Annotated in this window: 35 protein-coding genes, 1 tRNA gene and 1 pseudogene; 14 read left to right on the top strand and 23 right to left on the bottom strand. The window is 54.6% G+C overall.

Annotated elements, in window-relative coordinates:
- Positions 1-231: 231 nt before the first annotated feature.
- Both C4S74_RS23080 and nagA read right to left on the bottom strand, forming a co-directional pair.
- Complete coding sequence (locus C4S74_RS23080; protein ID WP_181024517.1) at positions 232-3,606, bottom strand: S-layer homology domain-containing protein; 3,375 nt, start codon at positions 3,604-3,606, stop codon at positions 232-234.
- Between the two features lie 149 nt (positions 3,607-3,755).
- Positions 3,756-4,492: pseudogene (gene nagA, locus C4S74_RS23075) on the bottom strand (N-acetylglucosamine-6-phosphate deacetylase); the annotation flags it as partial.
- Positions 4,493-4,726: 234 nt separating this feature from the next.
- Between nagA and C4S74_RS23070 the strand changes: the two are divergent.
- Entirely contained in the window at positions 4,727-6,628 is a 1,902-nt protein-coding gene (locus C4S74_RS23070) for a leucine-rich repeat domain-containing protein (RefSeq protein WP_103997679.1), read from the top strand.
- A 220-nt stretch (positions 6,629-6,848) separates the two neighbouring features.
- On the opposite strand, the gene C4S74_RS23065 is transcribed toward C4S74_RS23070, so the two are convergent.
- Positions 6,849-9,473 (bottom strand): adenosylcobalamin-dependent ribonucleoside-diphosphate reductase, encoded by a 2,625-nt coding sequence (locus tag C4S74_RS23065; RefSeq protein ID WP_103997678.1) that lies wholly within the window; start codon positions 9,471-9,473, stop codon positions 6,849-6,851.
- A 539-nt stretch (positions 9,474-10,012) separates the two neighbouring features.
- Between C4S74_RS23065 and dat the strand changes: the two genes are divergently transcribed.
- Positions 10,013-10,852 (top strand): D-amino-acid transaminase, encoded by an 840-nt coding sequence (dat, locus tag C4S74_RS23060; protein WP_103997677.1) that lies wholly within the window; start codon positions 10,013-10,015, stop codon positions 10,850-10,852.
- A gap of 260 nt (positions 10,853-11,112) precedes the next feature.
- On the opposite strand, the gene C4S74_RS23055 is transcribed toward dat, so the two are convergent.
- On the bottom strand, positions 11,113-11,931 hold the full coding sequence (locus C4S74_RS23055; RefSeq protein ID WP_103997676.1) for an aminoglycoside N(3)-acetyltransferase: 819 nt from the start codon (positions 11,929-11,931) through the stop codon (positions 11,113-11,115).
- Between the two features lie 29 nt (positions 11,932-11,960).
- Complete coding sequence (locus C4S74_RS23050; protein WP_103997675.1) at positions 11,961-12,803, bottom strand: biotin/lipoate A/B protein ligase family protein; 843 nt, start codon at positions 12,801-12,803, stop codon at positions 11,961-11,963.
- Between the two features lie 338 nt (positions 12,804-13,141).
- Between C4S74_RS23050 and C4S74_RS23045 the strand changes: the two genes are divergently transcribed.
- From C4S74_RS23045 to C4S74_RS23035, 3 genes are all read left to right on the top strand, one after another.
- Positions 13,142-14,941 carry a DEAD/DEAH box helicase gene (locus C4S74_RS23045; RefSeq protein WP_103997674.1) on the top strand — a complete coding sequence of 600 codons (1,800 nt, stop codon included), beginning with the start codon at positions 13,142-13,144 and terminating at the stop codon, positions 14,939-14,941.
- Positions 14,922-16,352: a YqhG family protein gene (locus C4S74_RS23040; RefSeq protein WP_103997673.1), complete on the top strand. Its 1,431-nt coding sequence runs from the start codon at positions 14,922-14,924 to the stop codon at positions 16,350-16,352. The genes C4S74_RS23045 and C4S74_RS23040 overlap by 20 nt, the downstream gene beginning before the upstream one ends.
- A gap of 115 nt (positions 16,353-16,467) precedes the next feature.
- Positions 16,468-17,553, top strand: a complete 1,086-nt coding sequence (locus C4S74_RS23035) for a hypothetical protein (RefSeq protein ID WP_103997672.1) — start codon at positions 16,468-16,470, stop codon at positions 17,551-17,553.
- A gap of 153 nt (positions 17,554-17,706) precedes the next feature.
- Here the strand turns inward: C4S74_RS23035 and C4S74_RS23030 are convergent, their stop codons facing one another.
- From C4S74_RS23030 to C4S74_RS23000, 6 genes are all read right to left on the bottom strand, one after another.
- Positions 17,707-17,907 (bottom strand): YqzE family protein, encoded by a 201-nt coding sequence (locus C4S74_RS23030; protein ID WP_103997671.1) that lies wholly within the window; start codon positions 17,905-17,907, stop codon positions 17,707-17,709.
- A 341-nt stretch (positions 17,908-18,248) separates the two neighbouring features.
- Complete coding sequence (locus tag C4S74_RS23025; protein ID WP_103997670.1) at positions 18,249-18,902, bottom strand: Bax inhibitor-1/YccA family protein; 654 nt, start codon at positions 18,900-18,902, stop codon at positions 18,249-18,251.
- A gap of 167 nt (positions 18,903-19,069) precedes the next feature.
- Positions 19,070-19,153: transfer RNA gene (locus tag C4S74_RS23020), tRNA-Leu, on the bottom strand.
- Between the two features lie 157 nt (positions 19,154-19,310).
- Complete coding sequence (locus C4S74_RS23015; protein ID WP_103997669.1) at positions 19,311-19,997, bottom strand: YidC/Oxa1 family membrane protein insertase; 687 nt, start codon at positions 19,995-19,997, stop codon at positions 19,311-19,313.
- Between the two features lie 654 nt (positions 19,998-20,651).
- Entirely contained in the window at positions 20,652-21,587 is a 936-nt protein-coding gene (locus tag C4S74_RS23005) for an adenosylcobinamide amidohydrolase (RefSeq protein WP_103997668.1), read from the bottom strand.
- Between the two features lie 4 nt (positions 21,588-21,591).
- Entirely contained in the window at positions 21,592-21,840 is a 249-nt protein-coding gene (locus C4S74_RS23000) for a hypothetical protein (protein WP_103997685.1), read from the bottom strand.
- A 278-nt stretch (positions 21,841-22,118) separates the two neighbouring features.
- On the opposite strand from C4S74_RS23000, the gene C4S74_RS22995 reads away from it, so the two are divergent.
- Positions 22,119-22,430: a hypothetical protein gene (locus tag C4S74_RS22995; RefSeq protein ID WP_009674764.1), complete on the top strand. Its 312-nt coding sequence runs from the start codon at positions 22,119-22,121 to the stop codon at positions 22,428-22,430.
- A gap of 47 nt (positions 22,431-22,477) precedes the next feature.
- Here C4S74_RS22995 and C4S74_RS22990 read toward each other — a convergent pair whose 3' ends face one another.
- Positions 22,478-22,804 carry a hypothetical protein gene (locus tag C4S74_RS22990; RefSeq protein ID WP_103997667.1) on the bottom strand — a complete coding sequence of 109 codons (327 nt, stop codon included), beginning with the start codon at positions 22,802-22,804 and terminating at the stop codon, positions 22,478-22,480.
- Positions 22,805-22,903: 99 nt separating this feature from the next.
- A complete protein-coding gene (locus tag C4S74_RS22985) occupies positions 22,904-23,476 on the bottom strand; it encodes a xanthine phosphoribosyltransferase (protein ID WP_103997666.1) in 573 nt (190 codons plus the stop codon).
- Positions 23,477-23,815: 339 nt separating this feature from the next.
- On the opposite strand from C4S74_RS22985, the gene C4S74_RS22980 reads away from it, so the two are divergent.
- Positions 23,816-24,472: a hypothetical protein gene (locus tag C4S74_RS22980; RefSeq protein WP_103997665.1), complete on the top strand. Its 657-nt coding sequence runs from the start codon at positions 23,816-23,818 to the stop codon at positions 24,470-24,472.
- Between the two features lie 51 nt (positions 24,473-24,523).
- On the opposite strand, the gene C4S74_RS22975 is transcribed toward C4S74_RS22980, so the two are convergent.
- Positions 24,524-25,135 carry a DedA family protein gene (locus tag C4S74_RS22975; RefSeq protein ID WP_103997664.1) on the bottom strand — a complete coding sequence of 204 codons (612 nt, stop codon included), beginning with the start codon at positions 25,133-25,135 and terminating at the stop codon, positions 24,524-24,526.
- A gap of 109 nt (positions 25,136-25,244) precedes the next feature.
- Here C4S74_RS22975 and C4S74_RS22970 point away from each other — a divergent pair, with 109 nt between their 5' ends.
- Positions 25,245-26,285 carry a hypothetical protein gene (locus C4S74_RS22970; RefSeq protein WP_103997663.1) on the top strand — a complete coding sequence of 347 codons (1,041 nt, stop codon included), beginning with the start codon at positions 25,245-25,247 and terminating at the stop codon, positions 26,283-26,285.
- Here the strand turns inward: C4S74_RS22970 and C4S74_RS22965 are convergent.
- The 5 genes from C4S74_RS22965 to C4S74_RS22945 form a co-directional block, all read right to left on the bottom strand.
- Positions 26,223-26,636 carry a hypothetical protein gene (locus tag C4S74_RS22965; RefSeq protein ID WP_103997662.1) on the bottom strand — a complete coding sequence of 138 codons (414 nt, stop codon included), beginning with the start codon at positions 26,634-26,636 and terminating at the stop codon, positions 26,223-26,225. The genes C4S74_RS22970 and C4S74_RS22965 overlap by 63 nt on opposite strands.
- A 34-nt stretch (positions 26,637-26,670) precedes the next feature.
- Complete coding sequence (locus tag C4S74_RS22960; RefSeq protein WP_103997661.1) at positions 26,671-27,192, bottom strand: hypothetical protein; 522 nt, start codon at positions 27,190-27,192, stop codon at positions 26,671-26,673.
- 200 nt (positions 27,193-27,392) lie between these two features.
- A complete protein-coding gene (locus C4S74_RS22955) occupies positions 27,393-28,367 on the bottom strand; it encodes an ROK family protein (protein WP_103997660.1) in 975 nt (324 codons plus the stop codon).
- 18 nt (positions 28,368-28,385) lie between these two features.
- Entirely contained in the window at positions 28,386-29,174 is a 789-nt protein-coding gene (locus C4S74_RS22950) for a DeoR/GlpR family DNA-binding transcription regulator (RefSeq protein WP_103997659.1), read from the bottom strand.
- Between the two features lie 24 nt (positions 29,175-29,198).
- Positions 29,199-30,257 carry an SIS domain-containing protein gene (locus C4S74_RS22945; RefSeq protein ID WP_103997658.1) on the bottom strand — a complete coding sequence of 353 codons (1,059 nt, stop codon included), beginning with the start codon at positions 30,255-30,257 and terminating at the stop codon, positions 29,199-29,201.
- A 91-nt stretch (positions 30,258-30,348) separates the two neighbouring features.
- On the opposite strand from C4S74_RS22945, the gene fba reads away from it, so the two are divergent.
- The 5 genes from fba to C4S74_RS22920 all read left to right on the top strand — a co-directional run bounded on the left by fba (position 30,349) and on the right by C4S74_RS22920 (position 36,346).
- Positions 30,349-31,218 (top strand): class II fructose-1,6-bisphosphate aldolase, encoded by an 870-nt coding sequence (gene fba / locus C4S74_RS22940; protein WP_103997657.1) that lies wholly within the window; start codon positions 30,349-30,351, stop codon positions 31,216-31,218.
- A gap of 25 nt (positions 31,219-31,243) precedes the next feature.
- Positions 31,244-32,173, top strand: a complete 930-nt coding sequence (pfkB, locus tag C4S74_RS22935; protein ID WP_103997656.1) for a 1-phosphofructokinase — start codon at positions 31,244-31,246, stop codon at positions 32,171-32,173.
- A 509-nt stretch (positions 32,174-32,682) separates the two neighbouring features.
- Positions 32,683-34,194, top strand: coding sequence for a spore germination protein (locus C4S74_RS22930; RefSeq protein ID WP_258042582.1), 1,512 nt, complete (start codon positions 32,683-32,685; stop codon positions 34,192-34,194).
- Complete coding sequence (locus tag C4S74_RS22925) at positions 34,191-35,279, top strand: GerAB/ArcD/ProY family transporter (protein WP_103997655.1); 1,089 nt, start codon at positions 34,191-34,193, stop codon at positions 35,277-35,279. The genes C4S74_RS22930 and C4S74_RS22925 overlap by 4 nt, the downstream gene beginning before the upstream one ends.
- The gene (locus C4S74_RS22920) at positions 35,276-36,346 is read left to right on the top strand and encodes a Ger(x)C family spore germination C-terminal domain-containing protein (protein WP_103997654.1); all 1,071 of its coding nucleotides are present in this window, start codon (positions 35,276-35,278) and stop codon (positions 36,344-36,346) included. Before C4S74_RS22925 ends, C4S74_RS22920 begins: the two co-directional genes overlap by 4 nt.
- Before the next feature lie 79 nt (positions 36,347-36,425).
- On the opposite strand, the gene C4S74_RS22915 is transcribed toward C4S74_RS22920, so the two are convergent.
- Genes C4S74_RS22915 through C4S74_RS22905 form a run of 3 tightly spaced genes read right to left on the bottom strand, consistent with a single transcriptional unit; the run spans position 36,426 to position 42,425 of the window.
- Positions 36,426-39,809, bottom strand: coding sequence for an AAA family ATPase (locus tag C4S74_RS22915; RefSeq protein WP_103997653.1), 3,384 nt, complete (start codon positions 39,807-39,809; stop codon positions 36,426-36,428).
- Entirely contained in the window at positions 39,806-41,260 is a 1,455-nt protein-coding gene (locus tag C4S74_RS22910) for a DNA repair exonuclease (protein ID WP_103997652.1), read from the bottom strand. The genes C4S74_RS22915 and C4S74_RS22910 overlap by 4 nt, the downstream gene beginning before the upstream one ends.
- A 40-nt stretch (positions 41,261-41,300) precedes the next feature.
- Positions 41,301-42,425: a glycosyltransferase family 4 protein gene (locus tag C4S74_RS22905; RefSeq protein WP_103997651.1), complete on the bottom strand. Its 1,125-nt coding sequence runs from the start codon at positions 42,423-42,425 to the stop codon at positions 41,301-41,303.
- 270 nt (positions 42,426-42,695) lie between these two features.
- On the opposite strand from C4S74_RS22905, the gene C4S74_RS22900 reads away from it, so the two are divergent.
- On the top strand, positions 42,696-43,832 hold the full coding sequence (locus C4S74_RS22900) for a GGDEF domain-containing protein (protein WP_258042581.1): 1,137 nt from the start codon (positions 42,696-42,698) through the stop codon (positions 43,830-43,832).
- Between the two features lie 90 nt (positions 43,833-43,922).
- Here C4S74_RS22900 and C4S74_RS22895 read toward each other — a convergent pair whose 3' ends face one another.
- The gene (locus C4S74_RS22895) at positions 43,923-44,129 is read right to left on the bottom strand and encodes a helix-turn-helix domain-containing protein (protein ID WP_103997649.1); all 207 of its coding nucleotides are present in this window, start codon (positions 44,127-44,129) and stop codon (positions 43,923-43,925) included.
- Positions 44,130-44,311: the final 182 nt, after the last annotated feature.

Here is a 44,311-nt window from a genome sequence, read left to right as displayed (position 1 = left end):
GCGGCGTGTTTCGTTGTTGCCGGCAAGAAGTAACTTTACCAGCATTCAAAGCCTTTTGCAACAACCATTTTGTGGAAGGGGGCTCTAGCTTCAGCAGAGCTTTTGAATACCCCTTTTTCAACTGATTACAACCTCATTGGGTTGCTATTATAAGCACTGTCCTTGTTTAGATAAAAAAGGGCTTCCTTAGCGCCAGTAAATGCGCAAGGAAGCCTTGAATAACATTAAGCCTTATTTAAAGATAATACTAAAAGGATATACTTCCGCGGCTTTCTGTTTATATTTTACTCCGCTGATTACATATTTATCGAATTTAGATTTTACAGACGTATTGATGTCTATCTTAAGAAAGAGTCTACCCTGATAAATTTGAACGGAAGAATTAAAGGATTCTACCCCGATTCCGGTGATCTTTGCGTTTGACAAATCCAGATCGGATTGCATTGCCGGTGTTCCCGGGGTACCGTCGTCAAACCCCTCTTTCAATTCAACCAGTATGGAATCAAAGTTTGGATAAGGCTGAGAAAGAGAATATTCGTTTCTACTCGTTGTTTTTAATGCAACATATACATCGGAAGTCACGGAATTATACGGCTGAAAGCTGTGCACCGATAAATTTAAAGGCATCTGGATCGTTTGCTCGGCACGAGTTTTGGAACAGCCGACCTCATTGCACGCTTCGACCCCAAACGTATAGGTCTCACCCGCTTTTAATGCATCAATCATTAAACTGCTACCCGTATAGTCTGAAACACGGAGAGTCCCATTTTGATAAACATTAAAAGTAACTTCAGAGCCTGGGTGAGAAGACATCGACCAACTTAGATATACCTTATCGCTATAATTAATAGGCATTAGCTGCATAATGGAAACCGGATCTGGAACTGTAAAAATGAATACAGTTGGCGCCATATAAGTTTGAGCCGGCGCTATGCTGAACTCAGCAGTGCTTCCGGTTGAAAAGCCCGGCTTTGTTGCTGTAATGGTATAGCTGACATTAGGAGCAACATTAGTAAACTTATAATACCCTCGGCTATCAGTCTTGGCCGTTAAACCTGTACCTTCCAACGAAACGATAGTGTCTATAGAAGGGTAGGTTAAACGTTCGAGGACATATCCTTCTACTTTACCGGGTACATTCACGCCGGGTACCGGCACTTTTTGACCGCTGCCAGGTATAGTGCACCATTCAGCCGAGCACTCACTTGCTGCACTTCCCGTGAAAGTTACACCGGTTGGAGCGTTCTTATACGTGAGATTGTAATTGCTGCCGGCTTTCTGCGAATTTACACCAAGCAGTACCAAGTTCGGATACTGGGGGTACTGGGTTATTTTCAGAACTTGTAGTCCATTAGTAAATTGGTACCAGGAAGCTTCCTGGGTGGCAACGGCCGCGTCGAATTCCACAACCAGCAAATCCGGCTTCAGACCAGCAACTGATTTTACTGAAGCGTTAAACTGTTTTATTGTCATTTTGAAGCTCTTCGTCGCCGAAAAAGCTTTGTTAAAGAGCGTAGCGGTAAGCGTAATCTCCTTATCGCCTGCACCTGAAGCTGGTCTATTTAAATATGGACTCCACATGCTTAATGCATCCGGATCACTGGATGACCAAGAAATATGAGTATCGTTTACACTTTTAGCGGGCAAGGTTGGTCGTTCTGTGACATGATTAGACGAATCGCCCGGCACATACCCGATTGTTAAAGCAGTCAAGGCTTCGTTAAGTTCATATACAGTATCACGATTGAAATAGAAAGATTGGATACTAGCAAAGTCCTGCTCTTCAGCCCCATATTGTTTCGCTATTTGGATAGCTTTGTCCGTTTCTAATACTTTGGCCAAAAACTCAGAAAAATTGCCTGACGCGTCTATATACTCCTTCAAAGCTTTGTTCGCGTTCGCAATTGCCTTTTCTTTGACCTCGTTTGCTACGGCGGGATCAAGCTTAAATGAGCCACCGCCGCTCAGCTTGATTTTAGCAATAGATTCGGAAGAGCCGGTCAACGTCACGGACTGGCCTGAATTTATTTCGGACAAAATCGCTCCAGGGGCCATATTGACGGTTGTATCGGCAGCTGCAACAGTTAACTTCGTAAGTATGGTAGGCTGATTATTGCCTGCCGTAGGAGACTCGACGTAAATAGTTACTCCCGGAGAATGGACAGTTATTTCGCTGTCGATCTTTCCTTTGAAGCTCACTTTTTTACCGGAACCATCCAGCTTGATTTTGCCGAATCCGCCTTGCACGGAAGAGCCCTCTAATACGGCTTGAGTGGTCACTTCAGTTTGTGTGACTTGGGTTCCGTCGCCGGCTTCCACTCTTACGGGAAGTCCGTTGTTGTTTATCGCGTTTACTTTCAAAGTCTTTATGACAGCATTCCGCAGCTTAATGGAGTTCGCGCTTCCCGAACGTACTTCCAACTGCTCTGCATCAATATTGTTCAGGCTTACTTCGCCTGCAGGACCCGGATCCAGGATTAACGTCTGGACGCTTGTTTTACCGTTTGCCGGGCCGTATGTACCCGATGCCTGGACCGTAATAGCCCCTTGCGGTTTTCCGCTGGCAAGGAGCTGCTCGACTGTCGGCGCTATGCCGCCTGGAGCTCCGCCACCGCCAAAACCGCCGCCACCGCCGCCGCCAAACACGGGAGACGTACCGTCAACGGACTTGCCGCTGGGCTTACCTTTGTACGTTAATGTGTATTTCGTACCGGAATTTTGCGTCATTGTCGTGAGCACAACAACGGTTTTGCTGCCTGCCTTGAAATCCGCCGCTGTAACGAGAAGATCATGATCGAACTTGAAATCTTCCTTGTTCAGCTCCGTTAATGCCGAAGAAAATGTAACTTCAATTGTTGTGCTGCTCTGCGAAGTCAGCGACTGGATCTGCAGCTCCGGTTGAGTCACTTCGGGCTTGGAAGCCAATATTTCCTTAGCTTTGTTAACATAGGCTTGTTTGTTTGTTTTAAATTCATACGCCAGACGGGCTACAGCCTGACGGTCCGAATTGCTTTTGGGTTTGAAAATCAACCCACCGGAACCGTTATCGATCCCGTTGACAAAACCGATCTCATAAGCAAGGGAAACGGATGGTATCGCCCACTCGGCTGCCGTATCCAGATCGGCCAGCTTTGAAGCGGGACTCTTTGCAGAAACACTTTCAGCGAGCCCGAATGCCCGTACAAAGAAAACAACGAGCTCTTCACGCGTTACTTTGGCATCCGGAGAAAAAGTGCTTTCCGTCGTGCCCTGCGTAATGCCGGACGCTACAAGTGAACCTACGTAGCCGCTATACCAGCTAGAGGCATCTACATCGTGAAAAGAAGCCGACTTGGCCGGTTCTTCCTTCAATCCTAGAGCCAGAACAAGAATCTTGGCCAGTTCGGCGCGTGTTATAGGGTTTTCTGGCTTAAACGTTCCGTCCGGATATCCGGATAGGATTCCGTCCGAGATGAGACTCGTTATTTCTTTTTGGGCATATGAGCGCCCCAGGTCCGTTAGCTTTTCTGTAGATGCCGCCTGAACAAAGTTCGGCAACAGCACACCCAGAACCAGAACAGATAATGAAAACAAATTCATAAAACGGCGTAATCTTGCGAGTTTCATTTTACGGGTTCCCTCCGTCAGTATAATAAGTTTGTTGTATACGCCGTTTCTTGTTGCAGGTAGTTTTGGGTCTAAACGCATATAACGACCTTATTATACTAGGTCGATAGTATGAAATATAGAGTCAAAAGAAAATTTTGGAAAGTTACTTATTCGCTCATTTCCCCACCAATCATGATCCATACAACGTTATAATCCAAATCGAGCAGAACCAAATCCGCTTCGTACCCTTCGGCTAGGTCACCTTTGCGATCCAATCCCAAGATGCGCGCGGGAGTTCCGGACGCCATATGTACGGCATCTGTCAGTGGAATACCGGTTTCTACCGTATGCCGCAGCGCCTCGTTCATGGTCACCGTACTGGACGCAAGTGTTCCGTCCGAAAGCCGCGCCGTTCCCTCATGAACGGTTACCTGATGCCCGCCAAACGTATAAACGCCGTCGCCCATCCCCATCGCCTGGAGAGCGTCTGTGATCAGTACCATACCCTCGGGTCCTTTGATGCTGTGCATAAGACGCACAATGACTGGATGCAAATGAACCCCTTCCACGATGGCCTGCAGGTTGAATGCCCTTCTTCAAACGCGGCCACGACAAGTCCCGGGTCGCGGTGATGAATGGGCCGCATGCCGTTAAAACAGTAGGTCACGTGGCTGGCCCCGGCCGTAAAAGCCGCCTTAGCTTCCTCATAAGTAGCATCCGAATGGGCGACGGCGATAACAACCTCCTGCTCTTTTAAAAAGCGGAGGAGTTCCATCCCGCCCGGGAGCTCCGGTGCGATCGTCACCATTTTAATCAGGCCCTCGGCCTCACGGAAAATGGATTTCATTTCTTCTACATCGGGGTGCCGCAAAAACTTTTCGTTCTGCATTCCTTTTCTCCCAACCGGCTTTCTTCTATAGTATTAGCTAATCGCTGTTGTAATCGAACGAAGAAAACATGCATCGCTTCCTTCCGACGTTTTTATCTTTGATTATGCATGGGTTCATGATATAAGGCAGTTCTTGAAAATTTTTTAATTCTGACAGAAGGAGATAACCGAATACCAATAGAAACTAGATTACCGAGTGATCTGGCTGTTTGGTTCAATCATTAGGAAAATGAAACTAGGGGTTTATCTATGGGAGGGAATTATTTGAAAAAAGCTAGGTTTGTCTCTTGCTTATTAAGTATGGTGCTTTTATTGGTTTTAATTTTTCCGACAAAAATTTTTGCAGAATCTTCTGAAGTAGAGATCGAGGATTCCGCACTTGAAACCGTTATTAGAAGTGAACTTCATAAAAATGAAGGTCCCATAACATTAAGAGACATGGAGAACTTGAAAATAATTGGGCCCGCTGATTGGCAGGGCATTAAGACGCTAAATGGCTTAGAATACGCCAAAAATTTGGTGGAAATAAAATTAACTCAAAATAAAATCGAAAACATCAAGGCTTTAAGCGGATTAACAAAATTGAGAACGATTAACTTGCGGCAAAATCAAATCAGTGACATTCAGCCCCTCAGCAATCTTTCCTCTTTAGTTAATCTGGATGTCAGTCAGAACCATATTACAGACCTAAGCCCTCTTAGAAATTTAAGCAAATTAAAAGTACTTAACCTATCCGAAAATCAGCTGCAAAATATCGATCCTTTAGAGAAACTTGAAAACTTATCAGCGTTTGACGCTTATAAAAATCAAATTCAGGATCTATCTCCCATGCGTAATTTCAAAAATTTACTTTCTACTAACTTACAAGAAAATAGAATTTCGGATATCTCACCTTTAAGTACTCTGCCTAATCTTGATTTCATCGGCCTAAAATACAATCGGGTTAAAGATTTGAGTCCATTAAAAAAATCAATTCATTTGACTGGCCTCGAATTGACTGGAAATCCGGTTGAAGATTTAAGTATCCTTAACCATTTTCCTAAGCTTAATTTGTTAAGTATCGGTTCTCTTCGTATTTCCCATATAAACTTTCTTGAAAATCACCCGGATCTGAAATGGCTCCAGCTTGAAAACAATCAAATAACCGATATAAGCAGCCTTCAAAAACTCGCTAACTTACAGGAGATTGATCTTTCCAATAATGAGATTTCAGATCTCTCACCCCTGTCTCATGCAAACAAACTCGAGTTATTAAGAATTAATCAAAATCGGATTTCAAACATTAAACCTATCGCTCACTTACCAAAATTGTGGTTGTTATCGCTTAATGGCAACTCCATATCCGATCCGGAATCTTTGGGTAACTTACCTGAATTACGTTCACTTTATTTAGGTTCAAACGGAATTGCTTCGCTTCAATTTCTGAAAAACCTGCCTCCACTCGCTCTGCTCTCTCTGAGCGGAAACTTAATTAGTGACCTGCGTGGAATAGAGGCTCAGAACGGTATCTATCAACTTGATTTGAGCAATAACCAACTCACGGATCTTAGTCCGATTAAATCGCTGAAGATGTTAGATATCTTGTATTTGGATGGCAATTCTCTTTCAGATATATCCGCACTATCTCAATTAACTCCGAGAAAGATTTCATTAGTCAATAATCAAATCCAAGATATAAGTCATCTGGATCATCAAACGGAACTTCAGGAAATTTATTTGGCCAATAACCCGTTAAATGAAGGATCCATAAGTAAACTCAAAGATAGAGCTTTACGAGGAGCGGCGGTTTCATATGGTGAACGAATTTTTGTAAAAATAAATGAGGAAGCTCAAGACTATACACAAGAGGAAGCTCCGCAAAATATATCCGGTTCTGTCTATGTCCCCATGAGAAAAATCTTTGAAGCGCTAGGCGCTAGCGTAACTTGGGACAATAACACGAAAACGGTGACGGCTCAAAAATTGGATATTGCTTTAAAATTACAAATCGGATCGAATAAAGCCATAGTAAACGGTAAAGAAATACTACTTGAATCTTCGATACAGATGATAAATGGTTATACTTTCGTACCTGTAAGAATGGTAAGCGAGACATTTGAAGCAAAAGTAAATTGGGACTCCATCACAAAAACAGTGGATATCAGACAATAGTCTTAGAAAGATCAATAAAATTAAGAAAAATAGCAGTCTGAAGGTAAAAAAAAGAGTGATTGAGTATTAAACTCATACGCTCTTTTTTTAATTTTCCGAAGACACATATAAAAGCTAGGATATAGGCTTTAGAAAAGAAGAAAAGGCCTCAATTACGTCAATGGACGTTAATCGGGCCTTTGCCTCACAAAACATTCAATAATTTAATCTTTAAATACTCTTACGAGCAGCGGCTGTATCCGCAGTTCGTACAGTTCTTGCAGCCTTCGCTGTTCACGAGCGAGGCGGAGCCGCAGGACGGGCACAGGTCAAGCGAAGTCAGCCCGGCAGGCGCGGCAGCTGCGGAAGGCGCAGCATGGCCAAGAGCAGCAGGCTCTTCATGCAGGACCTCTTTCGTAGCCGTCACGTATGCCTCCGCTCCCGTTTCGCCGGCCATCGCCTCTTCGTGCATCTCAAGCGCTTTGGCGACCGCATCGGCAATGGACTCGACGCGGTTGGCGCCGAAGCCGATGGCACCGGAACCGCCGATGCCTTTGAGATGCTTGATCAGCAGGTTCACTTTGTTCCCGTGGTCGCCGTAGCGCAGGAACAAGGAGCAGACGCGGCCGAGTGCTTCCGCCATGGCGAAGACGTCGGAGCCCGCTTTTCCCACGTTCAGGAAAATCTCGCTCGGCGAGCCGTTCATGTCGTTGATCGTAATGTACGCCATACCGAACGGCGTGTTGATTTTATAGGTAGCGCCGCGCAAAATTTGCGGACGGCGTTTATATTCTTTATCGAAGACGTTGCCGGAAAGGGCATCGGTCTGCACGGCTGCCGGTTCCGCAGCAATTGCCACAGACGGAGGAGTCTCTATCGGCACTTCAGGAGCAGGAGCGGCCGCTTCGGTCTTCTTCTCATCCTTCTTGTCTTTGTCCGTACCCGTGCTGAGCACCTGAACGTCACGGCTGCCGTCGCGGTAGATGGTTACGCCCTTGCATCCCAGATCGAACGCAAGCTCGTACAGCCGCTCGGTTTCTTCGACCGTGAAATCGGCCGGACAGTTCGCCGTCTTGGAGATGGAGCTGTCCACCCAGCGCTGGATAGCGGCTTGAACGCGGATATGGTCCTCGGCGGACAACGTCATGGAGGTCACAAAATAATCCGGCAGGTCCTGATCCTTGTTCGCATCCTTCCATTCCTGTGCGATCGGCACGAACTGCTTGTCGTAGCCGAGGCGGCTTTGGCGGAAATATTCGAAGGCGAAATAAGGCTCGATACCGGTGGAAGTTCCCACCATCGTTCCCGTGCTTCCCGTCGGCGCCTGCGTTATAACGGTCACGTTGCGCATGCCGTTCTTGCGGACGGATTCCGTCACTTCCGGATAAACCTCGTCCATGTTTTTCATAAAACCGCTTTGCAGGAATTTCTCGGCGTCGAAGTGCTTGAATGAGCCCTTCTCGCCCGCAATTTCAGAGGAAGCCAGGTATGCTTCGCGTGCCATAAAACCGTAGATTTTATCCAGGAACTCGAGAGATTCCGGGCTGCCGTAACGGATGCGCAGCTTGATCATCAGCTCGGCCAGTCCCATCGTTCCGAGTCCGACACGGCGTTCGCCCTGCTGGTTCTCGCGGTTTTCCTCGAAGTGGTAAGGCGTCTTGTCGATGACGTTGTCCAGAAAACGGGTGGAATAACGGACGGTTTTGCCCAGCTCGTCCCAAGCGACATCGTCATTCTCCTCGTCGTAAAACTTGGAAAGGTTAACGGCGGACAAATTGCATACGCCCCAGGCCGGAAGCCCCTGCTCTCCGCAAGGATTGGTACAAATGATCGGGTTGAAGTACCAGCTGTTGGACATCTGATTGTAGTACTCCATAAACACGACGCCCGGCTCCGCGGAGCGCCAAGCGGATTCGATGATCGTATGCCAGACTTCGCGGGCTTTAACCGTACGGTACACTTTTACGGCTTTTCCGAGCTTTTTCCACTCATTGAGATCGCCGTTCCAAACTTCGTCGTATTCGGGATCCGTCGTATCCGGGAACACGAGATCCCAATCCAGGTCCTCTTTCACGGCTTTCATGAAGCCGTTGCTTACGCAAACGGAAAGATTCGCGTTCGTAATCTGGCCCATCGTCGATTTTACGGTAATAAAATCAAGCAGATCCGGATGCCAGTCGTTGATCATAAGCATCAGGGCACCGCGGCGGCTGCCGCCCTGCTCGATCAGACCGGTCGTATAGCTGAAAAGCCCTCCCCAAGATACGGAGCCGCTGGAAGAACCGTTCACGCCTTTGACGATCGCGCGGCGCGGACGCAGAGACGACAGGTTAATACCCACGCCGCCGCCGCGGGACATGATTTCCGTCATCTCGGACAAAGTCGCCATAATGCCGCCGCGGCTGTCATGCGGAGACGGAATGACATAGCAGTTGAACAGCGTCAGCTCGTCGCTGGCGTCCGCGCCTGCCGCGATACGGCCACCGGGAACAAGCTTCCAATCGTCGAGAATGTAACGGAATTTTTCCGTCCATTCCTTCTGTTTTTCCGGTGTCGCTTCTACGGAAGCCATCGCCTTGGCCAGGCGGTCCCACAGCTCATCCGGCGTTTTTTCTATATTAAGAGTCAATCTGTCGATGTTCGACTCGATCGTTTCACCGCTGCGCAGCTTAACGGTCACATTACGTCCATCGCGTGCCGTGATTTCCCCGACTTCCTTGGCCGGAAATTTCGGGTCATCCTTGGTCAGGACAAGCACCACGTCTCCGACTTTCGTATTGTTCGTGTCCGCATCTTTTAACGCGTAACGATCCAAAAAGATTTTCTCGCTTAAACCTTCCAAACTTTTCCGCTGCATCGTCTTCAAAACGGCAACACCCTCCCAAATCAATGTACCTGCACCCGGGAACCCGCACCACTGCGCGTAATTCGCGGTATGTACGTAAGCACTATATATAGTGTCCTTAAAAGATTATACAACACTAGATGTTGTGTTACGAATAAACTACGAATGAATTCAACGGGATAATAAAATCCATGAGCTTGTTTTCTCGCTTTTTCTTCGCCTTGCTCTTTATTTCGTTCGCGGTAGTTTTATAAAAATCGACATTTTTCGACAATTTGAAGCGTAAAAGGTACGAGTCACAGCGCTTAACCGATAACCCTTATGAACATGTGTTTCTGCCGGTTTTCGTGCATACTGGCCACCGGCTTGTTATTGTGTAAGGTATTCTTTCCCCTATATACTATAAACAGATCCGTCGAAAAAAGAAACGGACGTTCGCCAGTTGGGTAATTTTTCGTATTATCCGTACATAAGCTCAACCAACAGGCGACGACCCGGCCGCAACAGCACTTTGCGCATATTCTGGCTTTAGAAAGATGACTTAAAGGAGATCATACCCGATGATGCTTTTCGGAAATCAGCTTGTACCGGACGAAGAAGTCCGAATTTCTCCCCTGGACCGGGGTTATTACTTCGGGGATGGAGTCTACGAAGTTTTCCGTATTTACGAAGGACGGCTGTTTGAAGTTCAGGGGCATATGGAACGTTTCAGCCGCAGCATGGCGGAAGTCCGGATCGGCCTCCCTTATCCGCTTGAAGAGCTGGAGAATCTGCTGGACCGGCTTGTGGAGGCTTCCGGGATCCCCGAAGGAGTCGTTTATGTTCAGATCACCCGCGGCTCGGCGCCGCGTTCTCACCCGTTTCCGGCCGCGGCCGAGCCGGTCGTGACAGGCTGGTGCTCCCCGTTCTACCGCCCGCTGAAAGATCTCGAAAACGGGATTTCCGCCATCGTCCGGGAAGACATCCGCTGGCACCGCTGCGACATCAAATCGCTGAACCTGCTCCCTAACGTCCTGCTGAAGCAGGAGGCTCTTGACAGCGGGGCGGGAGAGGTGATTTTCAACCGCGGCGAAGTCATCACCGAAGCCAGCGCGTCCAACGTGATGATCGTCAAAGACGGTTCCGTGAAAACACATCCCGCCGATCATCATATCCTGCGGGGCGTCACCCGCACGCTCGTTCTCCGGCTCGCCGAAGGGCTGGGCATTGCTGTGCGCGAAGAAGCTTTCACGGCCGACGAACTCGCCGCGGCCGATGAAGTTTTCATCACGAGCACGGGCTCCGAAGTCATGCCGGTTGTGCTGCTGGACGGCTCGCCCGTCGGAGACGGCAGGCCCGGCCCCGTTACCAGACGGCTCCAGCAGGCCTTCGAAGCGACGATTCCCGCCGGAAGCCGCTGATACCTCCCGGACGGCAAAAGCCTCCAAACCACGCTCTCTAGCGGGTTTGGAGGCTTTTTTGCACGGTCGGGGGAAGCGGAGTACGGCGCATCCGCGCTAAGACCGTCGGTGCCGGCGTCGCTTTTGATGCACGTATCCCGACCTGCCGCCTTGGTGCGGGCGCCGCTCCCTGACTCCCGGCCCAGGCGCCGGTTCCAGCCAGGTAATCATGCAGCGCGAAAACCGGCGTCGCTCCGCTTTAAGCGGGCGCCGCCCTGGCGCTACCGGTTGAGGCTCATCCATGCGGCCGCGTAATCGACAAGCGGGCGCTGCGGCATTAAGGCCGCTTCAGCCGAGCCTACTCTGCCGCGGATGACCGGCGAGTGCCCGACTTCGAAATCCGCGCCCGCCCGCTCAAAATCGTCCGAGTCGATTCCGACGTCCGGAAATTCCACCCATCGGCGGATGCCATCTCTATCAAGAACAGGCGCCCCGTTCTTGATTTCCTTCTTGGAAGCATACGCCGCCCGGTATTCCGCCAGATGGATGGACGTGTTGGAGTCATGACCGACTCCCAGCAGCAGCACATGACCGTCCAGCTCGTACAGACGGGCAAGCGGCGACCCCTCTCCGAGCCCGTATGCCAGGGAATGGCCCCCGGTCAGCTTCTGCGCCTGCGGTCCGACCGCCGCAAACGAAACCTGGGGATGATTGCTGCGGATTACCCCCGGGTACGTTCTGAACGCTTCCGGCACCGCTCCCATAAAATACGTTCGGGTCTCCTCCGCTTTGTAGGCCGGCATCGTGCTGCGGATCACATCCCACCATTCCTGGGGCACGGGAGGATTGCTCCAAGCCGAAGGCTCCGACAAGTCGCCGCTGTGGGTCGGCATCATCAGCGTCCCCTCCCTGCCCAGTGCGTCACGAAGAGCCGCAATGACCGCCTGTGTGCCCCCGCACACCCAACCGAGTGAGCTAAGGGAGGAATGCACCAGGAGCGTCATCCCCTCCTTCACACCGAGTCTGCGCAAATCCTCCGCGAGGCTTTCCGCCGTATGCGGGCGCTTCCCTGTCCGTTCTATAATCGTATCAATCGACATCGCACACTCACCTCATTCCGAAATTGCCGCTACCGCTTCAAATTCCATTCATCAGTGCTGTATTTATCGCGCGCCAGCTCTTCCGCAAGCTCCAGCTCGTACGGAGTCAACGCTCCGTCTTCAAGCTCAATGCCCATGCCTTCGGCCACGCCGGCACGGAATGCGGTCTCCACGTCTCCGAGCGTTACCGGGGCAAGCTCCGCAGTCCGGAGCAGATCGTTGATTGCTACCGCTTTTTGCACAAAGCTCTGCTTCATCCGCTCCGCAATCCGCTCGTTGGAGAAAAGCAGCAGGCCGAACAACTGCTCGACGTCCAGTTCCAGCAAAATGGAACCGTGCTGAAGCACGACATTCTTCTGCCGCACCTGCGCGCTTCCCGCGACTTTGCGGCCTTCCACCACAAGCTCGTACCACGAAGGAGAATCGAAGCAGGCCGCCGAGCCGAGCGATTCGTATTTGCGCTTCTCCTCTTCGGTTGCCAGATTGACCATCTCGGCCGCCAGCCCCAGCTTGCGGAAACCGAGCAGCAGTCCTTCGCTGAGAACACGGTATGCTTCCGTTACGCTCGTCGGGATTCCCGGGTAGCGCTCCGAAACGATGATGCTGTAGGTAAGCTCGGCATCGTGAAGCACCGCCCGTCCGCCCGTCGGACGGCGTACGAATCCGAGACCTTGGCCGGCGACTTTGTCCAGATCGATCTCCTTCCGCGCTTTCTGAAAATAACCGATGGAGAGCGCTGCCGGCCCCCAGCCGTAAAAACGAACCGTAGGCGGGACCCTGCCTTCGCTGTGGGCGATAAGAATCGCTTCGTCAATCGCCATATTTTCAGCCGCCGTCCGGTTGCCCGTATGCATATACCGCCATGTTGTCATGTTCCTCTTCCCTTCTTATCAAAAACGGCAGGCACGGAAAACCGCCCCGTCCGTGTTGGTTATGAATGCCCGATCATTTCTTTATCATAGCACAGGAGCTCTCCCGATTACATTCGATAGAGCTTCGGTTGAAGTTATATACGGCCCATAAAACCGCGGAAGTCCCGGAAATACGCAGCCGTTATGAAACCTCCTTCTTTGGATCATACTAGTTACAAAGTTGCACACCGGCTGCGCCGGATCGCTATTATTTTTAAGCAGCAAATGCACGAGAGGGCACAGGGGACATATGAAGCGCCCCGGATAAGGCCCATTTTCGAGAAGGAGGCAGAGCCTAGATGAACAACCAGACAACGGAGCACATCCGCCCTATTCATGAAGGGCTGAACATGCACACGGATCGGGAATGGTTTCTGGACTGGGAGTCGCGTGTCGTCCGCAACGGCCCCTGGGATAACTGGACCTTGTACCAGCTCGCTTACGAGGCGGAAAAATCCAACCTGATCCACTCCTTCGACGAGCTCCTGTGCCTGAAACATGTGAACGGGGTCGAACCCATGACCCATCAGATCGAAACGGCCAAGAAAGTGCTGTACGACATGCGCGGACGGGCCATTCTGGCCGACGAAGTCGGACTGGGCAAGACGATCGAAGCCGGGCTCATTTTAAAAGAATACATGATCCGCGGTCTTGTCCGCAAAGCGCTCATTCTGGTTCCCGCTTCGCTTGTCCTGCAGTGGGTCCGTGAGCTCAATCAGAAATTCGGGATCGCGGCAGCCGCCCAGAAAAAATCGTATATGTGGCAGACGTGCGACGTGATTGTCGCCTCCATGGATACCGCCAAGCGTGATCCGCACCGGGAAATCGTACTCGGTCTGGACTACGACATGCTTATCGTGGATGAAGCCCATAAGCTGAAAAACAAAAAGACGACCAACTATCAGTTCGTCGGAGAGCTCCGGAAAAAATATTGTCTCCTGCTGACCGCCACGCCCGTACAGAACGATCTTAAAGAACTGTACAATCTGATTAACCTTCTGAAGCCGGGACAGCTCGGGGCTCACACGAATTTTCAGGCTAACTTTGTTATGGCCAAAAGGATGCCGAAAAACGAAGGCGTTCTCCAGCAGGAGCTATCCAAAATTATGATCCGCAACAGGCGCGGGGACGGAAATGTCGAGTTCAAGAAACGGATCGTGAAAAACATTACGCTCACGCTTTCTCCCGAGGAGCAGGCGCTTTACGACGGCGTCACGGATTTTATCCGCAGCCAGTATGAACAAAATCAAGGCCAGACGAGCAATACGCTGGCGCTTATCACCCTTCAAAGGGAGGTGTGCAGCTCCCGTGACGCGGTTTTTATCACCCTGGTCAACATGTTCAAAAAAACGGAAGAAAACTCTCCGGTCCGGGCCAAAATATGGGAGCTGGTCGAAAGAATCCGCAGCATTCAGGCAAACACGAAAGCCGAAACCGTTCTGAATCTCATCCGGGATATCAATGACAAAGTGATTATTTTTACCGAGTACCGGGCGTCTCAGGAATATTTGCTGAACTATTTAAGAGAAAACAAAATCACGGCCGTGCCTTATCGCGGGGGAATGAACCGGGGCAAAAAAGACTGGATGATGGACCTGTTCCGCACCCGTGTACAGGTGCTTGTCGCTACAGAAGCGGGCGGCGAAGGAATTAATCTTCAATTCTGTCATCACATGATCAATTTCGATCTGCCCTGGAATCCCATGCGGGTAGAACAGCGGATCGGGCGGGTACACCGGCTTGGTCAGACGGACGACGTAAAAATTTACAACCTTTCTACCCGCAATACGATCGAAGAGCATATTCTGAACCTGCTGCACGAAAAAATCAATATGTTCGAGCTGGTCATCGGCGAACTCGATTCGATTCTGGAACGGCTGGAGAAAAAAACGACCTCGCTGGAAAGCTCGCTCTTCAAAATGATGATGGAATCGCGTTCCGATGAAGAAATGCGCCGGCAGATCGACCGGCTTGGCGATTCGCTGTCCGGTATCCGTGAGGAGCTGGAGCCCGAAAACGAAAGGAAAGCCAAAATCGGTTCCATACTCAGCGCCATCGGGCAGAATGTCGGGGTGAACCATGAATACCGCCCAGGTTGAACGCTTTGTCATGCGGTTTCTGGAAGCGTACAACTGCCGCATTATCGAAAAAACGAAGCACGCCGTCATCGTGAACCTTTCTCCGGAGGCGGATAAAGAACTTACCGGCCGCTCCTACTATTGGAGCTTCGTCGAGCGCACCGGAGTCGAACCCGAAACGATGACCTACCGTTTCGTGTTCGATCCGGAAGGGGACGCGGCAGCCGCGGCGGCGTCCCGGCCCGTACCGGCCGGGCCCTGGAACGGGCAGCCGGGGACCTCTCCCGTGCCCGGGGCCCTGCAGGGACGGACAGACACCGCCGCCGTGCCTGGAGCTGAGGCCGGCAGATCGGCAGCTTCGGCCGGGGCAGGGGCCCACGCAGGCGTCTCTGCAAGCTCGGCCGGATCGGGCACTGCGGCTGACCTTGCGCCAGGGACGACGGAGCACCCGGCTTCCGCCGGCGCCTCTCTCCCCGCCGCAGGCAGCACGGGCGGCGGAGCTTTGAACGCCGGAGGGGCCGCTTCCGCCGGTACCGTCGGCGCGATTAGCCCCGGTGGAGCCGCTCCAGCCGGTTCTCGCGTTGGCGTCAGCTCGGGAGTGTCCGCTCCCGCCAGTGCGGGGAGCGCCGTAAACGCAGGCGGTCCCCTCCCAGCCGGCGTCGTTTTAAGCCCAGCGCAGGGCGCGGCCGGCCCGGGGACTTCCGCCGGTGCCGGTCCTGCCGTCAGCGGGGGAAGCCCGCCCGAAGCGATCCGCTCCGCGGACAGCATTCTCGGGCGGTACTTCGGCACGGCCCCCGCTCCGCCGATCGGCCGTGTCCCCCGCGACGAGGTTACTTACGGCAGCCGCCGCCTGCAGCAGCTCTTCGCGACCGCCTTGAACAACGGGCGGTTTACCCGGCTGTTCGAGGCTCCGCCGCAGGCCGCCGGCAGCTCTCTGCCGGCCCGCTCCGCTCCCCTCACCTACTGCACCTGGATGAATGTGAACTACAAGGTGGAGTATGCCTGCGATATGAAACGCAGTGAGGTTCACTCCCTGGCCATTCAAATGACGACGGGAGAAATACGCGAAGAGTTTCATCCTTCCATGCTGACAAGAAAGCTCGCGCCGAAACTGCCCGCCAACATTCATCTGCTCGGCGATAACTTGACCCTGTCGAGAGCCGCCTCGATCCTGGAAGATTACCTGGAGCAGAAAATCCGCCGCACCGACCACCGCTGGGCGGACCGCGCCAATCAGGTGCTGGCCGAAGAGCATCAGCTCGTCCGCTTGTATTACGAAGGAATGCTTATGGCAGCCGAACCGGAAGCCCGGGAAGAGCTGGAGACCCGCTATGCGGCCCGGCAGGCGGAAGTAGACTGGCAGTACCGGCCGAGAGTGCACGTATCCGTCATCAATTGCGGATTATTTCATTTAAGGGCGGACGAAAGGTGAAGATGCGACGAAAGTCGCTAAAAGTTCCTACGGGCCCGCCTACACGTTTTAACAAACTTTTTATAAAGTTTGCTTTACACTAGATTTATAGAATGAACGGCAGGCAGGTGAACAAATGAACCGCAAAGCTCTATGGACGGCAGCGCTTCTGGCGCTTGTTGTCTGGCTATCTGCCTGGCCCCCTTCGTTCACGCAGGGCGAATCCCTCTTCACAGCTGAAGCCGGAGAAGTCTTTGACAGCTTGGAAACACGAAGCGAGCCGCAAACCGGACAAGCCTATTTGGACAAGAGGTACACGGTCCTTCCCGGAAGCAGGCCAGCCGAAGTTCTGGCGGACGTTTCGTCCGATAAGCGGCCGGAGAGTGCCGCCGCTGCATCAAACGCAAACTCCGATAATGTGCTGAACGAACACATTGTCCGCTGGATCGACAGACTTGCCTCACAAAAGGGCTTCGAATCCTGGAGCCGCGCCCAATGGACAGTCGCTCCTCTCGGACCGGGCACGCACGGCTGGATCGTCCCGCTGACGGACAACGGACTTGAAGCAGGCTATCTGATCGTTTCCGCCGCCGAAAACGGCACCCTGCAGCTTATCGAATACGGAACGGGCGAACATCCCCTGTTCAGTACCCGGACGCTGTACCGAACCTTGGTGCAGCATGCCATCATACCTTCATCCATGTCTTATAAAACTTGGCTGGACACTGCGGAAACAAGGCTGCGCCGTTTTTATACGGATGCCTTCCATGCCGTCTGGACCGTTCCTGCCGGGAACAATCGTATTCTCGTTGATGCCAAAACCGGCGAAATCCGGACCTTCCGGAATTATTCGCCCGGGAATGCTTCAAGTTTGCTCAGGCTGCATGGCGCAGCCGTTGAACATACACCCGGAACGCCGCTTGAGGTTCCGCCGTACGATCCTTATGAACAGATCAGCTGGCTGACCCGTAACGCGCTCCCTATCCGTTCGTATGAAGAATTGACTCCTTACCTTGCGGCCGGCAAGTCACTGACCTTCGTCTGTGAATGCTTCGAGGGCAGACTTACGCTGCCCCTATCCGTAACGGGCGCGCTGCGCTGGACAGGCGGTGCCGCTTTTATTGCCTTCGAGCAGGAAGGCAGGCGTTTTGTACTGCTCGACGCCGCGGTTTCGCTCGGAAAGTTTTACCCGACTGACGGTATCTCCTCCTCTTTCCCATAGAAAAGCTTCCCCGGGTCCCGGAACGGTTTACCGTTTCCTTCAGGAACCTGAGGAAGCTTCTTTTTTGACACCTTGTATGAATGCTCACTTTCCCGGCAGCAGCACAGGCGGATTCACATCGCCTTCTTGTTTCAAAAAAAACGGGCAGAGCACTCAGTCTCTGTTCCGGCGTTTTACGGCCTTTACGAGCATAGAGACAGAGAGGGGAATCATTCCGAACCAGTGGACCGACCAGCTTTCTCTGGTTTCTTTGTGCCGGACACGCGCTTCCTTGCGTACTTGTCTTGGAGTTTCTATATAGTGAACCACCTGCTCCGTTATATATTTCACGAGTTCTTCTCCGCCTTTTGCCATTGTCAGTCTCCCTTCCCGCATAAGAAATGCGATTCTTTAGGCTTAGTATTTCCCCGACTGCCTTTCCGTAAAACCCGCCACGCGCCCATTTCCGGACAGGACTTCTTGCAACTCCTTCTCCCCGATGATCCAGGCAGCCATCCAGGCGGATCTCGAACACCGTAAGAAATACGGACACTTTGTCCAGGGAGGAACAAAACGGACATCGCCAGCAAGCGTGAAACCGCCTGCCGGAAAGCCAACGACACACATCGGGACCGCTGGGAAACGGCACAAAAAAACCGGCTAACGCTCCCAGAGCGTCAGCCGGTTTTTGTCTATATGCTGTAATCCGTACGGCTTCAATCGCGGCTGATGCCGACAATCGAAGCGATAAAACGCAGAATATACAGGAACAGGTTAATGAAGTCGAGATACAGATTCAGTGCGGCGAGGGGTACTTCTTCCGCTGCAACGCCTTCACGGTATTGAGCGACATCATACAGCACCCAGCCGCTGAAGATCAAAATTCCGCCGACGGACAACAGCAGATTCAAGGTCGAACCGAAATTGACGAACAGGGAGAGCACGCCCATCAGCACAAGACCGATCGTAGCGGCGAACAGGAAACCTCCCAGGAAGCTAAAGTCCTTCTCGGAACGGGCCGCGTACCAGGCAAGTCCTCCGAATATGACGGCCGTGGCCAGAAAAGCGCCGGACACGAGGTTGGCACCGATCAGCGAACCGTACGACATAATGACCGGATACATGGTTACGCCCGAAATGGCCGTAAAGGTGTACAAGAACCCGTAACCGATGTTTTTGCCGCGCATACGAACGACAATGGCCGCTACGATCATGACGAGCTCAACGACAATAAACAGCGGGACGATCGAGGGCGGGACAATCATCGCGCCCGCCAGCATGCCTACGAACGAGATCAGCAGAGAAAGCGCAAATGTCCGCAAGATGTGTGACAAAGATCCTTGGTGGGAATACGTCATCGTTCTTTCCAAATTACAACACTCCTTTTCAATTACTACCCATTTTCCACTTATTTATAAATCGTTATACGAAAAAGGCCGGGCAACCGTTTCATTTTAAAGAAGGTTTTTTTCTTAAAAAAACAAAAAAGCCACCTGCTCCGGTTGACCGGTAGCCAGTGGCTTTCCTGTATTGCTGATGCGGTCGAGAGGACTCGAACCTCCACGGCTGTTACACCACTAGAACCTGAATCTAGCGCGTCTGCCAATTCCGCCACGACCGCGTGCTTTGTAAGAACGAGATTAAATATATCATGCCCCAAAACGTTTGTCAAACAAATTATTAATCTTTTTTTGAGAAGAACCAACCCGATACATTTTGGCCAAAATAAAGAAAAGGAAAGCCTCTTCGAGGTTCTCCTTTTCTTCATCAGCTACTTGCTAATCGTTTACCGGTTCCGGGGCCGGAATTCCTTTATGAAGAAGTTTCTGACCGAAGGAAGAGCGGAAAAACAACCGTTCCAGTAAAGTTATGACACCGCTTCCCGCCCAGTAAAGAACGAGGGCGGCCGGAGAGCGCCACATCACCGCTAATGAAACGACCGTGATGACAAGCGGCATTCCCGCCTTGAGCAGCGCTGGCTGGGATGCCGCCTGATCCGGAACGAGGCTGATCAGCATCCCGAGCCATCCGATTATCCCGTACAGTACGGGAAGCGCGTAGGACGGATCGGGAACGCCCAGCATCTGCATCCACGGAATCAGCATGGTGGTCATTTGGGCGCCATGCTGGGAAAAATACGGGTAAAGGCTCATGAAGACGGGCATTTGGATAAGCCCTGCCGCAAAAGCAAGCCCAGGCTTGATGCCATAGCGGGAATACAGCCGGAGCATCTCCTCGCCCAGTTTGCCGGATTGGTCCGCATACCGCTCACGGAGCTCCCGGATAGCCGGCTGCATTCGAATTTGTCTCACCTGCTGCCGGGCACTGAGCAAATTTAAACGGAATAAGAGACTGCGCACAAGCAGGGCAAGCAGCAGGATCGCCAGCCCCCAATCAGTCGTAAAGGCGGCTAAAGCGTTTAGAATAAGGTCCAATAAAGATATGAAAGGTTGTAAAAGTGACATGAAGGATTCCTCCCGTTTTTTGATAGCGGCCATACCGGCAGTAACTTGCAACGCTAAAACGGGAGGAATCCGGTTCACCGGAATGATGATCGCTCCGGGCAGGGATTTTCCGCCGGGTCCTAAAAAATCCGAATCCGATCGGCCGGATGAGTACCGGCGTACCGCTCTTATCCGAAGAGAACTGCGGGACGGGAAATTCCACGGCTTTGAGAGGGGTCAGCGAAATCCATTCGCCCAGCCACCAGCAGGTAAACCCGAGTGCCAGAAACAGCACCGGGATATCCAAACTCCATTCCACGGCAATCCCCCTCTCTTTTCTTTATGATACGGCCGGAGTGTTCAGCGGTTTCAGAAGAATCGGCATCCTTACCGAAAAGAGTTTAAACTTGCTTGTTTACGCTTACTTCATGCTTATTCCGGAGTTTTTTCTAACATGATAGGGACAAAAAGAAACAGCGCGATCCTAAGGAAAGGATGCGCTGTGCTGATGCGGGGACGTATCATTATGTTCGTTTCTTATCGTTGCGTGTCGGTGAACCGCCGCGTCGGGCGGACTGATAGGCGAGTTAAGATCTGCGGCCCGCCACGTCATGAGACACCGGAACGCAAGCCGTGAGCCGCAAGCCGTGATCGGTGCGCCCCGGCATCCAAACCTTACGGAAGCGCCAGAGCCTTCTTGTAAGCCAAGCCGGACTGCATGGCGGCTTCATAAACGGACCGGCCGATCATATGGCCGAGGTAAGTGGCCGTTCCCGCGTAGCGGTGGACCCGGCCTTTCTGCGTGGCTGCGATCAGCACGGCGTCCGTCGTCGTGCCCGTCGCCCCGCTGCCGTCCTCCAGCGCTACGCCGAGGTCCTGCAGAGCCGCCGCCTTCGCTTCGGTGGCGGTTATGACGGCGTTGACCATAGCCTCATCGGTCAACTCGCCTTCCACGGCCACGATAATATTAATCGTGCCGGGAAACAGCGCCGAAGCCGGAAGCCCGCGTCCGGCCCGCGCCATGTTGGAATAGCCGACGGTCACCCAGGCGCTGACGGCTATTCCGGTGTCCGCCGCGATAGCGGCCGCCGATTCCGCGGCACCTTTGCCTGCGCCGGCCGGAAGCCCGGCTCCTCCGGTCACCAGGGTTCCCGGCCTTGCGTCAGGCGCACCGGAGAGGCGGTGCGCTTTCCGGGCTTCGGCGGGAGCATCCGGCTTACCTTCGGACGTACCGCAAGAATCGAACCCGGTTACGCCGGCTGTTACCGTCACGGGAACAGGATCGTCCATTCGAAGATGACTTTCGCCGAGGCCGCTCATATGCACGGAAGTAAGCAGGCAGGCCGTTTCCTCGCTGTTCAGACCGACCGTCCCCAGAAATTCGTTCATCTCAGTGACCGGATTGCCGCAGGCATACGTTTTATCTACCTTGCGGTTGATGATTGTACGGTGGTAACCGAACCCCCCGCCCCAAGGCGCGGAGCTTAACGTCCTTAGAGGCGAAAGAGACTCCAGCAGAAGATAGCTTCCCGCTTCGCCTCCGTTTACGCCTGCGGTTATTCCTGCGGCCGGTCGGCTTTCGGAGTAGATGAGTGATTTTGGAGTGTTCAACGGATCAGGCCTCCTCACCCTCATTAGTTTCCCGGGGCAGCGTATACTCGGCGGGACGACTTTCCGTATAAGGCTGATAAACATACTTTCTATCCAGTTGAACCAGCTTCCGGCTGCGTTTGCGAATGGCAACGGACGACTCGTTCCATGCCACCACATAGCCTCGTATATCGTTGCGCGGATCCGCGTCCCTGACAATTCTAAGCAGGGTTCCGTCAATCCGGTATCGGTCTAACTGCTCGTCGCTGATCATGACAAGCCCTCCTTTGCTCCAAAAAATTTCCTGGGCAATTGTATCTTCGGCCCGCTCGCCCGCAAAAGGCAAAGCCAGCATCCCTACTAGCATACACAAAACCCGGCGGCAAGCCAAGAAGCCTGTAGAACGGATGGAACCGCCTGATTCATTTTTTTCGGGCACCGGGTAATAAAATCTGCAGACTGCGTGGTTTTAGAAGCCGGCTAGTTGGGCAATCCTTTTAAAATGAAGGGATAAAACCTGCGGTCAGGCTTATATGAAGGGAGCGAAGAGCGATGGACGGCAAAAAAACATTTTACGTCAGCGTAGGTTCCAAACAAATCGTCGACGAAGCGGACGAGATCAACTTCGATTTCGAAATTAAGGCAACGGATGAGGAAATCGACAAACTGGCCGAGCTTTTCGAGGTTATAGACGAGTCGGACGAGCAGACGCATTTCCGGGCTCTCCTGCCTTTTAAGGAATATCACAAGGATAAAGAAAACGACGCCTACGACTATGATCTCAAGCAGATTTATCAGACGCTTTACAATTTGGGGACGGAAGAAACCCGCAAACATATCGAAGAAATGAATGTGTTGAATTAAAAAAAGACCTGCCGGCTTCCCGGCAGGTCTTGCTTATGAGGAACACGTCAGCCGACGTGTTCTTTGGAATCCGTATTTTCAAACCAGCAATCCAATACTTTGCTCGACATGACGCGTTTCTTGATATAATCGACCTGCTGAACCGTAAACTGGGATTCCCACGGAACGGAAAGTTCCATAAAGAATTTGACCACCGTAAGAAGTTCAGACCATGCCACGTATCGTTTATACCAGAAAAATTGAGGGTGTTCAATCATATACGGGTACAAATCATCAAACTCGGTGTGTTTGCAGTCTAGGGCGCGTTCGAAATGGTTCTTCGCTTCGGACAGCTTCTCCAGCAAATATTCGGCTGGAATTTGCTCATTTCCCATAGCGATCCCTCCTCTCCAGTTACCTTCCTCTATTATATCGAATTTACCCCTTCCAGGAAAGCATTGAAGCAGAATGAAAATGTTTTCATAAAATAACGGTCAATCTGCGAACACAATATGTCCTTGTTCGAGGGAAGTTATCGTTACGAGAGACTCCGTACGGATCCCCTGTTCACGGATCGCCCGGCCTCCGGCTTGAAACGCCTTCTCTACCGCGATCCCGACTCCGACCAGTTCAGCTCCCGAGCGCTCCACAATCCGGATCAGCCCCCTGGCCGCATCGCCGTTGGCGATAATGTCGTCTATGATTAAAATCCGGTCGTTTGCGGTTATATATTGGGAAGAAACCATAATATCCGTCACGATTCCTTTGGTGAAGGACGGTACACGTTCACAATAAGTATCCTCGCCCATAGTCACCGACTTTTTGCGTCTGGCGAAAATAAACGGGATGCCCAGCTCGCTTGCGACGGCAAAAGAAAGCGGGATTCCGGACGACTCGACAGTCAGCACTTTGGTAGGCGAGCTTTCTACAAAGCGCCGTGCGAATTCCTTGCCCATTTCCTTAATCAATGCAGGATCGACTTGATGATTCAAGATGGCATCCAATTTAACGACTTGGTCGGAAACGACGCTTCCGGCTTCTAAGATACGTTGTTTCAACAGTTCCATAGCTTCTCCTCCACCTTTGAATATGTGTTAACGTACCACAAGCCAAACATAGGTTTCAAGTCCCATTTTACGCCTTAGGCCCTTTCTCCCGGAACTTTTCGGCCCTTTGACCAGTCTGTATAAATAGGAGGGCGTCCTCATTCTTCCTACCGCCGGTAAAGCGAGAAAAGCCGGCTTAAAACGTGCAAGGCAGATTATGGTGGCGTTACAACGACTCCAGTCTCCACTATCACCTCATCCAAGCCAATATGAAATTTGAACGATTCGTCCCTAGGGCGTATGATAAGGAATGTCGCTCCGCGTCCGAAACCGGTGCGGCAGAAGAAAGGAACGATTGCAATGAAGAACAAACTCCGCAGAGCAGCGATGATCGGTCTTCTGATCTCCGTTCTGCCGGCGGCGGCAGGCTGTGAAGCTGTACATACGTATTGGGGGAAAGAACCTGCCGGTCCCTCCGCAAATCAGGCGGAATCTGAAGAAAACGCCAAGCCTTCTCCTTCCGGTGCAGTCGGGCAGACGCCGGCTCCCGATCGTTCGGCTGCGGTTTCTTCCAACGAAAATACGGAAGGGCCGGTCAAAGCCAAGCCAGTGGTTACTCCGGAAAACACCTACCGTGCCAACAACCCGGCCTTGATGGGCGTTACGCTGGGAACGACCAAAGACGAGGTTCTGAACCTCTTCGGAAAAGCGCAAAACATGTTCGTCATGGATGAAGATCCGCAGTCCGTCACGGTATACGAGTACGGGTCCTTTTCCGTCGGTTTCAATGTGTTCGACCGCCTCGAATTCGTCCAGATTCAATCGGCCGATATCGATCCGGGGCTGGGCGGGCTTCGTCTCGGACAAACCGTCGATGATGCCGCGAGCGTTCTGGGCAAGCCCGACAACCGCACGGATTACGTGCTGACCTATAAAGCCCGCAACACCGTATTGAAGCTGGATCTTGATCCCGAAAGCCATACGATCCAATCGATCAAATTGTTCCCGGCCAGCTAAGCGCCGGTGCAAGAACAGTTAAAAACCCGCAGCCCTAAGGCTGGCGGGTTTTTAACTGTTCTTTTTTCTTTTTCTGCGGATGAGATAGTAAATAAGAAAACCGACTGCCGCGGCAACGGCGAGCCATAAGATACAGATGCCGAGATACGAGTGAATCCCGTGAAGCACCGCTTCAAAGTTGGCCCCGATAAAATGTCCGAGCGAAAGAAACGTACAGCACCACAGCAGAGCGCCCGATCCGGCAAAAAGCAGGTAGCGCCAGAGGGTAATCCCGCTGACTCCCGCCAGATAACAGGTAAAATGCCGGAGCCCCGGGACGAAATAGCCGAAAAAGACGGCCCACATGCCGTATTTCTGAAACCACAGCTCCGTACGGGTGATCCGCTCCTGCTTGATGCGCACCCACCTTCCGATTTTGTAAAGGAAGGGCTTGCCGAGCCGGAGTCCGACCGTATAGGAAATCAGCATCCCCGTCATCGTCCCCAGGTAGGAGACGATAAGCGAATGCGTAAAATTCAACGGACCGGTGTCCATCGTGAGCGAGCCGACGAACGTCATCAGCGTCTCGTCGGGAATCGGCAGGCCGACTATGCCGGCGGCAAGCAGAGCGTAAAGAGCCGTATACCCGTAATTGGAAATCAGCTCAAAGATCGTTTCTTTCACTACATAACACTCCTAACGGGGTTGTTCCTGCGCGTTTCTTATGTTGCTGTCATGCCCGTCCGGTCCGAAACATACCTTGTACTAGTACGAAACGTGAAGGGTGAGAACAATGGTTTCTAAAACATGGACGCAAACCGCACAGGTTGCTTTTACGTATGTCGGGACGGTCGTGGGAGCGGGTTTTGCCTCAGGTCAGGAGATCCTGCAGTTTTTTACCCGCTACGGCGCGGCGGCTTCTTTGACCATCGCGCTCGCGAGCGTCTTATTCGTATGGCTGGGCATCAAAATGATGCTTATGGCGCACGATGTCCAGGCGGAATCGTATGAAGATTTGAATACCGCTTTATTCGGCCCGAAACTCGGCGGATGGATCAGTTTGTTCACTTTATTCGTTCTTTTCGGCATCTCATCGGTCATGCTGGCCGGCGGAGGAACGGTTTTCTCCGAACACTTGTCCCTGCCCTTCCAGAGCGGACTGCTCGTCACCGCGCTCCTGTCCTATGCCGTGATTACACGCGGTATCGGTGCGATTATGACGGTAAACACGATCGTCGTGCCGGTTATGGCCGCATTCAGTCTTATTCTGGTGCTCTACACAAACAAGCTCCCCACTTCGCAGGCATGGCTGACCCTCGGTACCGACCATTCGCCGCTCAGCGCCTGGACCGCGCCCCTGCTCTACGTCGGCTTTAACCTCGCCACCGCCCAAGCGGTTCTCGTTCCGCTCGGCGCTCAAATCAAAGACCGGCGCGTACTCTTCCGGGGTGCTCTGCTCGGCGGAATCGGAATCGGCCTGCTGCTCTTCGCCGCGCATTATGCCCTGAGCGCGCAAATGCCGGGAATCCGCCAGTTCGGCATTCCGATGGCCCGGATTATGAACGGGATGGGAACTTTCATCCCTTTTGCATATCTTCTTGTCATCTATGGTGAAATCTTTACGACGTATCTTTCCAATACTTACGGGCTGACCCTGCAGCTGCAGCAGCGGACGGGCCTGAGCCGCAGAACCGTTCTTCTCCTGCTTATCGCGCTCAGTTATGTCGTCAGCCTGATCGGCTTTAAGCCGCTTCTTGCAGTGCTTTATCCGTTATTCGGCCTTGTCAGCTCGGTGTGGCTGGCCGTGATGATGTGGAAAAGCCGCGCCGCCTGAGGAGCGCCATGCCCGGACCGTCAGAAGCAGCCGGCCGAAGCTCATCAGCATACCCAGGAACACGAATAAAAACCCGCACAGCAAATAGCCGATATGATAATCGGGAAAAGCATCCGCATCGCGCAGTACCGCAACAAGATCGGCCAGAAGCATTACCATGCCGATCGCAGTCAGCGCAAACTGCCCGTAATCAAGCGGGGTTATCCGCTGCAAAATTTCCGCCGCATGACCGGGAGCGGCACTCCGCAGATCCCGTTTCCACATCCGGTGAAGCATCCAGGCGGTATATGCGGAAGCAGCAGTGACAAAAAGCCCGAAAAAGGCTGTAAAAACGGCCAGAATCGTAAACAATTGAATTGGAATCCTCTCCCTTATGGCAGGCTGTTCAGCCGAATGATAATAGTTTCGACACGGCCCAGACGGTACACGCCGCGGCGGCGACTGGCAGAATCCAGTTTATTAGGGCCGCGGCCCGCCGTCCGGGCAGCGGAGTCGACCGCCACAGCAGCTCCATAAGCCGGCTGTTCTGCCCGGCAAGTCGGGCCGTCTGCGTTTTCGGGTTCGGCGGAACCACCGGGCCCGGCGGGCCCTCTTCACGGTACGTGCTTTCGCCGGAAGCAGCCGCAGGGAAAGGATTGCTTGGAAGTTCTATAAACTCAGACGCTTCTGCAGCCTGCATCCCTTCAACTTGTTCGGTTCGGGAATGCGCACGAGCGGCCGTAATTTTTCCTTTTTCGCGTTTATGTGATGATTTTGTCGAATGAACGTGCTCCCGCTTCGGTCCGGAATTCTTCTCTTTCTGCGCGGAGCCTTTCCCTTTTCCGGTACGGATACGGCCTTTGCGGCGTCCTACCTGATAAGTAATTTCCCGTTCTCCGGGTTTTGCCGGCTTTTTCTTCTCAGACAAATGTCTGTCCCCCCAGTTCCTCGGAACCTCTATGTACCCGGTCTTCTATTTAGACGACGATTGCGGCGGACAAGTTGTGCCGCAGCAAAAAAAAGACCTTTCCGTCCTACTTCGACATAGGGAAAGGTCTTTCCTGTTTTTTACATGCATAAATAATGACTTTATACCTAGAAAAATCTCGAATATCTCCGAAAAAAGGCTTAGACGATTCCTGCCGCGCGGTTAGCGGCGAAAGCCGCGCTGCCGATGACGCCGCCGTCGTCGATAAGGGTGCCGGGGTGGATGGTGAGACGTTCCCAGTAGCCTTTGTAAACGGACTTCTGAAGTTCTTCGCGCATAGGCTTGAACAAACGCTCGCCGGCCAGGGATGCTCCCCCTCCGATAATCAGCGCGTCGGGGCTGTACATGGTTACGGCATACGAAAGTCCGCGGCCCAGCAGCTTGCCGGTATGGTTCATGACCTCGATCGCCAGGCGGTCGCCTTCGTCATACGCGCGGGACACGTCCGCGGCCGTAACGGAAGCCGCTTCCTCACCGGGGAACCATTCGCCCAGGATGCTCTCGCGGCCTGCCGCAAGCGCTTCCCTGACCTGGCGGACAATACCCGTCGCGGATGCGATCGTTTCGAGACAGCCGACGAGTCCGCAGCCGCAAGGCGTCGTTTCCGCATCGTCGACGCGAATGTGTCCGATTTCGCCGGCCATGAAGCCGCCGCCGTAATACAGCTGGCCGTTATTGACCAAGCCGGCCGACATGCCGGTCCCGAGCGTAATTCCGAGCACATGCTCGTAGCCGCGGCCCGGTCCCTTCATGGCTTCGCCGTAGACGTACATCCGGACGTCGTTGTCGATAAAGACCGGGACGCCCAGTCTTGCTCCGAGTTGGTCGGATACCGGCACTTCGCTCCAGCGGAGGTTGCTGGCGAATACGCACACACCGCGAACCGGATCGATAAAGCCCGGCGTCCCGATTCCGACCGCTTTCAATTGTCCGGGCGCGATATTCTGCTCTACGAGCAGCGTTTCCACCATAACCGCAATCTTTTCCAGCACATAGTCGCTGCCTTTGGCCGCTTCCGTAGGCTGTTTGCTTTTGGCGAGGACGTTAAATTCCTCATCCAACAACCCGCATACAATATTCGTTCCTCCGAGATCAACGCCGATGAAAAAGCTCATTCCCGTCCGTCCTTTCCCTTATGCGTTCGCATACAAAGTGGTAATGCCGTGCTGCTCAAGAACCTTCTCCATGTCAGGTTCCAACCTCGCGTCTGTCACACACACGTTTACGTCCGCAAGCGGAGCTATGGAGAACAAGGAGGCTTTCCCCACCTTGGTATGGTCAAACACTGCTATCGTATGCTGGGTGCGGCTCATCAAAAGACGGGCTGTCTGGGCTTCGAGCTCGGAGAACGTCGTAATGCCTTTGTCCGCGGAAACGCCGTCCACACCGAGAAAGAGCTTCTCGATGTTGAGATGCTCGATCGTCTTCTCGGCCAGCGGCCCGCTGAGCTCGAAGCTTTTGCTGCGCATGACGCCGCCGACGACGACGACCTGCAGACCTTCGCTGTCGGCCAGTTCCATGGCGATATTCACGGCATTGGTCACGACCGTAATCCCCTGGCGCTGCTTCAGCTCGCGGGCAATAAGGAAAGTTGTGGTGCCGCCGGTCAGGCAGACGCTGTCCCCTTCCTCGATAAGGCCGGCCGCCCTGCGGGCGATCGCTTCCTTCTCCAGCCAGAGCTGCTGCTTCTTCTCGGCGAACGAGGTTTCGCGGACCGCCGTGAGGCCTTCGAAAAGGGCTCCGCCGATGGTGCGGACAACCTCGCCTTTTTTCTCCAGAAGGTCCAAATCGCGTCTTGCCGTCGCTTCCGAACATTGAAAATGCTCGATGATCTCCCCAATGGTAATGCGCCCCTGCTGCTTGAGGATCGTCATAATCTGCTGGCGCCTGAGATCTCCTTTGGAAGGAGTCGTGTCATTCATTTCAACTGTCACTCCGTCACAAGGTTAAATTTCGACGAACTGGGTAAGGTTGCGCGGATCGTCCGGATTCAGCCCGCGCTTCATCGCGTTGTAATAGCCGTTGTACTGGACAGCGGGCAAATACAATACGCTGCGCGCTTCATCGCTGAGCGCGGCTCCGCCGAGTTCCAGAACCAGATCCGCAAAATCCGTGTCTTCCCCGCGCTCCGCGGCCAGAAGCAGGATCGTCGCCCCGTATTCCTTCAGCTCCCTGGCTACCTTCAGCTCGTATTCGCGGGCGGACTGCGAAAGCAGGAAGCAGACAAGCGTACCCGAGTCGACGATGGATTTGGGACCGTGTCTGAACTCGAGCGTGCCGTACGCTTCCGTCCACGTATACGTCATTTCCTTCAGCTTAAGGCAGGCTTCCAGCGCCAAACCTCCGAGTGCTCCGAGTCCCAGATAGACCGTTTTGTTGAAGTCGTGCGCCGACACCCATTCTTTGATGCCCGTATCCGAGGCTTTGACCAGTTCTTCGTCTAATTCTAACACAGTTTTAAGCTCTTGTAAGTATGCGTCGCTGCCCGCCGCCATCGCGATTGCGGCCTGCATCATAAAGGTCATGGAACTGAGCGATTTGCTCATCACCGTGCTCTTCTCTTTGCCCAGCGGAGAAAGCAGGCATTCCGTCATTCCGAACAATTTGCTTGTCTCGTGACAGGTGATGCCGCACGTATCGATATGAGCCGCATTTTTGACGGAATCAAGCGCAAGAAGTACCTCGTGGGATTCTCCCGAACGCGATACGCCTACAATCAGGAGCTTCTTCTCTCTCGGGAGAGTAGCGTCGCGCAGCAGGAAAATATCGGAGGAAGGCTGAGCGGATGCGCTGCGTCCGGTCCATTTGCGGAACGTCGCCGCCATCGTGATCGACTGGTAATAGGAAGAGCCCGATCCGATAAAAACGACTTCCTCGTATTGATCGTTTCCTATATAACGGTTCACCCAGTCGGACTGCTTCTGAAGCTGATCCCAAGCGGCCTGCAGAGCGGCGGACTGAGCGCTGATTTCGGTATACGTTAATTGGCCTTGAACGTTTGACATCTTCTAATTTCCTCCCTTATAATCAACTTAATGACATTATAAATCATAATTTTGATCGTTTCAATCATTTTATACGAAGGGGTTTTTCAAAATGGCTCATTTGATTTCTTCCACGCACCTGCTTCAAACAGCCCGTCAAAACGGTTACGGCATTACGGCCTTTAACGTGCACACACTGGAAATGCTGCAGGCCGTCGTCGAGGCGGCCGAGGAGCTTCAGGCTCCGCTGATTCTGCAAACCACGGTCGGCACGGTGAAGCACCTGGGCCCCGACTATATCGTGGCTGCCGCATCCGCCGCCGCCAAACGGTCTTCCGTCCCGATCGCGCTTCATCTCGATCATTGTACGGATTACGAGCTTATCGTACAATGCATCCGGGAAGGCTATACATCGGTCATGATTGACGCTTCCATGCATCCGTTCGAGGACAACGTGCGGCAGACGCAGGATGTCGTGAAAGTCGCCCGGGCTGCCGGCGTAAACGTGGAGGCGGAGCTTGGCAAAGTGGGCGGCGTCGAGGACGATATCGTCGTAGCCGACGAGGACGCCCTCCTCGCCGATCCCGACGAATGCGTACGCTTCGTGGAACTGACCGGCGTGCCTACGCTTGCGCCTGCCATCGGGACCGCTCACGGCATTTACAAGGGTGAACCGAAAATCGCATTCGGCAAGCTGGAAGAAATCTACCGCAAAGTGAGCCTTCCTCTCGTTCTGCACGGCGGCTCCGGCATACCGGAAGAGCAGGTGAAACGCTGCGTATCCCTCGGCATGGCCAAAATGAACGTCGCCACAGAGCTGCGCATCGCCTTCTCCGATGCCATCAAGAAGGTCTTCCAGGCCAATCCGGATGAAAACGACCCGCGCAAATATATGGTACCGGCCAAAGCAGCCGTCAAAGAGCTGGCACAGGCGAAAATGCGCCTAACCGGCTGTGTAGGCCGCGCCGAAGATTTCAGATAATTTCAGTCAGGACAGGAGAACCCGGATGATTACCACCGTCACCCTCAATGCGGCAATCGATAAAACTTACAGCGTAAAAAGCTTCGAAATGGACCGGGTATCCCGCGTATCGGACATGATCGCCGTGCCCGGCGGCAAAGGAATCAATGTCGCCCGGGTAGCGCGGCTGCTCGGCGAACCCGTCACGGCCGCCGGCTTCGTGGCCGGGTTCAACGGACAATTTATCCGCAGCGGACTCGATGCAGAGGGCATTCCTCATGACTTCACGGAAGTCCCCGGCGAATCCCGCCTCTGCCTGACCGTCCTGGATGCGGATAACGGCACGCAGACGGAGCTGCTGGAGCCCGGTCCCGCCATCGCCGAAAGCTCCCTTCAGTCCCTCAAGGAGAAGGTGAAAGCGCTCGCGGGAAGGTCCACGCACGTGTGCTTCTCCGGCAGTCTCCCGCTCGGCTGCCCTCCCACGCTTTATGCGGAGCTGATCGCGCTCGCAAAAGAAGCGGGCGCCGAGGCCGTCCTCGACGCAAGCGGCGACGCCCTGGCTGCCGGACTCGAGGCGATGCCCCTGCTCATTAAGCCCAATGAGCATGAAAGCGTGCGGCTGCTCGGCAGGCCCGCTGCCTCCGACGACGAGCTGGCCGCCTGCATCCGGGAGCTGATGCAGCGCGGGATCCGGCACGTCGTCGTCTCGCTCGGTGCGCGCGGAGCTCTCGCGGGCAGCGGCGGCCGCGTGCGTCGGGTCGCCATCCCGGCGATCCGGGCCGTGAACCCGGTCGGCAGCGGCGACGCGATGGTGGCCGGCATGGTTACGGCTCTCCGCCGGGGAAGCAGCGACGCCGATGCGGTCCGCTTCGGCGCGGCATGCGGAAGCGCCAACGCCCTGCAGATGCAGGCGGGGGTCGTTACCGCCGAAGATGTCGAGCGGATCTTCCGCTCCGTCACGGTGACGGATTACTGATCCGGGCGGTCGATACGGCTTAGAGATGCGGATTGCTGGTGCGGACGGTTGATACAGCCTGCTACTGCGGAAGACCAATATAGTCTGCTCATGCGGCCGGCTGATGCGGGTGACCAGTACGATCTGCTCCTGCGACCCGCTAGCTAATACGTATGCCTTTGCGGCCTGCTCCTGCAACCGACTGTACGTCTGCCGATACGGCCACGGCCTGCTGCTGCGGACAGCCACGCAAAAAACGGCGTCCGCCCCGTACCCTACCCAGATCCGGACCACCGGGTCCGGCGCATTCATAAAACAGGCGTATTCTCCTGAAACGGGGAGAATACGCCTGTTTCTTTTGTATGGCGATGCCGCCAGCGGGTTTGCCGTTCACCTGCAACAACGTCTCCTGACCCCTCTTTTTCCAGCCTCTGCCATTATCCCCTTTGCTCCGATCCGGTTCCGAATGGTATTTTTCCGGTGATCTGGGAAGTCTAACCTTAAAACTCTAGCACGAGTGGAGGGACACTATGACCGACCAGAACGACAGCCGGAAGCATCACGGACGCCCGGCGCTCCCGGCGGCGCCTACACTAAACGCCGACCAGTGGGAAATACCTCTTGCCGCCGACACGGACGCGGTTATTCAGCTTTTCCAGGAGCTTCTGCCGACCGACGAATTTCAGTGGAGCCTCACGGACAACGGCAGTTCCGGCTGTATGTATATCAGTACCGCTATCGACAAAAGCCTGTTTCAAAACGACGTCGCCCCCCGTCTAAGCCGCTGGGAATCGCAGCCGGACGACTGGCCGACTCTCTTCCCGACGGGAACCCAGATCCGGAAAGTGTCGGACGCTTTGAAGCGCTTGCTACAGGGAGACGTCATTCTGCTTCATAACCGGCTGCCGCACAGCGCGCTGTCTTTTCCGGTGCCTTTTCAAAAAGGACGCGCCATCGAGCCTCCCAAAATCGAACGGGTGCTCCTCGGTCCTCAAGAATCTTTCGTCGAGGATATCGACGTTAATCTCGGACTGCTGAGAAGACGTCTGCGGGACCCCAACCTGATCGTTCATTATTACGAGGTCGGAGAAAGGTCCAAAACGACCGTAGCGGTCGTCTATCTGAACGACGTCGCCCAGCAGGAGTGGGTGGACGAAATCGAGCGCAAAATCGAAGTCATCCAGACGGATTCCGTCGTGCTGATGAAAGAATTGATGGAATTCATAAGCGGCCCTAATCTGACTCCCTTCCCTTTATATGAAAAAAGCGAGCTGCCGGCGCGTTCGGCCCTGAATCTCCTGAAAGGAAGAATCGGGATTCTCATGGACGGATCTCCTTTTATCGCCTTCCTGCCGAATACCGTGCTCACCAGCTTTATCGGCGGGGAAGCGGTCATGCACGGCTCGCTTATTCCGACATTCGTCCGGCTTGTCCGGATTCTGGCTTTTGTCATCGCGATTTACGCGCCTGCGGTCTATCTGGCCCTGGTTACGGTAGACTCGTCCATTCTTCCGACAGTCTTCGCCATCTCCATCGCCCAGGATCAGGCCGGAATCCCTTATACAAGCTTGTTTGAAACGCTGATGATGATGATCGTCATGGATGTGCTCAACGAGGGGATGACTTACGTCCCCGGCAATGTCGGCTCCGCCTTGAATGTCGTCGGAAGCCTGATTATCGGCCAAGCGGCGGCACAGGCGGGATTGACCAGCAAATTTATGATTATCGTCGCTTCCATCTCCGCCGTAGGAGCCTATATCGCTTCGTATCAGATTTCTTATGCGGCGCGTCTGTGGAAATACCCGTTTATATTGGCGGCGGGGCTGTTCGGCTTCTACGGAATCACCGTGTGTTCCGTCCTGCTGCTGGGACATCTCGCCTCTACCAAGTCGCTCAGTATCCCGTACACGGCGCCTTTCAGCCCGCTCAGCCTAAAAGCGATCCGGATGCAGTTTTTCAGGCCGAGCGCGCAGAAATTGAAGGACCGGGACCCGGTCTTTAAACCGGTGGACAAACACAGCCAGAGAGGAGATTCGTCATGACCAGGCCGAGCATCTCGGGACTTCAATGGTTCGTCATACTGGCGGTCGCCTCCATTGCGATGGGTCCGCTGAGATTCCCGGCTTACTTGTCCCAGCAGATGGATCAGCACGGATGGGTGCTGCTTCTGCTTGCGCTGGCCATTTCCTTATGGAATACCTATGTCGCGGTCCGCTTATCGAGCCGGCATCCCGAAGGCGATATCGCGGAGTGGTCCCGACTGTATCTCGGCAAATTTTTATCGGCCGTATATGTCGGCTGCATCGCGGTTTACTTTTTTATCTGGGGAGATTTGACTTTCGGCGAACACTGGCTCCTGGTTTCCTATCTGCAGTTGAAATATACGCCGGTTTACACGATCGTGCTTCTTGTTATGCCCGTCGTGCTTTACATGGTTTGGAAAGGGATAGAAGCCTGGGCGCGTCTTTTCCTGCTGCTCGGCTTTGTGATGACAGTCTGGCTGCTCAGCATCAACTTGCCCCAGCTGCGCAACATCGATGTCACCAACCTGCTGCCGCTCGGAAATTTCGGCCTGCCGAGGCTGCTCGGCAAAAATATGCTGACGATTTTTTACCTGTTTAAAGGCTTCGCCGTCCTCTATTTTCTGTATCCATATATCCGGTCGGATAAAAATCTGCTTCGTCTGTCGGCAGTCGCTACCGTTACGGCCGGGGCCGAGGTAATGCTCTCCTATCTGCTGCCCATTATGGTCTTCGGTTACGAGACCGCCAAAACGTTCACTTTCCCGTATCAGGAGTCGATGGAAACCGTGCCTTTTCTCCTGCTTCCTTTTGAAAAGCTAAGCTTCCTGGCCCCTCTGTTTTTCGTGCTGGTCAACATTATGATTCTGATCGTATGCGTCACCTGCTGCTCCCAGGCGCTTTGCAGGCTTTTCAACACCCGGCGGATCAAACGGATGTACGTGATCGTCTCGGTCCTCATGTCTCTCGCTTTTCTCCGGACTCTGACCGTGAACGAAGTCGATCGGCTGGTCTACATTACCGCGCTTGTATTCGGCATTATTTTCGTCCTGATCCCCAATTACATGTGGATCGTCAGTCTTTTCAGGAAGGAGAAGACGGGATGAGAAAATGGCTGCTTGTTCTCATGCTTGTGACCGGAGCCCCAGCGCTTGCCGGTTGTTTGAGCATTTCGGAGATCCGGGAACAGTCCTTTATCGTCGGGATGGGAATCGACCGTGCGGACAATGGCGAGCTTGAAATCAGCATGATGGAAATCGACATGGACGGAATGAAAAGCGGAGGCAGCGAAGGCAGCCCAGGCGGAAAAACACCCAAATATATCATCCGCCAAGCGATCGGGTCGAATATTCCCGACTGCCTGAGGCAGATCCGGACACGCCTGCAAAAAGAGCTGTCCCTCGATAAAGTCAGCTTTATCATGTTCAGCGACAAAATCGCCAGAGAAGGCATCTATCCTTACATGGATTTTCTGGTGAGATCGCCGAACATCGACCAGACCGTTCATATGTTTGTCACCACCGACAAAGTAAGCGAACTGTTCCGGAAAGATAACGGGGGGCTGACGAATTTTTCAACCAAAGGCTACGCGTTTGTCCCGACCTTTCTCGCCAGCCGCCTCTGGCAGGTGAACAAAGCGGTCATGAGCACTCTGCACAGCATCCATCTCAACCGCTTCAGCTTTGAAAACAAGGAATTAAACTTTATGGGGGAAAGCTTTCTCCGCCGGGACCGGCTTCTTTATCATTTGAACGGGATCGAGTCCAGAGAGTTCAATGTGCTCGTAAACCGGCAGGGAAAAGAAGTTATTCTGCATGCCGATCCCGGGAAACGCAACGCTCTGCAAATTAAAGAAGTCCGGCGGAAAATGGAGATTGCCCGGAAACGGGTAACTTTTACCTACTTTATTCAAGCCACTATCCTGGAAAGCAAGGAGCATAGTCCGTACCGTCATGTGGACGAAATCGAAAAAGAAGGCAGCCGGCTCTGGGAGAAAAACTTTACGAGACTGCTGAACGGCACCAAGGAGCAGGGCCTCGATATTCTCGGGATCGGCGAGCAATTCCGGATGAGGGGCTGGGATACGGCAAACTGGGAAGAACAAATCAAAAAACTGGAAGTTAGGGTCCGTATCCATCTCAAAGTTCTTTCTCCCGAAGGCAAAAGAGAATAGAACGTATACATTCAGGACATATACGATGAAAAGCCAAAAGACCCTTCCTTTAAATTAAGAAGGGTCTTTTGGTTGTCTCTTAAACATTAAGCACACCTGCCGCGGGAGAAATCCTTCTCACCGCGTCTCTTACATGCTCGTGGCAAGAAAAAAGCAGAACCTGCCGATTACCGCCGAGCTGCCCGATAATCCGCAGCGCCCCCTCCATCCGCTCCTTATCGAAATTGACGAATATATCGTCAAAAACGAGCGGCAGGGAAGCTCCGCCGGTAAACTCTTCGACGAGTGCGAATCTCATCGACAAGTATAGCTGCTCCGCGGTTCCACGGCTCAGTTTCGATGAATCCACCTGCCGCCCGTCCGGCCGTACGGCATAGAGCCGCTGCTGTCCGAACGGCGCGACCACCTGCGTAAACCGGCCGCCCGTCATCGCCGCAAAGCACGCCGAAGCCCGGCGGAGCACGCCCGGCTGGCGCTCGCGCTCACAGCGTTCACGCGTCCGCTTCACGAGCAGGGCGGCCATCGCGAGCACCGCGTATTTGCCGCCGAGCTCCCGCACCTCGGCTAGCTGCTCCTCGGTGCGCTGAAGCAGATCCCCGCGCTCGCTCCCGCCTTCGAGCTTCTCCAGCTCGCCGGCCAGGCGTCCGCGCCTGTCGCGCAGGCGGTTTCCCTCGGCCTCCATGCCGCTCAGGCGGCCGGACAGCTCCTCCTCGCGCGAAGCGAGGCTCCCTTCGTCGGCACCGGCCAGGGCCTCATCGAGCCGCTCACGCCGCGCGACGCCGGCATGCGCGTCAAGCGCGCCGGAGAGGAGCCGCGCTTCGGCCGCAAGCCCGGCCCGGCGCTCCTGGAGAGCCGCCTGCCGGAGAAGCTCCTCTTCGCCGGCGGCCTGCGCCTCGCTCAGGAGCGCTTGCAGCCGGCCGGCCGCGTGCCGCGCCTTTTGCGCGGCAGCCGTCTCCCGGCGGCGGGCCTCCGCGGCCTCGGCCGCCATGCGCTCGCGCCTTGCGAGCAGCTCGCGCTGCTCCGCAAGACGCTCGGAGCGGCGCCGCAGCCCCAGCAGCGGGTCCGCCGCCTCGGCGGCGCCCAGCAGCCGGGCCGTCCGCTCTTCGAACGCGGCGGATGAAGCCTGCAGGGCGGCAAGCTTCGCCTCGCAGCCGGCAAGTCGCTGCAGCAGGTCATGCCCGCGGGCGATGAGCTGCAGCGAATCCAGCGCCGCTTCGGGAGACAGGTGCGGCCGCAGCTTGCGTTCGCGCAGCCAGGCGCTCCAGCTCTCCTGCCCGGCCGCGGCCCGCTCTTCCAGCGAGCGCATACGGGCCGAGGCCGCCTCCTGCTGCTTCTCCAGCGACTGAATGCTCTGTTTCAGCTCTTCCAGCTTGGCCCGGCGGCGCTCCATTTCGGAGCGGTGCTGCGCCCATAGATCGGTGCCGGTCAGCCAGCTTTCCAGCTCCCGTTCCAGCCAGTTCAGCGTCTCGGGCCAGGACGGCAGAGGCATCCGGCCCCGAGACGCAGCTTCACCGGATAAGCCGGGCGCACCGGGTGCACCAGCACCACGGGCCGCGGCGGCTTCGCGGCTTCCCGCTCCGCTGCCGCCCAGAAGAAGCGCCAGATTTTGCTGAAGCCGCTGCCGGAGAGCCGCCATGTCAGACTCCAGACGGGCATCTGCGCCGTCTGCCTCAGCGTCAGCTTCGCCCTGCTGCTCGGCAGCGGACAACCACGCGCCGGAGGAGGCCGCTCTTCCCCGGCGGGCACGCCCTCTCCCCTCCGACCGGGATTCCGGCGGAAGGGTATCCGGGCCGCGCCCGTTTCCGCGGCTGCCGGCACGCGAGCCGAGCATCAGCCAGACCGTACCGGCCGCCAGCACGGCGAATACGGCGGCAGCCGCAGCTTTCTGTCCGCTGAAGAGCAGCGCCGCGGGCAGAAGAACCGCGACAGCCGCCGCTGCGTAAGCGGTCTTCTTCCTTGAAAGCTCGGATTCGCTCCGGCTCCTGTTCGACCAGGCTCCGAACTCCTCCTGTCTGCGCCGTTCTTCTTCCCGGAGCCGCTCCCGCTGTTCTCCTTCGCTTTTCAGCACTCTCCACTCGGCGTAATCGGCCGATAAGCGCCGCAGTAGACCCGATTCCGCGGCAGTGCGGGCTCCCGGCGCGTCTTCCCGGAGACCCGACAGCGTCAGCCATTCGCTCCATTCCAGCTGCCGCTCGGCAAGCTCGCCCTGCTGCTCTTCCAGGCGGCCGAACACCCGGCTCAGTTCGCTGTCGAGCAGCGCTCTCTCCCCGTCCCATTTGGCGAAAGCATCCCGCGCTTCCCGGATGTGCTCTTTCATACCGACCGATACGGGGAAATCGGCCAGATCCTGCCGCGTCCACTGCTCGTCGAGCTGCCGCAGGAGACCCGCCAGCGCGTCGTTCAGCTGAGTTCTCTCCGTCTCCGCGGAAGCCGCCGCTAGCTGCCCGCTCCGGTACGAAGCCGCCTCTTCTTCAAGGGCGGACAGTTCGGCCGCGTCTTCGAGCAGCTCTTCGCGGAGGGGCAGGGCTTCGAGAGCCCGCAGAAGCGCTATGCTCTCTTCCTCGTACTGACGCCGCTCATTCTCGAATTCGTCCCGTTCCTGACGGATGGCTTCATAGCGAGCTGCGGCATGAAGCGGAAATCCGGGAATTTCACGAATTTCCGCTATCTCTTCCTGAATCCGGCGCAGTTTCAGCCACGGCTCGAAGGCCTTCACGCAGCGCCGGGTCCACTCCAGCTCTGCGGCCGTCTCCGCCCGGGCGGAGTCCAGCTCGTGCAGCCGGTCCCCGAGGCGGTTCCATTCCGCCGTCGCTTCCTCGTACCGGCTGATCTCGTCGGCGGAACGGCTCCGGCTGGAGCGGAGCTCCTCGTACGCCCGGATGCTGCGGTTCAGCTCCTGGGTCCGGCCTCTGGGCCTGAACAGGGCGTCGGCCCTGGCGGCCAGTTTGCGCTCCGCTTCCACTACGGCGCTCCCGCTCACGCCGAAGCCCGCTCCGTAAAGGTAGCCGCCGATGTCGTCTCCCTGGAGAGTACGCAGCTCTTGAAGCTCGCCCAGCCCGAAGGCGAACAAGCTCCGGAAGAGCTCTGCGGACAATCCTCCGAGCAGCTGCCGGAGGAGTTCCTCGCCGCCTATCGCGCCCCCTTCGAGCGTTACTTTGACGGCTCCGGCTGCAGGAGGGCGTCCCGGACCGCCGTGATCCGCGTAGCGTTCGATCAGGACGGTCCGGCCCTGCTTGTCCTCCAGCAGCAGCGCCCCTCCGTGGGGACCTCCGCCTTCGGGCTCGTAGCGGTCGGCAGCCTGGGACCGCGTAGGAAACCCGAACAGAACGGCGCGGATGAAACCGAGCAGGGTGCTTTTGCCCGCCTCATTGGGCCCGTAAAGCACGGTAACGGGCGAATCGAACCGGTATGTACGGTCGTGCAGGGAGCCGAACACGCGGACTCTTATTTCCCGGATCATCATTTGCTGCCCCTCCCCTCCGGCATGAGCTGGTCGACGGCGAGTTCCCGCGCCGCCTCCAGCCATTCCCCTATGTCATCGGGAAGCCCGCCGGCTCCTGCGAAAAGCCTGGAAGCTCCGTTCTGGTCCAGCAGAGAACCAAGCGCCTCTCCCGCAAATTCCCGCAGCTTTGCCTCATCCGCCGCCAGCTCTTCCGCCAGCCGGAGAAGGTCGCCTACGAAGCTCTCCTCCCGGAGAAGCCCTTCAAAATCGATATCCTGCCCGGTCCGGGCTTCTATAGATTCAATCCACACGAATGGAGCGTCCGCTTCCGAATTGCGGAAGACTTCGCCGGAGAAGGATTCCCCACGATAGGAATCAGGGGTCTCATCCTTGCGGTGCTCTTCTGGGAGCGGCGCGTCCGTATGATTGCCGCCCGCTCCGAAGCTGCCTGCGCCGCTGCCGTATCCGGCGGCCGAACGCCCCGCCAGCGCCAGAAGCTCGCTCTCGCGAAGTTCCCGGAGCAGGTCGGAGAGGGTGCTACCTGTCTGCAGTTTCAAATGAAGAGGCCCCCGGCCTTCCAAAATGATCCGGGCGACGGAAGGTCTGCCCTCGGCCTTCTCTCTTACCCGGGCCAGCAGATCCTGCAGGCTTTCCTGCAGTTCCTGTTCCGAGCCGATGCCCGCGATCGATAGAGATTCCTCCTGCCAGCGCACCCCGTCGAGCGCGTGAAAATCCAGAGCAGGGCTCCCGTTCTCATCCACGGTCACGATATAGCACCCTCGCGGGCCGCATTCCCGTATGCTCCTGCCCTGTATATTGCCGGGATAGACGACGGCGGGTTTCGCTTCCATGAGAATTTCTCTCGTATGGATGTGGCCCAGAGCCCAATAGTCGATTCCCCGCCCCGTAAGATCTCCTCTGCTGCAGGGCGCATAGTTGTCGTAGCCCGGGTGGCCGTCTACATTCGTATGGAGGAGAGCCACCTGAAAAACCGAAGCGTCCCCGCCCCGGAAACGCAGGGCGAGGTTTTCCGTTACGGCCGCGGACGCATACGAGATGCCGTGAACTTCGGCGATAAGTCCGCGGTTTTCCTTCACGATCCGTACCGTCCCGACCTTGTCCGCCGGAAATACGTGCACGCCCGCCGGCCATTCCAGGGACGCCCCCCGGCCGTCGAGCGGATCGTGATTGCCGTGGATAATCAAGGCGGGGATTCCCGCCCGGTCCAGCTCCGCAAGGGCGCTGCGGAAACGAAGCTGAGCCCTTAGGGAGCGGTCGCCGGCGTCGTAAATATCGCCGCTGAAAACAGCGAAATCGACCTTCTCCCGGACCGCCAGCCGGACGAGCCGGCTTAACGCTCCGAAGGTCGATTCCCGGATCACCCCGCGGATCCGGTCGGGAACCGAGTTCATCCCCTTGAACGGACTGTCGAGGTGAAGGTCGGCGGCATGGAGAAATTTCAGCGCCTTCATGCGTCCGCCTCCTTCGTCTGTCTTATACCGGTATGCCGCTTCATTTCCCGTACCTCTCGTACACTCCGCGAAGTTGACGGATTACACGGTTCAGCGAGTACGATTTCTTCGCTTTCTCGGAAGCCGCACGGGCCAGCTGATACCGGTAGGTCGGATCGACGACGACCTTCTCCAGCGCCTGGCTGAGTGCGGAAGCATCCCCCGGCTCCACAAGCAGACCGTTGCGTCCGTTCTCGATCTGCTCGGCAATCCCTCCGACATTCGTGCCCACGAGGGCAAGCAGGCATAGAGCCGCCTCCGCGAATACGGAGCCGAACGCTTCAGCCTTCGAAGGAAGGACGAAAATATCGAAGAACGGCATAAACTCTTCCGGATGAAGCATGTACCCGTAAAAAATAATATCTTCATATAAGTTCAGCTTCTTCGCCAATTCTTCCAGCTCTGTCCGTGAAGGGCCGTCGCCGATAATATGGAGGACGAAAGGATGCCCACGCTCCTTGAGCATCGCGCACGCCTGAAGAAGCGTTTCGAGCCCTTTGGCCGGAACGAGACGGCAGACCGTAATGAGCTGGGCCACTTCGTTCTCGTGGGAAATCGGCCGGAAGCGCTTCTCGTCGTAGCCGTTGGGAATAACCCCGATCCGGTCGGGGTCCTGGATATATTCGCTTATATAGCCTTTAAATGAGTTCGAAACCGTTAAAATCTGGTCCAGCCGCGCTTCCATTTCACCGTAAATCGATGTCAGAAAGAGCTGTTCGGGACCGCCTTCCTCTATTTTTCCGTTCAGCAGAAGCTCTCCCTCGTAGCTGGAGTGAACCGTTACGATGACGGTCGTGTCCGGAAACACTTCCTTGATAGCGAGCGCGGCAATCGGATGATGGGCGTGAATCAGATCGTAGCTTTTGCGGATACGAAGCTTTGTCCACCATACGTAGTCTTTGTAAGTCTGGATATATTTGTCCACGATCGGATTTCCCGCATAACGGGTCCAATCGAACGTGCTGAAGGTAACGGGCTCGGTTCCCTTGCCCCGGACCCTTCTGGGAAGGGAAAAAAGCTCCATGTCCCAGCCTCTTTTATTAAATTTTTCGGTGATATACGGGACCATGGAAGAAACTCCGCCCGGCTGCTCCGGCGGGAAGAATAACGCTTGCAAAATGTTCATCGGTGCACACTCCTGATCCTCCGTCCGCTCCTGCGGCGCAAATCCGGCTTACAGCATCATACGCTCAGCCTCTTCTCATTGTACCTTCTGCCCGGCTAATAGAAAAGAGAACACGCCCCTTCCTGCCCGGACGGCGTTTCGGACTTCGGGGAGTTTTCCGAAAAAAGTTGTTCTTGTCCCCGCCCTATTTTGCTATAATGAAGTCGCCTGAAAATGCGAACGTACATTTGAATCCGGACCCCGCAGGACGGGACGGACAACTTCGGAGGAATGTTGAACTTGTGGAACGATCCGATTGAAACATGGGGTCCGGAAACGGCCAGCTCCATGATGCTAGTCATTATTACCCTGATGATTTTCATTTCAGGAAGGCTTTATTACACGCGCAGGAAAAAAGGCTATCTCTCGATGACCGTTTCGCTCATCCTTATGCTCGTCCACAACCTCCTGCGGATTTACTGGCAGGCCTCAGGCCAGCTTCAAGGGATGTCCGGCTTTGTGGACAGTCTTCTCCAGGCGGTTACTTTTGTCCTGGTCAATCTCGGCATTTATCAGCTGTATAACCCGACGCGGCGGCGTCATTATTTATCTTTTTACGGCTTGATCGCGGTCGCCCTCGGCGTTTCCGCTTTTCATTTCTATCCGCCTTCCGGGGGAAGCCCCGAGCAGGCCGCGCTGCTGGCCGATCTGCCGCTGGAGCTTTATATGTTTGTGCTGATCTTTTTGTGCGCGTATACCATTACTCCTCTGATCGGACAGCAGGGAAAATTCCAGGCCGTGATGACTTTGTATTTCGCCAGACAAACGGCACATATGGTCAACCTTTACCTGTTTCAAGGGGAGCAGAAATGGCTGATGCTGGCGGAATGGTTTATTCCGGTGATCTACGCGACGATTCTTTTCTTCCTTTTGTTCGACCGGGTCGTCGAGCTTATGCAGGCGATTTACCAGTCCTCGATTACCGATGGTCTGACCAAGGTATATAACCGCAAATATTTCGACAAACGAGTTTCGCAGTACTTACGGCTGAATTTGAACGTTTCCGTCCTGTTCAGCGACATAGACAATTTTAAAAAGCTTAACGATACCAAGGGCCATCACATGGGAGACGAGATGCTCAAGCAGGTAGCCAGCATCATGCGTCAGGAAGCGGACGAAAGCGGCATTGTGGGACGATACGGCGGCGAGGAGCTGGTTATTCTGCTGACCGATCCCGATGTCAAACCCGCCGAACTCGCGGAGAGAATCCGCAAGCGCATCGAAGAAGAAACCATCGTCACCGTCAGCATGGGTTTCAGCACGTACAAGAAAGGCCTTACGGGAGACAAGCTGATCAAACAGGCGGACGAAGCGATGTACAAGGCCAAAACGACCGGGAAGAACAAAGTCGTCAAATTCGGCGCCTGACTCTTCCCCATCTGGTTTTCCGGCAGGGAAAAACAAGGCTCTGCGGTGATAAAGAAAAGGAGCGGCCTCTGGCAAGACCGCTCCTTCTCCTCACTGAATATGGAACAACTCCTCGACCTGCTTTCCGAGAACGATGCTCAAACGCTTGGCCGCTCCCGGACCGACCGACTTCATCGAACGCTCCAGCAAGCTTATGTACGCGTGGCTCAATCCCGTCTGTCTGGCAAGCTCCCGCTGAGTCAGCCCCAGGGTCATTCTTCTGCGGATAAATTCATCCGATTTGGCGATAATTCTCATAAAAAATCACGGCTCCCATTTCCTAATTAATTCCATGGTAGCATTATAATTTACTATTGTAAACACAAATATTTACTATAGTTGATAATATATCTTCTTTCTTTTACCCCCGATTGAAAAACCACATTTTCCCTGCTATGATAAGCATGTTAACTAATGTTTACCAGAAATGCGGGTGCTGC

The organism is Paenibacillus sp. UNC499MF (assembly GCF_900107975.1).
Lineage (GTDB): Bacteria > Bacillota > Bacilli > Paenibacillales > NBRC-103111 > Paenibacillus_F.
The sequence above is the reverse complement of the archived record's forward strand: the minus strand, read 5'-3'. Positions and strand labels throughout refer to the sequence as shown.

Bases quoted from the DNA above. Each gene is read 5' to 3' on its own strand.
- C4S74_RS23080 (WP_181024517.1), bottom strand. From the start codon at position 3,606: ATGAAACTCGCAAGATTACGCCGTTTTATGAATTTGTTTTCATTATCT.
- C4S74_RS23070 (WP_103997679.1), top strand. From the start codon at position 4,727: ATGGGAGGGAATTATTTGAAAAAAGCTAGGTTTGTCTCTTGCTTATTA.
- dat (WP_103997677.1), top strand. From the start codon at position 10,013: ATGATGCTTTTCGGAAATCAGCTTGTACCGGACGAAGAAGTCCGAATT.
- C4S74_RS23055 (WP_103997676.1), bottom strand. From the start codon at position 11,931: ATGTCGATTGATACGATTATAGAACGGACAGGGAAGCGCCCGCATACG.
- C4S74_RS23050 (WP_103997675.1), bottom strand. From the start codon at position 12,803: ATGACAACATGGCGGTATATGCATACGGGCAACCGGACGGCGGCTGAA.
- C4S74_RS23045 (WP_103997674.1), top strand. From the start codon at position 13,142: ATGAACAACCAGACAACGGAGCACATCCGCCCTATTCATGAAGGGCTG.
- C4S74_RS23040 (WP_103997673.1), top strand. From the start codon at position 14,922: ATGAATACCGCCCAGGTTGAACGCTTTGTCATGCGGTTTCTGGAAGCG.
- C4S74_RS23035 (WP_103997672.1), top strand. From the start codon at position 16,468: ATGAACCGCAAAGCTCTATGGACGGCAGCGCTTCTGGCGCTTGTTGTC.
- C4S74_RS23030 (WP_103997671.1), bottom strand. From the start codon at position 17,907: ATGGCAAAAGGCGGAGAAGAACTCGTGAAATATATAACGGAGCAGGTG.
- C4S74_RS23015 (WP_103997669.1), bottom strand. From the start codon at position 19,997: ATGTCACTTTTACAACCTTTCATATCTTTATTGGACCTTATTCTAAAC.
- C4S74_RS23000 (WP_103997685.1), bottom strand. From the start codon at position 21,840: ATGATCAGCGACGAGCAGTTAGACCGATACCGGATTGACGGAACCCTG.
- C4S74_RS22995 (WP_009674764.1), top strand. From the start codon at position 22,119: ATGGACGGCAAAAAAACATTTTACGTCAGCGTAGGTTCCAAACAAATC.
- C4S74_RS22990 (WP_103997667.1), bottom strand. From the start codon at position 22,804: ATGGGAAATGAGCAAATTCCAGCCGAATATTTGCTGGAGAAGCTGTCC.
- C4S74_RS22985 (WP_103997666.1), bottom strand. From the start codon at position 23,476: ATGGAACTGTTGAAACAACGTATCTTAGAAGCCGGAAGCGTCGTTTCC.
- C4S74_RS22980 (WP_103997665.1), top strand. From the start codon at position 23,816: ATGAAGAACAAACTCCGCAGAGCAGCGATGATCGGTCTTCTGATCTCC.
- C4S74_RS22970 (WP_103997663.1), top strand. From the start codon at position 25,245: ATGGTTTCTAAAACATGGACGCAAACCGCACAGGTTGCTTTTACGTAT.
- C4S74_RS22955 (WP_103997660.1), bottom strand. From the start codon at position 28,367: ATGAGCTTTTTCATCGGCGTTGATCTCGGAGGAACGAATATTGTATGC.
- C4S74_RS22950 (WP_103997659.1), bottom strand. From the start codon at position 29,174: ATGAATGACACGACTCCTTCCAAAGGAGATCTCAGGCGCCAGCAGATT.
- C4S74_RS22945 (WP_103997658.1), bottom strand. From the start codon at position 30,257: ATGTCAAACGTTCAAGGCCAATTAACGTATACCGAAATCAGCGCTCAG.
- fba (WP_103997657.1), top strand. From the start codon at position 30,349: ATGGCTCATTTGATTTCTTCCACGCACCTGCTTCAAACAGCCCGTCAA.
- pfkB (WP_103997656.1), top strand. From the start codon at position 31,244: ATGATTACCACCGTCACCCTCAATGCGGCAATCGATAAAACTTACAGC.
- C4S74_RS22930 (WP_258042582.1), top strand. From the start codon at position 32,683: ATGACCGACCAGAACGACAGCCGGAAGCATCACGGACGCCCGGCGCTC.
- C4S74_RS22925 (WP_103997655.1), top strand. From the start codon at position 34,191: ATGACCAGGCCGAGCATCTCGGGACTTCAATGGTTCGTCATACTGGCG.
- C4S74_RS22920 (WP_103997654.1), top strand. From the start codon at position 35,276: ATGAGAAAATGGCTGCTTGTTCTCATGCTTGTGACCGGAGCCCCAGCG.
- C4S74_RS22915 (WP_103997653.1), bottom strand. From the start codon at position 39,809: ATGATGATCCGGGAAATAAGAGTCCGCGTGTTCGGCTCCCTGCACGAC.
- C4S74_RS22910 (WP_103997652.1), bottom strand. From the start codon at position 41,260: ATGAAGGCGCTGAAATTTCTCCATGCCGCCGACCTTCACCTCGACAGT.
- C4S74_RS22905 (WP_103997651.1), bottom strand. From the start codon at position 42,425: ATGAACATTTTGCAAGCGTTATTCTTCCCGCCGGAGCAGCCGGGCGGA.
- C4S74_RS22900 (WP_258042581.1), top strand. From the start codon at position 42,696: ATGTTGAACTTGTGGAACGATCCGATTGAAACATGGGGTCCGGAAACG.
- C4S74_RS22895 (WP_103997649.1), bottom strand. From the start codon at position 44,129: ATGAGAATTATCGCCAAATCGGATGAATTTATCCGCAGAAGAATGACC.